Source organism: Pseudoalteromonas sp. R3, from assembly GCF_004014715.1.
GTDB lineage: Bacteria > Pseudomonadota > Gammaproteobacteria > Enterobacterales > Alteromonadaceae > Pseudoalteromonas.
The window spans coordinates 3570827-3628497 of record NZ_CP034835.1 but is presented as its reverse complement, the minus strand read 5'-3'; the positions used below and the strand labels follow the sequence as shown (position 1 = coordinate 3628497).

The window sequence follows — 57671 nt, the reverse complement described above, 5'->3', positions numbered from 1 at the left end:
CCGGCAGCACCTGCGCCTGCAGCTGCAGCTGCACCAGCTCCGGCGGCTAAAGCGGCTCCGGCAGCCTCTTCTGCGCCAAGTGCAGCCAAAGACGAGTTTGTTGCTAATGATGATTATGCCCATGCTTCGCCTGTGGTACGTCGTCTGGCGCGCGAGTTTGGCGTTAACCTGGCACGCGTTAAAGGTACGGGCCGTAAGAACCGCGTACTGAAAGAAGACGTTCAGAACTATGTGAAAGAACTGGTTCGTAAGGTTGAGTCTGGCGAAATCAGCAAAGGCGGAAATTCAGGTGGCGGTGAGCTGGGTCTGATCCCTTGGCCGAAAGTCGACTTCAGCAAGTTTGGTGAAGTAGAAGAGAAGAAACTGTCTCGTATCCAGAAGATCTCTGGCGCTAACCTGCACCGTAACTGGGTTCAGATCCCACACGTGACGCAGTTTGACGAAGCCGACATCACCACGCTGGAAGCATTCCGTAAAGAGCAAAATGTACTGGCTGAGAAGAAGAAGATGGGCGTGAAGATCACTCCATTGGTATTCGTAATGAAAGCCGCAGCGAAAGCACTGGAAGAGTTCCCAACTTTTAACTCGTCACTTTCAGAAGACGGTGAAAGCCTGATCCTGAAGAAGTATGTAAACATCGGTGTGGCAGTTGATACGCCAAATGGTCTGGTTGTGCCTGTCTTCAAAGACGTCAACAAGAAAGGCATCATCGAGCTGTCTCGCGAGTTGATGGACGTGTCTAAGAAGGCCCGTGAAGGCAAGCTGACTGCAGCTGACATGCAGGGCGGTTGTTTCACTATCTCAAGCCTGGGTGGTATTGGCGGTACGGCATTTACGCCAATCGTGAATGCACCAGAAGTGGCTATCTTAGGTGTCTCTAAGTCTGAGATGAAGCCGAAGTGGAATGGTAAAGAGTTTGAGCCGCGCCTGATGGTGCCGCTGAGCTGCTCATACGACCACCGTGTTATTGACGGTGCACTGGCAGCCCGCTTTACTGTGACGCTGGCCAATTACCTGAGCGACATTCGTCAGCTGGTAATGTAAGCCAAAGCAAAACCGCATGACCTCAGGTTGTGCGGTTTTGTCATATTTTTACTGTCCTGTCTGATATTTGGGCGGGACATCTGTGGGTGCGAATGATACACTTTCGCGCAACAAAAAACTCTCTCTGGTTATTGGTGGCAGCGCTTGCCGATGATCAGGCACAATTGGGTGCGGATACTCACTCGAGTAGAGTCCCGTTCGAATAATAGTTAAGGTAATAACATGAGCAACGAAATCAAAACTCAAGTTGTTGTACTAGGCGGTGGTCCTGGTGGTTACTCTGCAGCATTCCGTGCAGCAGACCTAGGTTTAGAAGTTACATTGATCGAATCTCGCGATACCCTGGGTGGTGTGTGCTTGAACGTAGGTTGTATTCCTTCAAAAGCACTTTTACACGTTGCTAAGGTAATCGACGACGCGGCTGAAATGGCTTCACACGGTGTAACTTTCGGTGCTCCTCAAATCGACCTGGACAAAATCCGTAGCTGGAAAGAGTCTGTAATTGGTCAGCTGACAGGCGGTCTGTCTGGCATGGCGAAAATGCGTAAAGTGAAGGTAGTTAGCGGTTACGGTAAATTCACCGGCTCTAACTCTATCGCGGTTGAAGGTGCTGACGGCACAACGACTGTAAACTTCGATAATGCCATCATCGCCGCGGGTTCTCAGCCTGTAAACCTGCCTTTCATCCCACAAGATGAGCGTATCATTGATTCAACTGGCGCACTTGAGCTCAAAGACGTACCAGAAAAACTACTTGTTCTGGGTGGTGGTATCATCGGTCTTGAGATGGGTACCGTGTACCGTGCACTGGGTTCTCAAATCGACGTCGTTGAGTTTGCAGACCAACTGGTTCCTGCGGCTGACAAAGACGTTATCAAGATTTACCAGAAGTACGTGAAAGACAAGTTCAACGTGATGCTGTCTACTAAAGTTGTTGCGGTTGAAGCGAAAGAAGATGGTATCTATGTTTCTTTCGAAGGCAAACAAGCACCAGAAGGTCAGGTACGTTACGACAAAGTACTGGTTGCGGTTGGTCGTACGCCTAACGGTAAGCTACTTGATGCAGACAAAGCGGGTGTTGCGGTTGATGAGCGTGGCTTCATCAACACTGACAAGCAAATGAAGACCAACGTAAACCACATCTACGCGATTGGTGATATCGTAGGCCAGCCTATGCTTGCACACAAAGCGGTTCACGAAGCACACGTTGCTGCAGAAGTAATTTCTGGTAAGAAACACTACTTCGATCCTAAGTGCATTCCTTCAATCGCGTATACAGACCCAGAAATCGCATGGGTTGGTGTGACTGAGAAAGAAGCGAAAGAGCAAGGTCTGAGCATTGAAACTGCGGTATTCCCGTGGGCAGCTTCTGGCCGTGCAATTGCTTCTGCACGTACTGAAGGTCAGACTAAGATGATCTTCGACAAAGAGACTGGTCGCGTGATCGGTGGTGCTATGGTTGGTATCAACGCCGGTGAAATGCTGGGCGAGATCGGCCTGGCTGTTGAGATGGGTGCAGACGCAGAAGATGTGGCACTGACTATCCACGCTCACCCAACGCTGAACGAGTCAATCGGCCTGGCGGCTGAGATTTTCGAAGGTTCAATCACTGATTTGCCTAACAAGAAGGCAGTGAAGAAGAAGTAATTCAGGCTTCTTAATTGAACTAAAAAACCCGGCTTAAACAGGCCGGGTTTTTTTGTGCCTGTTGTTTTCGTTGAACAGATATTAAGTGAAATTGGTATCAACGACAGAGTGTGTTTTAGAAGCCTTACAGCGTTTCTGAGAGCGACAATAAAGTGTTTTTTATCCTCGAGACACCCACACACCGTGCCACCCGATTTTAAACAACGCAGCATTGTGAGCACCAGATCTGTGTGTTAACGTGAGATTGGCTAACAACAATAGCAATAAAAATAACAATAACAAGGACTTCGTCATGGGAATTAAGCCGTATTATGCAGGCGTTTTTGGGTTGGCAGTGAGCTGTCATGTATATGCAGATAAAAGTGATTTTGACGCCACTTTGGCGTGCTATACGCAAGCTGATCAACCTGGGATCGCCATGCGTATAGAGCAGGGCAACAAGCTGTTATACAGCGCTGCAAACGGTCTTGCCGATATCAAAAGTAAGCAGTCACTGAATACTGAGCAGGTGTTTCAGATTGGCTCAATCACTAAACAGTTTACGGCTGCGGCCATTTTGCAACTGGCTGAGCGCAATAAGCTCTCACTCCAGGACCCGCTCGGTAAATTCATACCCTCGTTGAGCGCCGACTATGGTAAATTAACCCTGGATAGGGTGCTGTCACATACTTCAGGATTGCCGAATTACAATGAAGGCCCAGAGATAGGCGCCAAAATGGCGCATTATCGTACTTTAGATCAGATCCTGACAGAGATTGTACAGGCACCCGTATTGTACAATTCGGGTGACGGCCATACCTATTCCAATACTGGCTACCTGCTGCTTGGCAAGGTAATTGAGCAGGTATCCGGGTTAAGCTATAAAGACTATCTGCAACAGCATATTTTTACGCCACTGGGTATGAAAAATTCTCAGGTGCTCACCAAAGGTACGGGCAGCGATGAAGTACAAGGCTATAGCTCAGTAGATAGCAAAAGGACACCTGTTGCTCCATTTCATGTTGATCGCAGTTGGATTTATTCTGCCGGTGGCATAGAAACAACCCTGACTGATATGAGCCGCTGGCACCGTGGTTTGAAAACTGGCAAAGTCGTCAAACCTGCTTCATATCGGGCAATGGTGACCAGTGCCATTCTGAACGATGGCACCCCAGCCACTTATGGCTATGGCTTCTATCTTCGTCCCCTGGCCGGACAAACAAGCTATTTCCATGAGGGGGGCGTACCCGGTTTCCTGGCCATGTCGGCGTATTTTCCTGAAGCAGATCTGTTCGCCATTGCGCTCAGCAACCAGGACACCTTGCACCCGGGGCCTGCACTTCTGGACATGGTTGCGCAGCACCTGAATATTACGCCAAAGCCACTACCAGATGTGAAGGTGAGCGATTTTGCTAAAACTTTAGTTGGCGAGTATCAGTCAGCTGGTCAGCAGCTGACAGTGACATTTGAGAAGGGGATTCTGTACGGGCAAAAAGGGAAAGGCGAAAAACGTAAACTGGTCGCCAGAACCAATAACGCTTTTTCTTTTGAATGCACGCAGAATTACTATCAACTTAGTATGGTTGAAGGTAAAACCAGCCTGACTCCAGTTGGGTTGTATCGGGGTCAGGGCAAGCCACTGTTTAAGTTGTAAGTGGCTTCTGCTTATTGAGAACGCATATTTGAGCGCTGTGTTTGACTATACAGGCTCAGATGACCCCCTTTTGGTCTGTGAGTAGATACCGGCTCAAGGCCGGTATGACGAAGGAGGGGGGAGCATGTCTGCTACGAAGTGACATCGCTCCGCCAGGGTCACATAGCCGTAATGAAAAGAATCATTGAGCGAACAGAAAGTGTGTGGCACTCGCTCACTACTTTCTTGATGCCTACTTTTAAGCATATTTCTCCGACCAATCTTCTATTTGAGCAAGCACTTCATCAACGGTTTCTTTAAGCTCTTCGCCCATTTTTAATACCTCATTCGGGTATTTATCCTGCATCAAGGTCATCAGGGCATAGTAGATGGGCTTAAAACGTTCTTTCAGTTCGTATTGTTCAAACCAGCGCTCAACCAGGTTCGTCTGGCCTTTGGCAAGAAAGGCTACAAAGAGATCTGTGAGCAGGGATTCATCAGAATTGTCTAGCCCGTCATTCTGGCTGAGTAATGCATCCATGGCTTGGGTTGCTTCCTGAAAGAGGTTATTCCAAAGCTGAATTAGAATTAATAAACCAATGGACTCACATGGTGAGCTGTTTTCAATTATCTGCCTGGCGCATTGCAAAGCCGTAAACTTGTTCTTTGCATCTGCCTGGAGGTAGTGGCACAGTGCCAGCATCGTATAAATCTCACGATTCTTTTCATTGCTCAGGTATTGCTCAAAATAATCAATTGCCTGTGAGAAGTTTGCTTTGTGCATGTTTAGACAGCCCAGCCTGTGCAATACAGGTTCTCCAGCGTCCAGAGCGGATAGAAAGTGTTGTTCCGAAAGGTCATATTCATCTAGTTGATAAAATATTTCGCCTATGTTCTTGTGATAGTAACCTGGGAAACTACTTTGCAGTTCGGATTGTGCGGCTTGTAAAGCCGATAGGGCTTTATCCCAGCGAGCTGAATCTTGGTAAACCCAGTGCAACCCTATTGCTGCACGCATGTTTTCAGGTTCTCTGTCTGCGATTTGCCGAAATACCATCTCTGCATCAGCAGCTTGGTCTGGGTTAAAGTAGGCAAAGCCTTTGACAGTTAGCCCTGCAACGCTGTCCCTGTCTTGTAACGCTTCGGCGAGCGAGAGTAGTTTACTCGATTTAATTTCTTCATCCTTGGCTATGGCGATCTGTAAAATGCTCGAAACAGAAAGTGCACTCACAGCCTTTTTAACGGCCTTTGTCATATCTGCTGGTTCGTCACTTCGCAGCCACTCAATCAGGATCTGTTTGTTTTTATCACCTTCTACATCTGTGATATCAATCAGCTCTTTACTCAACGCAGTGTGTCCCGCACCGCTCAGGTACTGCTGAGTTTTTTCAAGAATTTGTTGTTTGTCTGTGTGCTCAAGCTGGTCACTGCACAACAATGCATTGGCAAACGTCAGTGTAGCTAGGGGGTGGCACGGGCCTGTGAGTTGCGCAAGAAAAGTCTGGCTGCGCTGCTTTAGCTCGTCGCCGACGCACCAGACTTCCATAAAGCGGGTCAGCCAGAGGACCCGGTTTTTGTCACGGCGTCTGCCATAGCGCATCAGATACCAGATGTTAAAAAAGCGCTCCTTGATGCGATACAGGTTGTTCTTGCTATCAGTTTTGATTTTCTCGATGACCCAGTTTTTCTCCAGCTGGCTGAGCTGGGCCGAGATATTTTTGCTGGGCAGGCGGGTTTTTTCGGCTATCTCCTTGGCTGAGATGGCATCCCAGTGCAGTGCGATGGCGTTGACTATGGGTTTTTGCTGTGGTGCCAGGTCGTCCATACGGTGTTTATACAGCGGCGTGGTGCGGTCTATGGTTTCTTCCAGCAGTGCATAGGTCTGGCCGTTGGCGCCTTCCATCAGAATATTAAACAAAATAACCAGCGTGCGCGGAATACCGCCCGTTAAGCGCCTAATAGATTCAATACGCTGCGGCTCTTGCTCAAGGATAGCCAGCAGCCTTTGTTCTTCACGTTCACCACTGTGACTGGCCAGTGCCCGCAACAGCGCCTCGGTATCTGGCTTGTCTAATCCGGCTAAATTGATCACTTCAAAGAACTGGTAAAAGGGGGCCTGGTGATCGTAAAAAGCTTCCAGGCTGACCGCCGAGCCACCTATCAGTCTGAAGTAAGGGTTGGTGGTGAGCACTTCCCTGAGTATTTCTGTTTCTTTGCGATTAAAGTTTTCGAATAGTTCCACCAGGTTATCAATAAATAACACAACCCGTTTGTCTTGCTTTTTGAGCCGGTCACTCAGCAACTGAATCGCGGCTTTAGGGTCTGGATCCTGACCTGCAATGGCATCCAGCCCATCCAGCAGCCCGGCAAACTGGTCATGATAATGCTCTTCCAGCTCTTCAGCGACGCGCTCCCAGAGCGTAAACAAAGAGCTGATCCCGTATTCTTCTTCTTTAAAGGTGACAGGCAGCAGCCAGGTGTTCAGCACGTCACTTTGTGCAAGCTCTATGGCAAGGCGTCGCAGCAAGGTGGTTTTACCGGCGCCGCGCACGCCCTGGATCAGGTAATTTTGTTCGGGCACCTCTTTGTTAGTGCTGGCAATGGCACGCCAGATTTTTTTGTATTCTTTCAGTCGGATCACAAAGTGCGTTTTAATGAACTGGTCTGATGCATTTTGTGCGTTGTATAGCTTTACGCCTTCTTTATAGTCGTCGAGTTGCATAGCGCCCCCACCATTCTTTAAGCATGGGCGAGGTGAACTGATAACACTGCGCCTGATTGATAAAAATATAACCATCGTGGATCAGACAGTCGATCACGTATTGGCAATTGATTTGCTGATACTGGCTTGCCTGCGAGAGGTTAAACAAGTGGGAGCCTGGCAGCTGTGCATGCTCACACATCGCTGTTAATACGTCACTTGCCAGTGTTTTTTCGCTGTCCGCAAAACGGTTTAGTCGTTCTGCCCAGTGATTAAAGTGAGATTGATACTGTATCGAAAACAGCTTGTTGTAAGCGGCGTCAATATCTGCCGGGCTGACAGAATCCAGTCCTTCATCAAAATACACATCAACCAGCTGCATCCACAGGATCTCGATGTAATAGGGCATCAGCCAGCCAACCTTGTCGAGCAGATAATCCTGTGCTGTGGCATCAATCTGGATGGGCTCCTGTTCACGATGGTTGAGCGTGTTGATAAACTCGCGGCCCTGAGCCTGGCTTAGTGGCGCAATAGACACCGGGATGAGCACATTGATGAGATCTGACAGTGCCATTTTGCTCACCAGCGTGTCCAGCCCAATTGAGCCTGTCAGCACAAACTGCACATGTTGGTTTAGCCTTTGCTCTGACCACAACTCACGACAACCAGATAAAAATGACTCCGCGCTTTTGTGATCTTGCTGGTTATAGATTTTCTCAACAACATCCGGGAACTCGTCAATGATAAGCACCAGTTTTTTGTCCAGTGTTAGTGCATTGAGGGCGGCGCTGAGATCTCGGTGAGTGAGCTGACGGTCCTGATGGTCAAACTCGATACCCGTCGCACCGACTGATACGCCGGTAATGCTGCTGCGAAATTTGTTTATTTGATCTTTGCCCCATTTAAACAGGCTACTCAGTTGGTCGGTAAACTCGGAGCGGAACAGGTTATCTATGATCTGTTTGTAGTATTCGTGCTCAGTTGCACAGGATTGCACGATATTATAGAGAAACACATAGCCATCTGGTGGGTTGTCTTGCAGGTAAAACAGCATAGACGTTTTACCGACACGCCGCGGGGCAAGGACCAGCAAGTGGCTTCCGTCTCTGAGCCGCCGCAACAGCTTATTTTGATCTTTTTCTCTGGGGAAATATTTATTACCCCGAACCACCTGACCTGCCATAATGCCTCCTGACAAAATTTTTATAGTCAAAGTTTAGTGACAATAAATTTATTGTCAAAAATTTTGGCAATAAAATTTTTGTCATCTTAGAGAGAGGGTGTCGTTAAAATAGTCCGAATGGCTTTGGCGGTATCTGCGCCTATGCCGTCAACAGCCATTAACTGGGACTGGGTAGCATTAAATACGGCTTCAATTGAGCCAAAATGGTGTGGCAATCTTTTGGCCAGTTTGGGGCCGACATTTGGCAGGCCTTGCAGCAGGTATAGCTGTTTTCTCATATATGTTTTTGGCCTAAAACCCTTGCGCTGCAATACATCAGAGTTTAAACGGCGCTGCTGCTGCGCAGCAAATTGCATAAGCTTTACCGTTTCTTGTTGATTGTGCGTTCTGAGTGTTGTTATGGCATAAATCAGTCCTATGCTGGCCAGCGCGCCTAGCACTGCTCGCCTATCCATAGTGCAGTTCCGGATATCAGCGGCGTTGCCTTCAATGATTAGGAGTGGCTGAAAACCTGAGTCAGAGAGCCGTTGCGCCTGGCTAAACAGCCTGCCATCAATGATGGAAATCAGCAGATCTCTGAGTTGTTTGCGTTCTATAATCAGCCAGTCATCGATCAGGTAGTCACCCACAGTCAGGCGCTGTCTTATCAGGTTGACGGACTGACAGGTAGAGAGTAATTGGGTTATTCCAGACGCTTGTTCACGGTCATCAGCTACTATATTCATTATCCAATCCTTGTTCTATGGCTACCTTGCCTGTTCAGTTTAGCTCACCGCAGCCATCCCGGCTCTATCGCAAATCTCTTTCCCTAATAACTTTGTCTGTTATTTTGTTTGACGACTAATAACAAATATAAAAGGAAGGGTAATGAACAAATCTATGCTGAGTCTGAGTTTAGCGTCGATTCTGGGCGCTTTGAGCATGGGTGCTCAGGCGGCGGATCATGCCAGCTTGCTTAAGCAGGTCGAGCCAAAAGTGATTGAATGGCGCCGGGATATCCACCAAAATCCAGAGCTGGGTAATCGTGAGGTACGTACAGCGGCTAAGGTGGCTAAACACCTTAAAGCGCTGGGCATGGAAGTGGAAACCGGTATTGCGTATACCGGAGTGGTGGGTATGCTCAAAGGCGCTAAGCCCGGGCCGACTGTGATGTTACGTGCGGATATGGATGCGCTGCCGGTGACCGAGAAGAACGACCTGCCGTTTAAATCCACCAAAACCACCAATTACCGGGGTGTGGATGTGGGCATTATGCATGCCTGTGGTCATGATACCCATGTTGCCATGTTAATGGGTGCGGCCGAGGTACTTGCCGGCATGCGTGATGAGCTCGCAGGCAATGTGATGTTTGTCTTTCAGCCTGCCGAAGAGGGCGCACCTGAGGGCGAAGAAGGCGGCGCTGAACTGATGCTCAAAGAAGGGATCTTTAAGAAGTACCAACCTGATGTGGCGTTTGGTTTGCATATTACCTCTAAGCTCAATGTTGGCCAGCTGGGATATCGCAGTGGCCCAACTATGGCCAGTGCAGACCGTTTTGAGATCAGTGTCAAAGGTGAACAAACTCATGGCTCTACACCCTGGGCTGGCGCGGATCCGATTGCTGCTGCTGCACAGATAGTGTCAGGGGTAAACCACATTGTCAGTCGTCAGATCAATATCACCAAAGAACCTGCTATTGTCTCATTCGGTAAAATTGCCGGTGGTGTTCGCAACAACATCATACCAGAAGAGGTAAATATGGTCGGTACCATACGTAACTTTGATATGGATAACCGCGCGCAGATATTTGAAAAACTGACTCATACAGCAGAGCATATCGCTCAGGCTTCCGGTAACACGGCAGAAGTAAAGATCATTGAAGGTTATCCGGTCACGGTGAACGACCCGGCCCTGACGGAGCAAATGCTACCCACACTTGAGAAAGTGTTTGGTGCTCAGGGTATGATTGAAATGCCTAAAGTGACCGGCGCTGAAGACTTCTCATTCTATGCGATGGAAGTGCCCGGGTTATTTGTATTTTTGGGAGGTACTCCCAAAGGCACAGATCCCAAAGACGCTGCCAGTAACCACTCGCCGTACTTTATTGCTGATGAATCGGCATTTAAATTGGGCACGCGGGCGCTGACTGAGTTTACGCTGGATTATATGCAGCAAGCAAATCAATAGACTTTGTAAACTTGGTCTGGAAAGTATGCTGCCGGGCCAGTGTATTGTGATAGCTGATAAGCGGCATGGGGGTAGGCAAAATGATGCGACCTGCGTCGCATCATAGCTTAAAGCTTAGTGACAGGTATCTGTACCGCAGTTCGTATTGTTTGGACGTGATGGGCAAGTGAAAGAACCACATTGAACTACCATAGTGTAGATGCACTCACGATAGAGAGAGTATTTGTCACCACCGGCGACTTCGGCTGTTTTAGTTGCCGGGATAGCAGTCAGGTCTTTTGATAAACTCTTAAGTTTCTTTTTAGATATTTTTAGTTTCATTGTTATTTCCTTATTGTTCATTTTTGCGTTAAATGCGCAACAATATTTGCATTTGGGTTAAGAATAGTCAACAAGGTTTGTGGGAATTTTTTGTGTAACTTAGTGTTTTGGGTAGTTTTTTCTACTTTTTCAGTGAGCCCGTGGGAGGAGCTGGGCTCAACATTGGTTATTATAACGTTAAATGTAAATTCTCTGAGCGTTGTGTAAGCGGACAGACTTACAGCTCGATAGATTGAGCATGATGAAGTTGATTCCCTGGGTCCAGTTGACGTTTCAGCTGCTGTAACCTGGCATAATTGTGTTTGTAGTACAAATATTGCCAGTTCTGGATATCGACATCGGCATAATTCACATAACACCCATCCATCACCTCATCGGGAGCCGGGCCTTGTACGCCATACATGGCATGGTAAAAACCATTGATCCAGCCAATATGATAAGGGTCCTGCACGGCCTCAAACCAGTAGGTTTGATATTGCAATTTCATGATCGAATCGCGATGCGACACGGCGGTATCGTACTCCGACAGGGCGTTTATCTGTCCGCCATAGGAGGACAATTGTAGCATCCCGGCGGGGCTCAGATAGTCACCATGGCGCAGTGTGTTCCACAGGGTTTGGATCTGGGCCTCAGGAAAAGGCTTTTTCATATAGGCCGATTTATTTTTACCACGCGCACCAACCAGAGTGCCCGCACCATACTGGGTGCCATACCACCAGGGCATGCTGAAATAACTGCCCGGCGGTACCGGACGCTGCGGGGCGTTCTCCTGCTCCTGCAAGCCCATATGATTGGTGGTGCGTAAGCCTGTTTTAGCATCCTGAAGTTGTTCGGGGGTGAACAGAGCGTCGATAAACTCATCAATCAGATTGGGGTCACCGCTACAATAAAGAGAGAGCCGAATTTCACCGTTGCCACCGACGGAGTTAGGGATGGCCATTGATGAGTGCAGAGCGTTAAAACGGCTGTGCGGGCCGTTGTGCTGTTGCCAGAATTCACCATAGTTGCGCAGTAAGCTGGCAAACTGCTCATAATCAAACAAGTGCCAGGGCAGGGCGACTTCCTGCAAGTGCAAAGACTCAGGTACTGGGGGTAAGTCTTTGAAAAAGTACTTAGTGACTATTCCAAAGTTACCGCCTCCCCCGCCCTGATGTGCCCAGACAATCTCATCCGCGATTGCAGACTGGCCTTTGAAGTAGGTGCGCGGATAATTGGCCTGTCCGCCCCACTCATTAAAAGTGATAAGCTCCACACCAACCAGATAATCGCTGCTCAGGCCATATTGCCGGGAGTGAATACCAAACCCACCACCACAAACGTGGCCACCAACGCCCACGCCAAAGCAAGAACCACCGGGCATGATCACGCCAAATTCCTTAAACAGGGTTTTATAGGTATGCCCTAAAGAGGCACCCGCCTCGACGACATAGTGACCATCGCTGCGATAGATGCGATCCATGTTGCTGAGATCAATAACGACACCGCTGTCATTAACCACAAACCCTTCATAGCAGTGACCGCCAGAGCGTACTGTGATGCGATGGTCGTTTACGATGGCTTCTCTGGCCGCCATATAAACTTCATAAGCAGAACTGCACACGGCGACATAACCGGGTCGATTGGGAAACCGCAAATTGGAGCCTGTTAGCATAGAATCATATCTGGGATCGTCGGCAAATACTTTATGGTACTGATCATATTGCGAGTGGGCGGCTGCAGAATGGCTGAGCATTAAGGGGGCTGCACCCATTGCACCACCGATTGCCAGGGACGATTTGAGAAATTGGCGTCTGGGGGTTACATCGAGGTTTATACCTGATTGCTTTTTATCTTGTTTCATAAACACATCCTTTTTATGTTGTATCAGTATGGGAATGTCAGTTGGTTGTTCTTTGTGCAGTTTGAATGTATCAGATATGGGACCGGGGAAGTGTAAAAAACAATCAAAAAAGTGTCATGATGCGAAAAGTTCAAGATGCCGCCGATGGGCTCGGCGGCGCTTTGATTAGTCCACAAGTACCTGCAATATCAAGTCATCAAAATAGCTGTCGTTATCGCTGCCGTGACTACGTGTTCCTTGTAAGACAAACTCGATATAGGCTGTGTTTTTGGGAAGTAGCGACTGTCCGGATACCTGGGTCCACTGTGCAGCCGTTGTGCTGAGTTTTTCACTGGTGTGAAGCAACTGGCCACGATTATCAAGCAAACGCAGCTGCACTGAGGGGGTGTCTTTGCCACTGTGGTTTCGAAGTTTGCCGCCGTACAGCATCTTAACCTGACCTGCTGCGATTAAACTGGCATAGTGCTGTACCGAGATTTTCTGGCTGATTTGCCCCTGAGCTGATTCTCGGTTGCAGACACCACCTACAGCAAAAAAGCGCTGGTCGGTTGCAGCGGGGATTGAATCACATTGATAGTTGGTCAGGGATTCTACCGGTCCTGCGCCACTCCAGCCCTGAATGCCTGCCTCAGCGCCGGAGTTTTGCAGTAAATTTTCTGAGTTGCCCAGCTTTTGCGTAATAAGCTCATCGGCTACGCCTGTCGGTCCTCTGTCAGAGACAGTGGCGCAGTCGCTTTGTTCGGCAAGCTTAAGCTCCAGATTGTCAAAGTAGCTGTCATTGTCGGTGCCACTGGTGCGCTGTCCTGTCAGCACAAAATCAATATAACGCGTATTGGCAGGCAGCGCCGTTTCCTCAGCATAGCGTTGCCAGCTGGCCGTTGCGCCTCTGACCTCGGTGGTGGTGCTCAGCAGCGCCAGATCCGCATCGCGAAATTCAAGTGCAAAAGCAGGAATATCGCTGCCGCCCCAGCTGCGCAACCAGCCAGCGTAGAGGGCTTTGAGTGTGCCATTGTCTATACTGGCTGCCCAGTTGCTGACATCCACACGCTGATAGGCTCGACCTTGGTCACTTTCATTGTCACAGACGCCCCCGACGGCAAAGAAGCGTTCGCCCTGATAGGGTGACACCGAGCCACAGGCTTTATCTGTCAGGCTTTCCAGCGGCCCGTCACCTTGCCAGCTGTCGGTGCCCAGCTCAGCGCCCGGGTTTTGCAGCAGGTTATCGGTCAGGTGCGTGCTGTCTGTGGTGGTGAATGGGTGTGGCTGTGACCAGTCACTCCACGCCAGTGAACGGTCCCGCATACGCATGCGCACGCAGTATTGAGCGCCGGGTGCCAGCTGACCGAGTGCAAAGCGATTTGGTGCCAGCCCAGCTCGCGTATCAACGCCGTCCCAGATGTTTTCGTGCTGATACCAGGTGTCCAACAGCGGCTGGCTGAAGTCATCGCACTGACTGCTCAATTGCCAGTGGGCAGCGCCAAACAAGTCTTTGTCGGGATCGGCAAATAAGGTAGCTACCGCGTTGGCACAGCTGGCCGGGACTTGTCCTGTGGGGGCCAGTATTTCAGGCGTAAACGGTGCTGTGTTGTTTAATCTTACAGTCAGAGTGTCCTTGATTTGACTGTTCAGTGGCACATGCTCATCACCCATCGAAATACGCTTGAGTTCAAATGCCGGGTCGTCTCCTGCAGTAACATCCACCACCACAAAACCATACTCGTCTTCGCTGACCGAGAATTCGGTGTAGTCGCGCTGGGCAAATTCACCAAAATAGTCCAGGTTGCCTCCTGCGGAGGCCACGTTCACCATAGTGTGATTGTGATCCCGGCTGGTGCCGCGTGAGTAGGCATGGGTATGGCCAAAAAAGTGAATACTGGGCTTGTTACAGCTACTTGAAAAGGCTTCCAGGCGTTCAACAATCTTACCGCTGTAGTCGGTCTCTCCGGCTATCCACATCTCCGACTTATGCGGGTGATGCATCTGGGCGAAGACAAAGTCGGTTTGTGCCCGCAGGCAGGTTTCGGCCAGCACTTTGTCCAGCCAGATCAGCTGTTCATCAATGCGGTAATTGGTGTTGGTGTCGAGTGACAGTACCCGGATATTGGAATGATCCTGATACCACCAATGTTCTTCATACCCCGGTGTACCGTTTTCTGGCAGATGAAAATATTTAAAGTAAGTGGGTGTATCACGTTCGTGATTACCCGGGGCTGGATAAAGGGGCACAGAGCTGGCCAGCGCCGCAATGGGTGAAAAGAAGCTGGTGCGCCAGCTATTGTAATCCTGACCGTTGTCGACCAGGTCGCCGGGGATCAAGGTCATATTAAGACCATCATGTAGCTCCAATCCCAGCGCCTGTTGCACATAAGGTAACACGCCCTGATTAATGATCTCGCTGAATTTACCCGGGTTTCCCGAGTCACGCTGCATATCACTGACAGCCAGGATCCGACTGCTTTTCTCTGCAGAAGCCAAAGGGGGTGTTCTGAATTTGTGAACATGGCTGTAGGTATCACCTGTTCTCACTCGGTAGAAATACACGGTATCTGGTGCCAGATTGGTGAGTTGAACTTCGTGAATACGGCTCAGCAGATAGCCGGTTTCGCTGGTGCCACTGGCTTGGCGGCCAAGTTTTGCTGTGTCGCCCCATTCTACAATGGACTCATCACCACTGCTGGTTTCCCATTTGATCCAGATGCTGGTCGGGGTGGCAGATTGCAAATAAGGGTGGACCGCCAGCCCTTCGGTGTGGGCATGTGCCTGGCTAATTGCCAGCAACAGGCTCAGCGACAGTATCCGCAGATTATTCGTCATGTTGGTTTCCTTGGTAATAGAACGAAACGCGGGATTATCCTGGGAACTAGTGTATTAAAAGTGTAAATGATGTGAATTTTTGAGGTCTTATTTATGACCCGCATCGTCTGGGTTCTGTGATATAGTGACAGCCACTTTTACCATCAGGGCATTCATGCGTTCATTCACACTCTGTGTGGTACGCGGCCTTCTTCACAAACAAATTAAATGGTCTGTAATACCATGAAAAAAATCGCCATTCTGGTTGATGTCCAGAATATTTACTACACCACTCGCCAGGCCTATGGCAGAAGCTTTGACTACAATGGTTTTTGGCAGGAAGTGCTTAAAGACCGCACTTTGCACCGGGCTTTGGCGTATTCCAGCGAGCCCAATGCGCCCAAGCAACAACAGTTTCAGAATATTCTCAGAGCCATCGGGTTTGAGGTAAAACAGAAGCCTTATATTCAAAGAGCGGATGGCTCCGCCAAGTGCGACTGGGACGTGGGGATCACCCTGGATGCCATGGAGTGTGCCCCACATTGTGATGTGGTGGTGTTACTGACCGGAGATGGCGATTTTGACCTGTTGGCCGAACGCATTCAAAGCCGTCACGAATGCGAAGTCGAGGTATATGGCGTTCCTCAGCTGACCGCGAACTCTCTCAAGCGTGCGGCCACCCGTTACATTGCCATTGATGAGCGCTTACTACTAAATGCAAAGCCAAACCATAATAGTGCTGGCCAGTAGAGATACGATAAAATTTCCAGGTTCTCAAAAAAGCTGTAGCAGATCAGTACGGCCATCAGACACAGTGCAGTCTGAGCAGTTTTTGAATCCTGTGAAGCCCATAATAGATAGACGCTCGACACCAGCATGGGCACGGCCAGTGCCACGGCGCCGACAATGCCTTTAACAAACAGCAAGCCATACCAGCTGTGGTGTGAGCCGATAGGCATAAACTCCACCATTTTTGGCCCTCGTTCGACAATACCATGACCCCAGATAGGCGCTTCAGCCTGCCAGCGCTGAATGGCGATATTCGCTAACGCTTTTCGTACCCGGGTGGACCCCGGGCGTTGCTGTTTCACTGCTTCATAAGAATCCATAATTGAATTGTAAATGGGCTCACCCAGCAGCAATATGATGGGGACAGCAATACCCAGCAGTAGTAGCATCCAGGGTTCCTTAAATTTGTCGCTGAATAGCACCAACGGGAACAGCATAATGAAGATGGCTATCCCTGCGCGGGATTGTGACAATATCAGCATGGCCCAGCAGCCAGCGATGGCCCAGCGACGAATACGAGCGTTTTTTTCCTGCAAACAAAACACCAGATAAATGCAAGCCATAAATCCTGCTGCCGGTGCCCAGGGGGTAAAGAATCGCCAACGCCCGGCACCTGTTTCGGGGTTAATGCCGTAAAAACTGACCATAAAGAAACTCTCACCTGGGCCCCCAATCACTTTTAGTGGCGACAGAAAAATATCGCCCGGTAATTTTACAATGTAAAAAGCCACAGAGATGAAAGAGAAAATCAGAGTGTGAATGGCAACAATACATACGCCCCGGATCACCACTTCTTTGCGAATTTTCGCAAGCGCTGCAATCACCGGGAAAATGGCCAGCAAAGCCCAGCCTTTCATCCAGCCAATAGATGATTTTATCGTTTGCCCGGTGCCCAGTGACCATTCACTATGGGCAATGAGCAAAGCGATTAACATAAGCAACATGGCCACTATCCACAGCCAGATCATTGGCGAGAGTGGACGCGGCTTGGCACGTAAGTCCAGATAACAGCGCATCAACACCACCATGAAAATAACCCAGCCTATGATGGAACCCATCACATACAACATACCCAGCATAAAAGTAGGATAGGTGAGCACCAGGCCCGCCCAGACCAGCTTTTCTTCCGTGCTGATAAAGCGTTTTTCCTTAAAGGGTAAGTAGGCGGTAAATAGCATGCTGGTCTCCGGTTAGTCAGGCTGCTTCATCACAGCTGAGATAATCACCCGACGCTTATTGATCATCAGCACGGCCATGGATAAGAAGATCATGGCAGCCAGTGCGGCAGCAACAGCGATGGACTTTTTCGGCGAGAACGAGTTGACGGGCAGCGACGGTGGCGACATCAACTGGATCACAGGGTAAGACGCAAAGATATCTGCTTTACCTGCTTCCAGACGAGCTACCGCTGAGGTGAAGACGGCTTTGGCCAGATCAAATTCGCGCTCCAGACGTTCCAGCTCAGCGGCTTCCCGGGCGTAGACTTTAAGCTTTTCGTTAAGCAGCTGAACTTCGTTTTCCAGCTCAACCAGTTTGGCTTCGGAGCCCTTTTTAGCTGCAAAGGCACTGATCAGATCGGCAAACAACTGTGCCCGGTTGGGGTTAGAAGCCAGATCTGTGGTGTGAAATGCATGAGCCGCATTGATCCCGACCAGACCTTCTGAGCGGGTTCTGAGCGCCAGTTTTGATTGCTCAAAGCGTGCCAGCTCCGCTTTCACCATGGGATGACCATCATCCCAGCGCGAGCGATATTCGCTCAATTGTGCTGCGCTTTTGTCCAGTTCAGACAAGTAGGCTCTGAATTCACCATCCGATTGCAGCACAAAAGCCTGGCCTGCCATGGAAGGCGAGACACCCAAATCAACGCTGAGCTGGCCGACAAAATACTCCGCACGGCCAATCTCTGCTTTTACGATAGCCACCTGTTCTTTAAGATTGGACAGGGTGCGCATTTGCTGGTCAAGCTGGTCCCGGCTGATCAGTAAAGAGCGCTGCTGAAAATCTGTAATATTGCTGCGCGTCAGGTTGAGGCGCTCTCTGTATTGATCCAGCACAGACTTGATACTGGCGTCACGACGCTGAACTTCGTCGGCACGCAGATGGTCAAGCTGGCCCTGTAGCGCGTCATACAAGGCCCAGGCTTTTTTCTCGGCGATACGCGGGCTGGCACCGGTGATTTCTATTTTCAAAATAGAAGTTTGCTCGGTCAGGCGTACTTTAGGTCGGCCAAATTCTTTTGCTGACATGCCCATAGATTTGGCTGCATTTTCGATGAGGTTTTTGCTCATCAGCATTTCTTTGTAGTTGACTCTGGGGTTATAGCCTTTACCGAATGGGGCGCTGGTAGAGGACACCACCTGACCCACCTCATCAAGCGATACATTGCTGTTGGCACCCGTGCCGGGTAACACCATATCCAGGTCGCTGCGGTACTTTGCAGGTTGTTGCAGATAGGCAAAGACCAGCAGCAAAATAATGGCATAGCTAACCAGGCAGGTGACCAGGTAAGGCTTATGCAGGGTGCGATAAATCGCAGCCCTGAATCGTGAATAGGGCGTGGTTACCTGAAGTTGCGTGTTCATGAATCCTCCTTACTCAGCAAAGAGAAGGGTGCCACGATATCGAGTAGTGTTTTTGCGATATCACGCAAGTTAGTGATATCTGAATCATAGCAGGCTATCGCATCGTTCGGCATGACATAAGGGTTAATATGGTCGCGATAAGACATACGCATCAGATCTTCCACTGAGCGTTCGACGACCTGGGTTTTTCCGGTCAGAGGATGGTTGCTGACCAGTACAACGCGACGTGGCGCATTGGTGTATTCTTTGCCGCCAACGCAGTTGGCAGAGATCGCAGCCTGTAATAAACGTGTACCGTAGGGCAGGTTGCTGGAAAAGCGGCCGATCGCTGCATTGGCGTTACTCATTGATGAGTCAATCAGGTTAGACATAAAGACCCGAAAACCTTTTGGCGTGATCTGCGAAGGTTTTACCAGATTAGGCTGAAAACACCCTGTACTGGGCACGATGACCTGATCGCCCGCGATAAGCACATGGTCTGACACCGGCTGGCCGGTCATAATGCCGGTCAGGTCGGCCTCAATACGCCAGCCCTGACGAACTAAAATCACCTGATCCAGCTTGGCGTCGGGACGTACACCGGCTGCTGCCCGAATGGCTTCAGAAAGCAGGCGCTGTTTTGAGTGGTCGCCAGAGGCTGCGACCTGCTGTTCCAACAACTGTTCCGGTAGTTTGGCATTGATGGTGACGCGACCTGGTGAAAATACGGCTCCGGATACTGGCACTTCGATAGCAGCCCAGGTTTTTACCTTTACGGTGACATCCAGCGTTTGAGCACGAAAAATCTTGGCACGAATAAGCGCCAGTTCGACTTTTTGAGCCAGCGCTTTGGTGGTTAAGCCCGCGGCGTAAATTGGTTCAATCACAGGCAACGTCAGTGCGCCTGAGCTGTCCAGTACATAGTCGCCGTTGAAGCCTTCGCCATACTCCATTTTTACCTGAATAAGGTCGCCCGGACTCAGTGGCGCCGCGCCAAATGTGCCACGATGACTTGATTCATTGGGATTCAGACCGGGTGCTGCAAGCGGAATTGGTTGGTCAACCCGAAAGTTTGCCGCGGCTGCAAAGTCGTCAGCATCAGTGCAGTTCAAACGTGAAGCAAAGACAGAATTCGATTGGTTGAACTGGGTACCGGCCGCATGCGGCATGCCGTAAAATTCGTCATCATGATAGTCCGGGCTGAGCGTGCATCCTGAGCCAAGCACACACAGTACTAACGCAGAAATGCGGGTTATCAAGGCTGTGGTTTTAGTCGCTTGTCTCATATTGGGCTCCTTGGCAGTGGCTCTCACTTGGTGGTCTTAATGAGATAGGAGCATAAAATGAGCCAACTTTATTATTTTATAAAAATCAGCTTGTTAGTTGTTTTTGGTGGACGTTTTAGCGGTTTTTTTTCTATTTTGCAAAGCAGTTTCAAAATGAAAAGAAGCCAGCAAAAGCTGGCTTAAGGGCCATTGATGCGAGGTGCGCTATCTGACTGAGTGAATAACAGCAGATAAGCGCATTGGCCCGGGAGCGAAGGGTTAGCCCGCAGGATGTTTACTGGTGTTTCCCATAGTGCGCATTGCCAGCTTTTCGGCACGGTCGTACAAGGATTTTGGTAACAGGCTGGTCAGGGCACAGCACCAGGTTAATGCTGTGCGGCCAGGTTCTTCCAATAAAATGCGAATGTCGGTAAACAGCGCTTTGTGGATCAGTTTAAGTGCGGCAAAAGTATTGCGAGATTGCACGGCACGACGGCTCAGGTATCTGAGCTGATAGGCGCGTGCGAGCGAGCCACATTGCTTAAAAAACTGCGCATGGCTGCGTCTGTGTTTGTTGACCGCGCTTTCCCAGCTCTGATATTGCTTTTGCAGGTTAGCCGACAAACCACTGGCATTGACGCGATAAAAGGTCAGCGGCTCTGGGATCCCCGCAAAAGTCGCATCGGTATACAGTGCCAGACGCAGCCACATCTCTATGTCTTCTGATTGTCTGAGGTTTTCATCGAAATACTGACGCCAGCTGCGGGTTTCGTCATGAAACGCCACTTTTTCCAGTGCGGCTGCACGGATCACCGGCGCTGACCCATTGCCAACCGGATTGCGGCAAAAAATGGTTTTGGCATCAATGTTGTCTAATTTCGGAAACTGGCCAATGCCCAGTTGTTTATTGTCATCATCCACAAACAAAGAAGGACAATAACTGACATCAACACTGGGATGGCGATTCAAATGCGCGACGTGTTTTTCCAGTTTATTGACTGCCCAGTAGTCATCGGCATCCAGCAAGGCGATATAAACGCCCCGGGCGTTGCGGATCCCAGTGTTGCGCGCTCCGGACAGGCCCCGGTTTTGCTGGCGAATGATATGGATCCGATGATCTTTATAATCTCTCAGATAGCTCAGTGTATTATCGCTGCAGCCATCATCAACACAGATCACCTCAAAATTTTGATAGGTCTGGTTGAGCACTGAGCAGATGCATTTATCAATATATTTTTCAACGTTGTACATAGGAATGATGATGCTGACAACGGGTTTCGAGTTAATCACATAGTTAGTCATAATGGGCTCCGGATCATAAAGAAGATTTTGCTGCGCCAGCGTGACAACGTCTTAGCGCAAAGTCTGCCAATGGAAAGAGCAGCCACAAGGCGCTACAGCTGACCAGTACGGCGGCAAGTAAATCGGGTTGGTCAGGCTGTATCATTAACAGCCCAACCAGTGAAATCACTAAACAGTAAGCATTCAGTTGGCACTCTCGGGCAAACCGGCCTGCGGCACGTTGCATTACGGCATAACTGTCTGTCCATACTGTGCTGGTGGCTATCAGGCAAAGCAGTGCACTGGTGGTAAAACTACCCTGCCAATGCTCGTTGAATAACACTGGCACATACCAGGGAACCAGCACGGCCTGAAGAATAAAAATTGCAGACACAGCCGCAGTGATTGCGAGCAGCAGGTGGCTGTGTCTGGTGCCAAAATTACCAGCATTTTTAAGTTTGCAAACAAACGGATAGAGTGCAGTGGTATAGGCTTGGGCAACAGATATTGCCAGGCCCACACCCACGCTTTTAGCGAAACTGTAGAGTCCAAATAGCTCAGGGGTTAGCAGACGTGCGGCCACGAACATGTCCATATTCACACGCAGCGAGCGCAAGATTTCGCTGCCTGCAAGCTGTGTTGATGCACCCAGCAGTCGGGAAAAAATAGCTTTGCTGTAGTGTCCGGCCATGGACGATGAAGGGACAAAGGCAAAGCATCCCAGCCAAAGCAGGGTGAATGCCCATTTGCCAATCACGACGGCCAGCAGGCCAGCATCGAGGTAAAGTGCCGCAGCCAGAGCGAGGTTTTCGGTGATAATACACACGCTGCTGATCAGGCCAAACAAACCCATCTGGTTGCGGCGTTGCATCAGAAACACCTGATTACAGACTAACGGGAATACCAGATAAGTCAGTGCCATCAGGGCAATCAGCACTGTCATGTCCTGACCTGGAAACATCCAGCTGCTGGCCAGTGCGACCAGGACCTGCACGACACATAGCGCGCCGCACAGCAGCCACTGTAGTAAACGACCATTTTTAAGAAAAGCGGGTAACTCGTCATCGCTGGCGCGGATGACCTGCGCACCAGCACCAGAGCGCAATAACAGCCTCAACACTTCATGCACCGTCAGGGCAAGCATCGCTGTGCCATACTCAGTGGCAGACAGGCAAGCAGCCATCGCCATGATACTGATCAGCCGCGACGCCTTGGCAACCACCTCTGCACCTATGAGGTATGAGGTATTGCTGAGCAGGGTCCGCATTGTGCTGGTTGGGTGTGTCATGGCATCGCTCTCTTGATATCGGATACCTTTACTAACCAAAATCCGTACCAAGGCGCTCAGACGCACACAATCAATCTGTGATAAGTTTCTAAAATATTGAATGTAAAGGTTTTTAAATAGCTTGTGGCCGAGCAGCTACAAAGCCGAAGCCGATGTGATGAGGAGACTTAGGCAAAGATAAATGCACGCAGATTGCATTTTGCGACGCCGGTTTTTGCAATTTGCAATCTGCGTATTTGGCAGCGTCCGATAAAATCAGGCGCCTGTGTTCTTGTCTCCCCACTGCTGTATTTTACGGTACAAAGTAGACGGGCTGACTTCCAGTAAACTGGCTGCTTTCACCACATTGTCATCGCATGCTGCGATGGCTTTTTCGATGGCAATTCGCTCTACCTCGGCCAGCGAACAGATTTGATTTTCAGATGGGATGTCGGCTGTCTGCTGAGGCGATGCATAGCCGTTTTCCTGCACGCTGACTGATTGCTGCGGTGCTCTGCTTTGTATTGGCGTAGAACCACCAAATTGGCCATTAAGCAAGGCCTGGGCATCGCTGGGTTTGAGTTTAAGCTGCATTTGCAAAGTATCTTCGGTGATCAGTGGCCCGTCTGACATCACCACACAACTGTGGACCAGGTTTTCGAGCTGGCGCACATTACCCGGCCAGTCGTAGTTTAAGATCAACTGTTCTGCAGCAGGTGAAAAACCAACAAAGACTTTGTTTTCGAGCTCGCTGAACTTACTCAGGAAGTGCTGCGCGATTTGTAACGCGTCATGATCGCGTTCATGCAATGCAGGCAAATCAATGGCGATGACATTGAGGCGATAAAACAAGTCTTCGCGTAAACGCTGATCAGCAATGGCCTGATGAGGCTCACGGTTAGTTGCACAGATAAATCGGACATCGACCTTTTCTTCTTTGCCGCTGCCGACTTTCTGGAAGGTTCCCGACTGCACAAAGCGCAGGATCTTGGCCTGCAAATTCATGTCCATCTCACCAATTTCATCCAGAAACAGGGTACCGCCATCTGCCTGCGTCGCCGCACCATCCCGATTGGTAACGGCACCCGAGAAGGCGCCTTTGATATGACCAAAGATCTCGGATTCCATCAGTTCACTGGGAATGGCGGCGCAGTTAATACACACCAAAGGTTTGTCTTTGCGGGTGCTGGCACGATGAATGGCATCGGCAGCCAGCTCTTTACCCGTTCCGCTGGGCCCGGTGATAAACACATTAGCCTGGCTGGGGCCGGCTTTTTCAATGGCCTTATAGACCATTTGCATGGCAATGGAGTCGCCAACAAAGCGATAAAATTGCGAGCGAATTGAGCTGCGGTAGCGCTGCAGGCTGGCACGTAACATATTACGTTCAGCAACCAGCATCTTTGTCTGTATTGCCTGTTCGAGGGTCAGCTTGATGTTACTCATGTCGAATGGCTTTTGCATGTAACCCCAGACTTTGCCCTGATTAATGGCGTCAATCAGGTCTTCCACTTCAGTAAAGGCGGTAAGCATCATGCGAATGGTATCGGGAAATCGCTCTGCAACCTGAGCCAGGAACTCAATGCCTGACATGTTGGGCATCATTTTATCCGACACCACCACGTCGATAGGGTGCTGTTCTAACAAGGCCAGGCCTTCTTCTCCACTTTGCGCGGTAAACACAGTGTAGGGCTCATTTTGGAGCGCGCGCTTGAGTGAGCGCAGAATAAGGGGTTCGTCATCGACAAACAGCAAGGTAATGTTAGTAACCGGTTCCATGTAATCCTGCCAGAGTTAATGCGTGTTAATAGAAGTATTACACAGTCTTAGACAAATTGAAGTATTTATACAGCGGAGTTTGTGGTGATAAATAAAACCGCCTGCCAGAGGTGAGTGGCAGACGGTTTTGCGAGGAACTATTAGCCGGCTCAGTTAAATTGATGTGCCACAGTGGTTGCCTGCATGCTCAGCTCACTGAGCAGGTGGTTGTTTTGCAGCATGCCGTCCACGCTAATCAGCAGGGTTTTATAGTTAACCGGAACGTCCAGAGTCATGGTGATCTGACCGGCATTGTTGAAGCGGGTGGTCGCCAGTAGTGCTTTGTCTGCTATGGCTTGGTCTTCGTAGCTTTCTACAACGTCGTGCAGGGCATACACTTTGACCATTCTATTGGCCAGACTTGCACCCAGAACATCCTGTCCGCCCAGATCCAGTGTGACTGTTTTGCTGGTGCTGAAATTAAAGTCTGCTTTCACATGCAAGTCGTTAGAAGTTTCGGCCTGGCTGTCGAGCAAACCAGGGTCTGGCTCGTAACTGGGGGCAGGCTCTGTAGACGCTTCTGCTGTGACGGTCGTATCCTGCGGCTGATCCGAAGTCGTATCTGCTGACACCTTCGTGCTCGCGTTGCTGGCAGGCGTGCTGGTGGCATTACTGCTTGATGTTACGGAGCTTGATGTGCCGCCCTCACCACCACCGCCACCACAGGCGCACAGAGTTAAGCAAATAAACGTCAGGGAAGAAAGTTTAGTCAGTGTATTCATGATCGTATCCTCTTAATGTGCGCTGAAAGTATGGGTAGTGCGTTCGTTGGTCATAAACCAGTCCTGAGCTTGTTCGCCACTGCTTTCAACCCAGGTTTCATAGGCCGGATACGCCCAAATTACATCGAGATATTCTCTGGGGTAGTGCCAGTCATTACTGATCATCAGTGCCCACGGCAGGTTTTCAGCGGTTCGGAAATAACGTCCCGACGGTGCACTGGATGTGTCATCCGCATTGCCAAAGCGACTGGTGTCAAACTTGTCTGTCGGTGGATAATCCGCCAGATGGATCTCCAGAGAACGATCTTGTGTGCGGTATAAGAAGAAATCGAAGTCATTCACACTGAGCGTATCCAGGCCTTGCTCAAAGCTGACATCGAAGGTGTAAGGCACAGGCTCAAAATAGTCGCAGGTCATCACGGTATTAAAGTGTTGGCATTGGCCAGACTGACCTGTGTTAGTGAATACATGGGCGTTACTCCACAGCGATAAAACCGCATTACTTTGCCCCTCTTCAGCAAGTTTGTCATAGCTTTGGCCATTTATGGTCAAGGTCGCTTGTTTTACGAGCGCCGGATCGCTGTTCATCAGACGAAGCCCAAAGCCGTTTTGATAGGCTGCACCACGCGCCGTGATCCAGCCGTTAATGATGAAACCGCTAATTTGATTGTCGGCATTGTAGGTCATACGGATCCGTTGTTTGACGACCAAATCGTTCATGTCGTGGTCGCCGCGTGCGGGCCAGTTGTCTTCATATGCCAGTGTTGTTACGCCTTGTGCGCTGGGAAAGTACTGGCTGTAAGCGCGATTAAAGTCGTTGGGAAACTCATCCAGTTCATCTTCTATTCCATCGGCATCACTGTCGTTTTGTTCTGGCATCACCGTCAGGTTAAGGGCCGAAATTGCAGTAGCCGGGGAGCTTTTAACACTAAATACTGCATCGTTAAAATCGTTATCGCCCCAGGTGCGCGGCAAATCTTCAAAACCGATTACCACTTCCTGTTGTTCCTCATCCAGTAACAGCACGCAATGCTGGCGCAAGGTTTCGTCGCTTTCTGGGTTAAGGTCAGACAACGAATAATAGTAGGGAGTTTTAAAAGGTTTTACGCCGGTGTAGTACCAAAAGCCGTTCGCAGCGATAAAGAAGCCGATACTGGTGCCTGCCGGGAATTCACCTATGCTTACGCGGTGTCCGTTAGTCAGGTGAGGATAGCTAAGGTTTGGAAAGACAATGGTTTCCTGGATCTCTTCTGGGGTTTGCGGGGGATTCTGCGGATCAAAAGTGAAGTAGCCAAAAGAGTTTTTGTACCCCGCACCTTCATGGATAAAGGTAATAAATACCTCGGCGTCTTCATTCAGGTGAATGGTCGAGCCTTCATCGCCAGTGATAAAGGCCTCGTTTACTCTGGCCTCTGGCAGCGCATTTTGGATGCGCTGGAAAAACTCCGGGCTGTACTGGTCGCGTGTGTAAATCAGCGAATCAGGTTTACCTGTGGATTGGTTGTAGCCACCGGGCCATGCCTGTCCAGACTGGAACTGCCAGACATATTGCCCATCAACTTGTTGGACTGCACCAGCGGTAAAAGAGAGTAGCCCTGAGGCCAGTATGGGGTACAGCAGGTTAAATCGCTTCATCATCGTCGCTCCAAATGAAAAGGGTGTAGGTTTTTCTGTATGGACTATTTCACGAAGCATGCCAAAAATTAATGTGTTTATTATCAGTGGTTTATGGTTTTTGTTTGAGCGGTAAGTGGGTTTTTTGCAAATTGCACTGCATTGCGCTTTGCAAACAAGAAAATAGCTAATTAATTTTGGCAGTCACACAGGCTGGCAGCGAATAAGCGCACCTGAACTGCTGTTTTTTGCGATCGGTGTAATACTTGCTTGAGTAGGAAAAACGATAAAGGAGGTGAGTATGAGCACGATTCGATCACACACTTTGGTGTTTAGCATCGCCCTGAATGGTTACCAGTGGCGCTACCGGCGTTATCTAAACAGCCAGCGCCGCTACGCCAGGCGCATGGGATACGATTATGTGGTGGTTACGCGCCCCTGGTTAAACAGGCTGGGGGCGGAGTGCTGCTGGCTCAAATTATTCTTGCTCAAATCCGCATTGCGCTCTGGCTATAAACAGGTCCTGTTTGTGGATGCTGACGCCTGTATTCAGCAGACTTGCCCGGCGCTAGAGGTGTTATATGACGAAAACACCTTTTTACATCTGGCAAGAGGCTACAGCGGCGCGTTTAATTCCGGGGTGATGCTGATGCGCAATTGCACTGAGGCGATTGAGTGGCTCGATACTCTGATTGTGGCCATGACTCAGCCTGTGGCTGAGTCGCAAGGGATAGGCTGGGGTGAAAATGGCCATGTGATCCATTATGCCAACAACTGTGAGGGGGTGGCGGAGCTCGACCGACGCTGGAACAATACCTATGATGCAGAGCTGAATGACTACATTCGCCACTTTAATTACGGACCGCTGAAATGCTCCTGGCTGGATAAGTGTTTCCATACTCTTATTTTTAAATGTTCACGCCTGTTGTTGGGTTATAGTCTGTCCCGACCCGATCAGCAGGCAGACAAGCTGGGCGTGGTTCAGCTGCGTATTCCTGCTACTCTTGCGCAAATTCAGCTGCTATATCCGCGTTATTTTCCTTCTCTGTGAGCGCCGCATGGCGCTTCTCAAAATAAAAAAATTCCCAAAATGCAACGCACTTTTACTTCTTAAAAACACACTGAAAATCAACTAATCTATTTAAAATCAAAACTTTAAAATTTGGCATGGTCCTCGCTATATCTTTGTCGTGAACAGATAAACACCGGAGGACGCGATGTCATTTAATCTCACTACATCAACATCAGAGCCAGACGAGGCCACAGTACGTAAAGCATTGCGTGTTTGTGTTGCCCTGATACTGGTTACTGCATTACTGCCCGTGTTCTCTTTTAATTGTGTATTGGCCTTACTGTGTTTCAAAACGCCGCTGAAACGCCTGACCTGGATTGACATCAGCGCGCAGCCAGTGCGTTTATATTGCTGGCAGGCAGGGCTGTTTAAGCGCAGCGCTGCCGTTTTCAATGTGCTGGGTGGCACGATACGCTTTGTTGGCAACCCGTTAGTACGCGACGGTGTAAGTATTCCTGTGATCAGGCGCTTCCATTCTCCGTGCAGCAGTCCGGGCCTGTTCGACAGTCTGTGGCTGTATAGTTTGACCGGGCTCAGTGTCAAAGCGCCTTTAGCATTGCTGCAGCAGCAAAGAGATCAGAGTGTGTTTGCTGATACCTGTCTGGTTATCAAGGTGATGCTGTGCCTGTGCTTGTATCGCAAGACTGCAACTATGCCGGCGCACAGCGAGCTATTTGGCATTCCCTTTAGTAACACTCGCATGCAAACGGCGGTCGACTGGATTGTTCAGGGTGAACAGCAGCAGCCGTTACAGTCTGCATGTCGAGCGGCCTATTACATCAACGTCAACTCAGTTAATTTGTCGGCGGCGAATGCCCGTCTTTATCAGGCGCTAAAAGCCAGCGACCGCAACTTTATCGACGGGTCAGGTATGCGCATCGCGGCACGTCAGGCGGGAATGGGTCTGGCCGACAACAATAACGGCACAGACATGCTACCGGCGCTTTGTGAAGCCGCTGTTGAGCGCAAACGTTCGTTATTTTTGCTGGGCGCACAACCTGGGGTTGCCGAGCAGGCGGCCAACAATTTACGTCAGCAGTATCCAGGACTGCACATTGCGGGTGTCCATCATGGTTATTTCGATGATGATGAGCAGGTCTGCAACACCATTAATCAAAGCGGTGCCGATATCGTGCTGGTGGCGCTGGGCTCGCCTCGCCAGGAAGTCTGGATAGACAACAACAAGCATAAACTCCGGGCGAGTTGCGCACTGGCCGTGGGCGGTTTATTCGACTTTTTTTCAGGCAACATAGCGCGTGCGCCAATGTGGATGAGGGAGCTGGGTCTTGAGTGGATCTGGCGTCTGATCCAGGAACCCAGAGCCAAATTTAACCGCTATGTGCTCGGCAACCCGATTTTTCTATTCCGTGTTTACGTTTTACAACAAGCTTTGCGAGGATTTTAATCATGTATAGCATCAAAAAAACCACAGCTACTCAGTTCACTCCAGCCACTACGTCTGTATCTGCACAGGTTAAACTGGATGGTCGTCACCATGGTATACCGGCCTGCTTACAACGCCTGGCTGCGATGACCGGATTACTGCTGCTCAGTCCGTTCCTGTTGGTTCTGATTGCGTTAATCAAACTGGAAAGTCAGGGGCCCTGCGTCTACAAACAGGTTCGGGTGGGTAAGTTGGGCCGTCGCTTCACTATGTATAAGTTTCGCTCTATGTATATGCCAGAAGATCCGCGTTTCCGTAACCCTGACCCGGCTCAAAGCGACCGTGAAGGGGTCTGTGCTAAGTATCGTAATGACCCGCGCATTACCCGCATTGGCGCATTTATCCGTAAGTACTCAATTGATGAGTTACCCAGCTGATGAATGTGGTGCGCGGCGACATGCTGTTAATTGGTCCGCGTCCGGCGCTGGAAAAAGAGGTGCATGCTTACCAGCAGCATGAATTAGGGCGCCTGAACAGTGAACAAGGTCTGACAGGCTTGTGGCAGGTGACGGGCCGTGCGGATACCACATTTGCGCAACAGGTTCAGCTCGACAAGCAATATATTATGGAGCAAAGCGCACTGAACGATGTGAGCATTTTACTCAAGACCATTCCTTGTGTTATTGGCGCCAAAGGCGCTTATTAAACTCAACAGGAGCACTATCTTGACCCCGATTTGTACCTTCCCATAAAACCACCGCTCAGTCGGTGGTTTTTCTTTTTTAAAAGTCCATTTCTATTTTGGTAATTGCAGTGTGACAACGCGTCGCCTTTTGCAAATCAGCGTTTGTATAAGCGTGGAAAAACAAATTAACCTATTTAAAAACAACCACTTAAATTTTGGCATGAGAGCTGCAGTCACTTAGTATCTTAACTTAGCGAGGCAGCACAATGACAGCAAAAAACAAAGCTTATATTGTCGGCTACTATGGCATGCGCAACAGCGGTGACGATGCGCTTATGCTGGCAGCGGCGATGGGCGCCCGGCATTTTCTGGGCAGTGAACAGCTCACCATCAGCGCACCTGACAGCGACCCTTTGGTCAATCAGTTGGGGTGCAGTGGACAACAGCCATTGCTGTTTCGTGGTCACCAGAGGCTGTGGCATTACCGTCATGCCTATAGTGCAAACCACGTCATTTTTGGTGGTGGCTCGGTATTGCACAGCAGCCGCGATATCGCCCTTAAGCGCCACATGATGGCTCTGAGCGGTCGCAAACAGGCGATGGCGCTGGGTGTGGGCATTGAGTCATTCAAAACCCTGGATGATGAACAGCAGTGTAAGAAGTTTTTAAACGAATGCGGGCTGGTTACCCTGCGTGACAAGCAAAGCTATGAGATTGCAAAGTCACTGGCACCTCACGCTAATCTGAAGCACACCTTTGACCTTGCGCCTTCTTTGTTGCATCACCTGAAAGGGAGGCTGAACCCGGTGGCGCGTCAGGGAATTGCTTTTAACTTTTGCCCGCAATCTATAGATGCGTTTGGCAATGTCAACGAGCACAATGAACTGCGCCGGATTGCCAAAGCCGTTGACCTTATTACCACAGTGTGGAGTTTTACCAACGAAGACATTTATCTGGTGGATCTGAACGACCAGACAAAAGGCAGTGACAGAGCAATCCACGACAAAATAGTGGCTCGCCTGCCTGAGTATGTGCAGGTTAAGCGCATCCACTATGTGGCGAATCCGGCCAGTATTTTACAGTGTATGGCGATGTTCAGGGTCATGGTGGGGATGCGACTGCATGCACAAATCTATGCCTATATGACGCAAACGCCCTTTATCAGTTTGCAATATCACGCCAAATGCACGCAGTGGTGTGAACAGATTGGCTTGCCTGAGCAGTACGCCTTTGACGCCAACGAATTTAGTCCGGACACCCTGTTCCGGGTGATGTATCGCGGCCTGGAACGCGGTTTCGATGCACCCACTCTGGGCCTGGGCCAGGCCATCACTTTGTCACTTTCTAACTGGAGCGAAAACTATGAACAGCATTCAATTCACAGTCGTTATTCCACTGTACAATAAAAGCGAGTGTATTGTCCGGGCGCTGCAAAGTGTTCATGCACAACATCATCAGGCGGCTGAAATCATAGTCGTTGACGATGGCTCTACTGATGACAGTCCGCAAAAAGTGATTGACCTTGGCCTGCCTAATCTACGCCTGGTGCGTCAGAGCAATCAGGGCGTCTCTGCTGCACGCAATAAGGGCGTTAAAGCGGCAAGCAATGAGTATGTGGCATTTCTTGATGCCGATGATACCTGGAGCCCCTTCTTTTTGGCACGTATGGCGGAATTGATCCAGACCTTTCCACAGGCGGGCCTGTTTGCCTCGCGCTATCAAAAGGTGCTGGACAATGGTGAGTATATCGATGCCAAAATTGCACTCACCAACTGGGCTCCAGAGGGATATGAGATGGACAACTACTTTGAAGTAGCGGCGAACGGCGATTTACCTTTTACTATGTCGAGCTTAGTGGTCGACAAAACGGCATTTAACCAGCTGGGCGGGTTCCCGGTGGGTGAATGGATGGGAGAAGATCAGAGTTTTTATGTGCAGGCCGCCCTGAAATCGCGTATTGCGTATTCTCCTGCAATTGAGAGCTTTTACTTTCTGGGCGCGCCGGGCAGTGCCTGTGATAAAGCGCCGCCGTCGCAGCTGTGTCCGTTTGCTGAGCGTTTACTGACTGCCATTAAAAACGGTGAGGTGGCGCACACTGCGATGGCCCATAAATATGTAGCGACCCACATCTGCGACCTGGCCAAACGCAATATTAAGCATCGTTTATACGGCCATGCATTGCGCTTGCTGGCCAATCCGGTGGCGCGCGCCAAGCCACTGCACTGGAGCGCCTATATGATGTTAAGTGTGCTCAGAGGGGCGCTATCGCGCATGTCTTTGGGGGTTATTCGCTAATTCCGTTGGGCATTGATTTCCTCTCGCAGCGCCGTAGTCAGCTCAGTCCAGGCCTGTTCGGGATGGGCCAGCTGATTAATGGGGACCAGGCGCTGGGTATCATCTTGCGGGAAAAACTGATAGCTTGCCATATTCACAGCCTGGTTACCCAGCAACGACGATTGCACATCCTGTGGCCACAGCTGCCAGCCCTGAATATCGCAGGCACTGAGTAGCACAGGGTAGAGCCGAGTTTGACTGTCGGAGAGCTTGTCGAGCACTTTGGGCAGCTCAACGGTATGCACATAGCTGGAGGCAATAAACGCCTGGCTGACCAGCAGGATCACCACGTCGGCTTTGTCTATGGCGCTGCGGATCTGGCTGTCCCACAGCTCACCGGGCTTGATCAGACCATCCTGCCAGATCTCAATACTGTGGTCGCGTACCAGATTGGTCAGGTGGGCTTCCAGTGTATGTTTGTAAGCCATATCATCATGACAATAGGAGATAAACACTTTAAGCGGGCGGCGCAGGTGATGGTGGGTAAAAGGCTGAAAGTCGGCGCTATCAAGCAATTGACTGGTCCCTTGTGCCATAACTTTGGTGCCGGTGTCGCAGTTGGCCAGGTTTGTCGCGCTGACAAAGTGTGTGTTATCCAGAGAGATGCTTAAATCTTTGGGTGGGTGGTTAAAGATTTGCTCATAGTAGCGGCGCTTCATTCGCGCTTTTATTTGTTCCACATTTTGTAGCTTTGGCTTTTCCTTACAAAAAGAAGCAAAGCCGGCCTCAAATTCCGCGACTTCCCGGGTAATATCAAAATCATGGTACAGGCCCATAATCACATAATATAAATAGGCCGTGTGGCGCAGCCGTTGTGCTTTTGGTCCGCTGATATAGACACGTACCCGGATCTCTGGGTGATAGCTGACCTTGATCAGCACTTTGCTGGCCTGACTGGTGTCTTTGTTGCCTGATTCGTCTTGCCTGACACCGAGTGTAAATAACAGCTGATTGCGCCAGAAGGTTTTGGCGTCGGGCAAAATACCAAAGTGGCAGATCAACTGATTGATTAACCCCATGGGAATAAAGCGGGCAAACTTCAGGGTAAAGGCCAGGGTCTGGTCATAGCCAAAGGTCAGCAGGTCGTAGCCATTGGGGTCCTGCTCGGCCAGCGGCAGGTAGTTGGGGATGATATATTCATCGCTGTGGTCATGATAAAAAATCACCTTTTCCTGCTTAAGCAGCGCAATCAGGTCGGTATCGATTTTTTGCTTTTTAATCAGCCGCTCAAATTTTGATTTGGCCACCCGGCCACCGCTGTTTTTGAGGGTACTTAAATTAAGGATCTCCGTATGAATATGACGGATCACCGCCTGCGGGTCGAGCCAGACCTTGTTGTCGTTGATCTGAGGATAATAAAGCACCAGGCCCTGGCGGTGTAACTGTGTCAGCTCAGTCTTGAGGTATGCCTTGTCATCTTCTGATCCTGCCTGGTAGTGTGCTACCAGGTGGCCCAGTTGCGTATAAGTGTCGAGTGTACCTGGTTGCTGACGCTTAAGAATATAATTGATAAATGCCTGATACCAGGGGTCGCCCGGCGCGGTTCGCTTATGTTTTTCAATCAGCTCATTCAGGCTGGCCTGCAGATAATGTAAAGCGGCCTGATTCACGACTGAATCACCCGCTTTATCCAGGCTGATATAAAACTGGTTATCTGCCACTTTAGCTTGTTCTGGCGTGAGGCAGCCCCGAGGATCGCTGTCAGCATGCGTCTGGATCAACAGCAGCGGGGTTTGTTTGGCCTCTTCGGCTTCGCGCAGCCCCTGCCACTGGGCCAGCCAGTAATCCAGTGAAAAGTGCTGGGTCATCTCGCCATGGCTGTCTTTCGCCTGACGGGTCTGGTTACATTCGTCCTTCCACAATAAACAGGTGAGCGCCTTGTGCTGCATAAATACCCGGTACACCCCGTGGTAATAATCCTGTCCGCCAAAGTCATAAAAAATGGCATCGGGGAGAGTTGGTTGGTTTTGAGCATTTGATTGTTTATTACTCTCATCAGAGAGTACATAGTGCGCTACCTCCAGAATATGGGTAGAGCGGGTTTTAGAGTCCAGCCCTCCTTCTTTGAGGTAATGGATGAGGCTGGATTTACCAGCGCTGTGGTTGCCTAAAAAGGCGACTTTACAGGGGAGTTTAATTTCGCTGTTGGTACTTTTCAGGCGCAATAGCAGATTTTTTATTTCCGGCAGGTGGTTGTCGCCTAGTTCCAATGATAAGCCGTGTTCTTCTTCAAAGGGGTTGTCGAAAAGGTTAAGACTCGACAGATTCGTTAAGCTCGACAGGGGGGTAATATCAGAAATACTGTTACTGCTTAGTGATAAAGTGCTCAGCCGGGGCAACCCTGCAAGTGGAGAGATATCTGCAATTCCGTTACCATCAAGATCTAGCTTTCGCAGGTTAATCAAAGAGCTGATCGCTGATATGTCTTCAATAGCATTTCCTGCTAGATCCAACGTTTCAAGTTTAACCAGTGAGTTGAGTGGTGTCAGATCTCTAATGTAATTCCCCCAAAGTTTCAGCTTCTTCAGGTTAGATAATGAAGCCAGAGGGGTTAAGTCATGGAGATCAAGTTGTCGAAGACTGAGCTGTTCCAATTGCTTCAGCTCACTAAGCGGCGATATGCTGGATAGCTCATTTCCACAGAGGTCCAGTTTAATCAAGCTTGACAGGGAACTTAAAGGAGAAATATCGCTCAGTTCATTATCACTGAGCTCTAAGCTTTGTAGTGTGTTTAATGCTGACAGGGGAGTAATATCGGCAACAACGTTTTCGCTTAAGTCCAGGCATATTAGGTTTGTTAATTTAGCAAGGTGAGAAATGTCCTCTAGCCCAGCACGATATGCCCTTAAGAACTCCAGCGTATCTGGTAGCAGCAGTAGTTGCTCTGATGTGATAGCAATACCGCGGGCATTTAACATCTGCAGCTCTGTAAGCTGTGATAGATCTAGTAGCCCGATTTCGTTAATGACCGTTGGTGATATTGATAATACACGTAACTCAGTTAACTGACTGATACTGTTGAATGTTTTAGGGTTGCTAAAAGCTTCGTCTGCAATCAAGCATTCCAGTTGAGTGAAGCGGCTTAAGTCCAACGCATTATCAGCATCTAACAGGTCCTCGAAAAATAAATTTCTGTGTGTCGGCAATGGAATATTGGGCAGTTTTGCGCTTAACAGTTCATCCGGAATTGGATAATACTCATCCGCCCTTAAATACAACACTTTTAACCAGGTCAGCTCAAACAACTCATCGGGCAGGCTATCATACTCAAGGTCGGAGAGATCTAGCACCCCGGTTTTGGCTTTTTGTTCTTGTTGAATACGTTTGAGGACTTCTGCTGACATACCTTTTCCTTGCCGGTGCTGAACGGGGCAATAGTTTTACCCGCTTTTAACGATGGAGGCAAATGCTTAACGATAAAGGAAAAGAGTATTGGTAACTCAGCAGCTGGCACCTTGTGCAGTGCCAGTCGCTGGCAGAGCTTTGCTGTGTTACTGCCGGGCCCTGAGGGTATCTATGATGCTGGCATCGACCCAGTAGATATCAATATTCTTGTTGTCGTCACTGACGCTGCGGTTAAATAGCAGGTATTTACCATCGGGGGTGACTGTGGGGTAGGCATCCCATTTATCTGAGTTAACGGACTCACCCATATTGATTGCTTTTCCCCAGCTGCCGTCCTGTTGTTTAAAGCTGATATAAAGATCAGAATCGCCAAAGCCGTCTTCGCGTTCGCTATCCCAGATAAGGTAGCTCTCATCGGGGGCGATAAAAGGGTGGGCGGTCATTTCCCCGGAGTTGACCACTTTACTCATGACCTTTGGCGCTTGTCGCTGGCCATTCTTAACCTCGGAAATGCGTACTACCTTGTTTTTATAATCGTCAAAGACATAAGTGCCTTTTTGAGATACCGATAAGCGCATAATGCCCCAGTCCTCGCGGTCAAACATTGGGCCCAGACTTTGCCGCTCAGTCCAGTCGTTGCCCTTGCGGTCCCGGTAGCCTTCGGCCATATGCATGCGCTGACCATCGGGTGAAAAGCTCACTTCGCCGATGCGTAAAAACTCGGTGAACTTGACCCAGGTGTTGTTCTGTTGTCTGAAGCCAATCACAGTCGGGCGAAAACCGGTTTTGTTGGGCCCTTCATAGACTCCCCGGTCCAGAGTAAAGTAAAACTCCTGCATGCCGGGGGCAAAAACGCCTTCGATCTCCCAGTCTGCTTTGGAAATAATACCCGGGGCAAAGGGCTCGGCGGTCATGCCTGGTGGTTTCTGGCCCATTAACGGGCCGGTCAGGGTGCCGAATTCATCCTTTGCCTGCGCCAAGGTGCTAGCCAGCAAGGTACTTAATGCGATCGTTGTCAGGGTGACAGGTTTCATAGTGTGTCTCCTTGTGTTGTACGTTCCGATAACCATTTGATTGCATATACGCCAGTCAGGGGAGCGGCGCTCTGGTGGGTGCCTTCTATCTCGGCCAGCTCAACGTGCAGTTGGGGGTTGTTTTGTTTTTTCAGAAAGTTAAACAGCGCTTTGACATTCGGGCTTAGCTTGTCTTCCTGAGTGCCGTGGGACAAGTAGACGTTGGCTTTTGTTTTCGGTGCCCCCTGGTTACGTGCTTCAAGAAGCTGCGTCAGGCGCCACACCGACGGGCTGCCAAGCAGATAGTTGTCAAAGGTATCGGGCTGCGTCAGCAAAGTATAGGCGCCAAATAACCCACCCATGGAGTAGCCAAAGTAACTGTCGTTACCGGGCTTAACACGGTAGTGTTGCTCAATATAAGGCTTGACCTGATTGCGGATAAAATCGATATGGGCATTGGCTCCGCCAAACTGATATTTTGCCTGATTCTCAGGCTTGGTTGAGGGGGCGAAGGAGTAATCTCGGAAACGGCTGGCAAAGGGGCCAACCTCTTTGTTGATGTTATCCGGCATATTGGTTTGCCAGGAGATCCCCACCAGAATAGCTTCTTCCATCAGAAAGTAGGCCGCGGAGGTCATCATTTCAATGTGCCAGGTCATATCGGTGTAATACAGCACCGGATGTTGCTTTTGTGCTGAATAGTGCTCAGGCAGCTGAATAACCAGTTGATACTCGCGATCGGTGCCGTTTTGCGTCAGCGGCACAACCTGAGTTCGCGGTATTTCATAGTGCTCAGGTTTGTTACCAGCCAGTAGCTTCATTGGCAGCAGCAGAATAAAAATTAAAATAAAGATGTTATGGGTCATCGTCGTTCCTCTGTCATGTCAGGTCGCAGTGTGAACGGGTTTGTCACAGCGGCTAACGACACTCTATTGAACAGCCTGAAAAACACATGATGTTTCCTTGATATTCGGCTGAGTTCTTTATCCTAATATTAAAAGTATACTTATCAGTTGGTTAGGTTTTATATTCAGGTGGAGGTGACTCTCAGGTATGTTCTGTATTGAGCGTTTCGCGCTCAAATTTACTGGAGTTGGATTACAAAAGTGGCATTAAATTGGGTGGGTCAGAGAGCTGCTTCCCTGGAAAAGACTGGTCGATGTGCCGTTTTTTGTGGGCTGGTGACGCAAGTGCGCTGGCTTAAAGGAGGTGCTGGCACTTCGTGAAATGTGCCAGCTGTGTGTCTTTTTACTGACACTTTTTCGCAGTGATGTCTGCCTCGGTCAGGGTCATTTTTTCAGGAGAAATGACGACTTTCTTATTCGCTGAGCCGACAACCAGAGAGCCACTGCCTACCGTGATGTTGCCACCATAAATAATGTACTGCAGCGTGTTATCTTCATCTACTTCAAACGCCAGGCTGGGCTCTGCGTCTTTAAGTTTAAAGTGGCGCAGGTTTTCATCATATTCAAAACTCAGGCCATCGAACTTTTGGTTGGGGGTTGAAGCAGAAGGAGCCGCATAACAGTCTTTATTGCTGCCGGTAATGTCATTCAGATCATCAAACACCTGATACTTACCATCAGCAGAAATCACAACAACCGCTTTATTGCCCTGGAAAGTGGCATCGTAAACGCCAACGATAGGCGCAAACTTGTCAGACTTTTCAGGTGTTTGAGTATTAGCCGTACCGGTGTTTGCTTGTGTTTGTGACGAGGTGTCGGCTGCCTTGTTATCCGAGCCAGAGCCGCCGCCACAGGCTGTGAGTGTGAGCGTCATGCACAAAGGAAGCAGTGCCTTTTTAATCATGGATAAAATCCTTATACCTTAAAAAGGTCCGAATCTTAAAGAACTGATGCTTTATTTGCAATAAAAGTGCCGTTCAGTTGATGGCGTTTGCTCAAATATAAACCGCCCTTGCGGGCGGCAGTTGACACCCCCTGAGCCTGATAAAATTGGTTTTTAAACTGTACACTTAAGCTGAGGGCTTTAATTGAGCCCAATGGTTTGGCTAAAAATCAAATAAGGCTTTGATGGACTGCTCTTTTAGCTTATCCATTTCGACTTTGATTTGTGGTCCCTTAACCCCTTTGGCGATGACATCCTGTGCCTTAACTTGTGCAGCGAGGTGAAGTGCCTGCGCCAGCATGTCGCAGCGTTGTGCCAGTTCATCACTGAAAGTGCGGGCTGCTTTGCATAGTAAAGTCAGGCGTTGTGGTCGTCGCGATGCATCCAGTCGCGTGAAAAGTTGCATAACGGTGGCAGGCTGCCAGTCGGGACCCTGTAGCAATGGCAGTGCGGTTTGCAGGTCTCGCAGTGCTTCGCTATAGACTTTGGGGATCTTATAGTCCTGTTCCAGATTATAGCCCTTAAGCTGAGCATCTTGCTGCCACAGTGCAAAGCTGACTGTCAGAAAATCAGGGTCTTGTTGGTCCAGCTGAGCAATACGCGATTGCAAAACTGTGCTGTTTTGTGTGCTCCAGCCAGCCAGCCAGGGCAGCACCAGGTGGAGTGCATTCAGGCTGGCCAGTACCTCAGAAAAGACCTCAATGGCACCATCTTTGAGTGACTTTTCAATCTCTAGCCAAACCCGCTCTTTGGTCAGGGTAGCCAGTTCACCCTCATCAACCATACGTTGCATTAGAGCCTGTGTTTCTGGAGCAATGGTAAAACCAAGATGATGATAGCGAGCGGCAAAGCGGGCCACTCGCAGCACGCGCAGAGGATCTTCAGCAAAGGCATCACTGACATGGCGCAGGATACGCGCTTCCAGATCTCGTTGCCCCCGGTACGGGTCGATGAGTGTGCCGTCCTCATCCCGGGCAATGGCGTTGACCGTGAGGTCACGGCGCATCAGGTCTTCTTCTAGCGTGATGCTGGGGGCAAAATCACAAATAAACCCGGTATAGCCCTGGCCCTGTTTTCGCTCAGTGCGGGCAAGTGCATGTTCATCTTTACTTTGGGGGTGTAAAAATACCGGAAAGTCTTTGCCAACTTGCTGATAGCCCAGAGATTGCATTTGTTCAGGGGTGGCACCGACCACCACATAATCGCGCTCCAGAACAGGGCGTCCCAGGAGTTGATCACGCACTGCGCCACCGACCAGGTAAATTTTCATGGTAAATTCCGTATTGAAAAAGCAAACAAGGTTTTAACTTGTGCCGTTTTTTTGCCATTATAGGCCCCATTCTAACAAGAAAGAGACGAGCCGTGTATTTACGATATTTTGGTCTGACCGAAAAGCCGTTTTCGATAGCACCAAACCCGGAGTTTTTGTTCCTAAGCGAACGCCATAAGGAAGCGCTTGCTCATCTGACTTATGGCCTGGGCGATGCCGGTGGCTTTGTGCTGCTTACCGGAGAGGTGGGAACAGGTAAAACCACAGTGACCCGCAGTATGCTGGCACAGTTGCCTGAATCTACGCAGGTGGCATTTATCCTCAACCCGGCGTTGTCGGAAATGGAGCTGCTTGCAAGTATCTGTGATGAACTTAACATAGAGTATGACGCAGATAATGCGACGCTTAAGTCACTGACTGATGTCATTAAAGCACGCCTGCTGGAGAATCATCAGCAGGGTGGCCACACTATGTTGATCATCGATGAGGCGCAGCACCTTGCTGCTGACGTGCTGGAGCAATTGCGATTACTTACTAATCTGGAGACCGACCATAAAAAACTATTGCAGATAGTGCTTGTGGGTCAGCCAGAACTTCAGCAGTTGCTCAAACGCAATGAGTTGCGTCAGTTAGCACAGCGTATTACGGCGCGGTATCACTTATTGCCGCTGACAGAGTCTCAGGTTTTTGCCTATGTGAAACATCGCCTTAATAAGGCCGGTTGCCAGACCAGCCTGTTTGAACCTCAGGCCATTGCTTACATGCATCAGGTGACTGCCGGTATTCCACGGCTGATTAACTTGCTGGCCGACCGCTGTTTACTGGGGGCCTATTCAGCACAACAACAAGTGGTGACTAAGGCCGTTGCAGTCCAGGCAGCCAAAGAAGCCTTGCCACTGGACCTGGTTCCGCAGGCAAAAGAGCACAGGATGAACATGCCGGTACTGGTCTCTGGCTGGGTGGCTGCCATGTTTATGTGTGGCATCGGTCTTTCGTATATATTTTAGTGGTGTGATATGTCGTACCTAATCAATGCATTAAAACAATCTCAACAAATCGACTCTGAGCAGGATTATCAACAATCACGTCATGAGCAGCAGGTCCGTTTTTATCGTCGTTTAAGTCTGTCTCTGGGCGGCGCGCTGATCAGCGTGTGTGCGTTGGGCGCTGGTTATTTTGTCGGTGAGGCCTTTCAGGGGGAGCCGGCCGACACGGTGATTGCGAAAACAGACGCTGAACACAGTGACACCGCAGGTGTTACTGTGGCGAATCAGGCAGAGAAACAAGACAACCTTGCCACTACCGCAGCGCCAGTAACGGCCGTGCCGACAAATGTTCAGGTGCCTTCCAATCAGGTTGCTATGGGTAATCCGGTTGTTGCCCAGCCTGGCCAGGTGATTAGTCAACCGATGAACCAGGGTGTCAATCCAGCGATTAATCCTGTCATGCAAAACGCGCAGCGCCAGGTCCATTATCAGTGGATGTCAGTCCAGGTTGGCTTTGATGCTCAGGGGCAACCGGTTTACTCACAACAGCTGGTGCCTGTCTCTGCCAATGGTCAGATTATTCAGCAACCAGTCGGCAATCAGTATAGCGCAGTACAGCAAGGTTACCGGCCTACTAACCAGCCTGTTTATGCGACCAATCAGGGACAGCCGAATCAACAGCCGCTGGAAGATTTAAGCGGCTATCGGGTGCTGGGTGTACCACTGGAACAATCTCGTGCCAACGCAGCCCGACAAGAGGCACAGCGTCAGGAGGCTGAGGCCCTTGCTGGCGTGCCTGATGAATTAAAGAAAGCGTTTGAACAGGCTGTGGAAGAAACCGCGCCTAAATCTGACCGCATTGTCTCTGAAGTCTTGTCCAGCACCCGAGGGTCGGCCAGGGCAACGCCCGTTGAGTTACTGCCAGAGCAACTGCAAAACAGCCTGCCAAGACTGCGTTATCAGGCCCATATTTACGCCACCGATGCTCAAAAGCGTTGGATTAAACTGAATAACCGTGAATTGTATGAAGGCGATAACATGGGCGCCCTGCAGCTGGTGGAGATCACCCCAGAGCAAGCCATGTTCGATTTTGATGGGATAGAGTTTACCCTGCAGGCGATGCAGGATTGGCCTGATAACCAATAGTACCTATACCAATTACACACATTGCTATTATTCAGGGCATCATGGTGTGGCGGAAAAAGCGGATCAGATCAATGCTGAATTCTTCCGGTTTTATCGCCGCTTCCAGCTCATCGGTCACACGCTTATCGGCCAAATCTATGTCTTTTACTTCGGTATAAAGCATATTTTTGGCGTGATAAAACACTTTTACCACCGGCTTAAGTGGCTCATGGGGGTTACTTGAGGCCACTATGCCAATACGTTCGCTCTTGAGTTTCACCAGAGTGCCCACCGGATACACACCAATACAGTTAATAAAATGGGCCAGCAGGTCGGCGTCATAATGCCCCGGCGTACCCTCTTTTAAAATACGAAAGGCGCGGATCGGGGTTAGTCCAACCTTATAGACGCGTTCGGCCGTCAGGGCATCGTAAACATCAACGATGGCTGCCATGCGAACATACTGAGACAGGTCATCGCCTTGTTTACCAAAGGGGTAGCCACTGCCATCCAGACGCTCATGGTGAAAGCCCGCAATCTCGGTGGCTATCTGGCCCAGTCCGCTTTCGCCTACAATCTCATAACTGTACTTGGCGTGGGCCATCATTTGCTGATATTCGTTATCGGTGAGCTTACCTGGCTTGTTTAGGATTTCGTTTGGCACTTTGATTTTGCCAATATCATGCAACAAGGCACCAGTGGCGAGCTGCTCGATAATGTCGCGTTCGAGACCAAGGTGTTTGGCAAAAATACTCATCAGAATAGAAACATTCAGTGAGTGTTCCAGTAAATAGCTGTCTTTTTCACGGATCCGGGCAATGCAGGCCAGTGCATCCTGATTGCGAAAAATGGAGTCAATAAACCCTGAAGCTGTTTGTTTAAATTCCTCAACCGCGATGGCTTTACCAGCTTTGACATCGGCAAAAGCTTTTTCCTGCAGCCCTTTGGCTTCTTCGTATAACGCGCTTGCATGATCCAGCTCGGCCTCAACGCTGGTACTCCTGTGCCAGGGGTCATGTACAGTGACATTATCCTGATGTGTTTCATTTTGCGGTTCAGACTGAGCTTTGGTCTTGGCTTGCAGGGTTTTGTCCGGATCGATTTCTACTTCGAGCACGCCCGCTTTTTGCAAAGAGCCGATAGCGCCTGCGGTGCGCACCCAGCCCTGGCTTTTAACGCGTACGTGACCGGCCTGCCGGGTGACACTGACCACAAACATACCAGGTTTTAAGTCATTGATAGTAATCGTTTTCACGGCTGCAATTTGATGGTTGTTCAGACTTTAAGCTTAGCAAAGGTTAAGCAGAAAGAAAGGAATAATCGGCGCTGCAAAGCCCTTTATTGCAAGCCTGATACCGCAAAGAGGTTGCAATTAGAAAAATTTCTTCGCAAGCTGAGTACATCAATTCTATTTAATCAAGAAAACAGATATCAATCCTAAAAAATGGTAAGAATAACAACGATGAAAACACTACTATCTGCACTATCTCTGGCACTTGCGAGTCATTGCGCGCTGGCCTATCAATTGGACACCGAAGTCTCCAGGTCAATGCCTGAGCTGGAAGCGCTCTATTTACATTTGCATCAGAACCCTGAACTTTCCTACCAAGAGGAGCAGACCGCTAAGCGACTGGCGTATGAGCTTCAACAACTTGGATTTGATGTAACCGAGCAGGTTGGCGGGCATGGCGTGGTTGGATTGCTGCGCAATGGTGAGGGGCCAACGGTGATGATCCGCGCCGATACAGATGGCTTACCTATTATTGAGCAAACCGGTAAACCTTATGCGTCAAAAGTGCGGGTTAAAGATGCCAACAATAATGAAGTCGGTGTCATGCATGGGTGTGGCCATGATATTCATATGACCAGCTTTATTGGTACCGCTCAGCAGTTGGCGAATAACCGCGATCAGTGGCAGGGTACCCTGATGATGGTCGCTCAACCTGCTGAAGAAGTCGGGGCTGGTGCGAAAGCCATGCTGAAAGAGGGCTTATTCAGTCGCTTTGCTAAGCCCGATCATGTTCTGGGGTTACATGTCAGCGCATCGTTACCGGCAGGTCAGGTTGCCATTGCGCCGGGATATGCATTGGCGAATGTGGACTCAGTTGACATTACAGTGAGAGGCAAGGGAGGGCATGGTGCATATCCTCACACCACAGTTGACCCTGTGGTGCTGGCATCACGCATTGTTCTTGCTGCACAAACCATTACCAGTCGCGAAATTTCGCCGTTAAAACCTTCGGTGATCACAGTGGGCTCAATCCACGGTGGTTCAAAACACAATATCATTTCTAACGAAGTTAAACTTCAGCTGACACTGCGTTCATACGATCCCGCTGTCAGAGAGCAGCAAATTGCCGCACTGGAGCGTATGACCAAGGGCATTGCACACAGTGCGGGCTTGCCGTCTGAACTCGCCCCGATTGTGTATGTTCACGAAGAAGAGAGCATTCCTTCGACCTATAACACACCTGAGCTGGCTGTGCGGGTTGAGAAAAGCATTCGTGCTGAGCTGGGTGACGAACATGTCGTCAAGGCTGAGCCTGTGATGGCCGGTGAAGACTTTGGCTTATATGGCCGCACTGCGGAAAATATCCCGGCAACGATTTTCTGGCTGGGGGGCGTTGAGCCTGAGGCATATCGGCAGGCTCAGTTTTCGGGTGAAGCACTGCCATCACTGCATTCAAGCAAGTTTGCACCTGATTATCCGCTGACTATTAAAACCGGTGTGCGTGCCATGACAGCCAGTGCGTTGGATCTGTTTAAAACGGCACCGGAGCAATAAAGGTCATCATCTGTTCAGACTCAGGGTGAGTGATCTGCAGCATCTCTGCGTGCAACTGAAGCCGGGATGCTGCTGCCAACGCTTCACCTTGAGAGTAAAGACGATCTCCTAATATGGGATGGCCGAGTGACAGCATATGCACGCGTAGCTGATGAGAGCGTCCGGTGATCGGAGTGAGTTTGACGCGAGTTGCCATGGCTTCGTGCGATAATACTTCAAAATGGGTTAAAGAAGGTTTGCCGGTCTCGTGGCAGACCATTTGCTTTGGACGATTTGGCCAGTCGCAGATCAGCGGCAGATCCACAGACCCCAGCTTTTGCTCTACAAGGCCATGCACCCGTGCAATATAACGTTTGGCTGTCAGGCGATCCTGAAATTGAATACTCAAAAAGCGATGTGCTGCTTTATGCATGGCCAGACATAACACGCCGGATGTCGCCATATCCAGACGATGAACTATCTTTGCGTTGGGATATACCAGGTTAACCCGGCTGATCACACTGTCCCAGTGCTTTGGGTCTTTGCCCGGTACGCTCAGTAAGCCACTGGGTTTATTTAACACCAGCATGTGTTCGTCCTGATAAAGAATATCAAGATAAGGATCGGTGGGGGAGCGTAATTGACTAACACAAATAACCTGCAACTGGCATTGACTTCAAGGGCCGACATTTTACCTAGCGTCTGGCGAAAAGGCCAATCACAATACACGTAATGTCCTGTTATTGACACCCGTCAGAAGATAGGGGAAAGTGCAAAACCTAAGCGCGTAAAGGAATCAAGTATGAAGCTACCATTACACTGCGAATACAGCTACGACCCCAATTTTTTAACTCAGGAAGAAAGCCAGGCTTTGTTTCAGTGGCTGACAGACCACTTTGACCTGTCACAACCTGAAACCATAACCATGGGGGATGGCTCAACGGCTGCTATTCGGCCCTGGAAAGTTAATCTGTTAGAGCCTGCACTTGCCCAATCTGGCCAGTTCGGCCTTTTTCACGGCAGGCAACAACCCTGGTTTGCATTAATTGAGCAGATCCACCAGCGCCTGACAGAGCAGACTGGGTTAGTTTTTCCTGTGTGTGTATGCCTGTACTATCCTGACGGAGAAGAGTGGATGGATTTTCACTGTGATTTACCAGCGTTTGGTTCGACCAATGTCATTCCTTCTTTGAGTATAGGTGCAGAGCGTACCTTTCTGATTCGCAACACACAAGACCATCAGGAGGTACACTCGGTTGAGCTGCAAAATGGCTCCTTGTTTGTCATGGGTGAGGGTTTTCAGTCTCGCTACCAGCATGCGGTGCCACGGGCATCTGAAGGGGCTGGCCCCCGTTTTAATCTGACGTTTCGCCAGTTTGACCAGATTTGACAAGTAAGGAACTGTAATGAAAGTGGGCTTTTTTCAATTCGACGTGGCGTTTGCCGAGCCTGAGCAAAACCGCGACGCCATCAAACATGCGCTGATGACGCCTCATGAGTTTGATCTCTTGTTGCTACCTGAGTTATGTACGACGGGAAGTATATTCTTCGACCGCCAGCAAGTGGTTGAACTAGCTGAAGATTTACAGAAGGGGGCATCTTCATTATTGTTGCAAACCCTGGCTCAGGAAAAATCGGCCTGTATTGTTGCCGGACTCGCTGAGTGCCATGAGGAGCAGCTCTATAACAGTACATTGCTCACAGGTCCTGAAGGGGTGCTAGGTATCCACCGCAAAGTACACCTCGCGTCAACGGATCAGCTACGCTTTGTGCCTGGTCAAGACTTCTGCGTGTATGAAGTTCAGGGGGTCAAAATTGGCGTTCTGTTATGTTACGACATTTGGTTTGAAGATGGTCTGCAGGCGCTTAAACAGCAGGGCGTGCAGATCATACTTAATCCGTCGAACTTCTGTGGGGAGGATAGTCTGGAAGTGATCAAAAAGGCGGCCAAAGACTATGGTGTCTATGTGGTAGCCGCTAATCGTTTGGGTATGGATCACGACTGTAATACGGGCGTTCGTTTCATTGGCAATAGCCTGATTGTAGACCCACAAGGCACTGTGCTGGCGCAGGGCGACGAATCTCAGCAATTGCGGGTGATTGAAATAGCGCTTTGAACAGGCCCATAGGTCAGCAGTGTGTCTGGTCAGTATGCGGATAATGACGTGTAAACCAGTGCTGTAAAAACTGAATACATTGCAACACGCTGGCCGGAACGTGATGGCGGGCAGGATAGAGTGCCAGCAGGGTGAGTTGTGGTTTCTTACTGTCTGGCAGAATACTGACTACCTCTTTGCTTGCAATTGCATGTCGGCAGGCAAATTCAGGTAAGATTCCAATACCCAGACCTGCTTTAATGGACTCCAGCATAAAAAGGACGTTGTTCACTTTTAATGTGCCCGAAATCTTCACTCCTTCATCCAGAGGCCAGACATTTTTTCCTTTGAAGTAGCGGTATTCAAAGCAATTGTGCAGAGTTAAATCCCGAGGGTGCTCAATGGCTGGGTGTGTTGCCAGGTATCCCGGGCTGGCGCAAATATGATAATCAAAACGGGTTATTTCACGGCCGATATAATTGCTGTCGAGGGTGCGGCTGGTGGCACGCAGACCAAGATCAAAACCTTGTTCAACCAGGTCTATATCTTCATCACCAAGATGAATGTCGAGTTCTATATTCGGGTAAGCCTGCATAAAGTCCGCAAACACTTTCCCCAAATCTGTGATCCCCAGCACCATAGGTAAATTCACTTTTAACTTGCCTTTGGGCGCCTGTTGCGTTGACAGAACAAAGGAGTCCGCTTCTTCCAGTTTACTGAGAATGTCTCTGGCACGTTGCAAATATCCTTCTCCGACTTGGGTCAGCTGGAGGTGGCGGGTGGTTCGATGTAGCAAGCGTGCACCAAGTTGATCCTCAAGGCGGCTAATCTCTTTGCTGATCATCGATTTTGATGTGTTGAACTGCTCTGCAACCCGGGTAAAGCTGCCAACCTCCGCCAGTTTCACAAAGAGCTCAATGGCACGTAACTTGTTCATTTAAATAACCCCTATCAGCAGTGGAGCATATCGGTTCAAGGATATACTGTTTCTTGTGTGTGAACACTTGGTTTCTTTTGTAGTTATATATCAAACAATGCGCAAGTCATAGACTAACAGGGTTGAAAATATTCATAGGTGAAGAACGCTGAATTCGCCTGCAAAACACAACAGAAGGACTATGACTATGTACACCCTATACTATATTCAGGAAGCCTGCTCACTCGCCGTAAATACAGTACTACGTGAGCTTAGGCAGGATGTGACGCTTATCCGTGCCGATAGCCTGAGTGATTTTTCCGCCGTGAACTCAGCACTACAGGTACCGGTACTGATAGATGGAGATGAAAAGCTGGTTGAAGGGGCTGCGATTATGCTGCACCTCACTAACAAGCACCCGAGCCGATTATTTCCTGCAGAGCAGGGGCCTGCCCGTCGCCGTGCAGTTGAGCAATTAATGTTTGCTAATGCCACCATGCATCCTGCCTATTCCAAATTGTTTTTTGTTGCACAGGCTGCTGAGGATGGCTCAGTGCGTCAGCAGCTGTTTGAGGTGGCCACAAAGGCGATCAATCAGTTATGGGGGCAGGTTGAATCTCAGTTGCAATCTCAGCCATTCCTGGGGGGACAGCATGCTTGTGTCGCTGATATTTTGCTGGCTGTTTACTCGCGCTGGGGAGGCGCCTTTCCTGTCGAGATTACAATACCCCTCGCACTGCAAGCATGATTGAAGCGGTAACTTGCATGCCTGGTTTTGTTGCGGCCTTACAGGCTGAACAGGCGCAGGGGGCATAATGGATCACGTCGAAATGAAAAGGGAGCTGAGCGAGATCCGGGCCATGGTGCAATGTTACTTTACAGGGCTGCATGAGGGCGATAGTGAGACATTACGGAACTTGTTCCACCCGACTGCTGGCTCAAAGCGCCGGGTTTGAGGCGCACCCGGGATGAATGGCTGCAACTGGTCAGCGACCGTACTTCACCGGCAGAAAACGGCGATGAATTTGCCTATCAGATACTGGCGATAGACTGGCTTGGGCAGCAGGCCATGGTCAAGGTGTTATGCCCTCTGTTTGAACATAATTATGTCGACTTTCTGGGCCTGCTTAAAGAGCAGGGGCAGTGGCGGATAGTCAACAAAATGTATGCAAATTTACCACACACAGATCAGGAGTAACTATGCCTTATATTCATATTCAAGTCACCGATGAGGGTGTGACAAACGCGCAGAAGCAGTCACTGATCAAAGGTGCTACCCAGCTGATGGTAGAAGTCTTAGGTAAAAGTCCACAGACTACGTTTGTGGTTATAGACGAAATCCCTACTGACAATTGGGGTATTGGCTTTGAGCAGGTTACAGCAGTCAGGCAGCGACAATTATAACAATTACTGCTTATTGGCCTCGTCATACCGAGTACGGGCCGAGGCTATTTCATCAAAATGATCATCGGCCCAGGACACCAGTTGCCAGGCCGATTTAGCGAGTCCTCGCCCCAGCTCTGTGAGTTCATATTCGACCTTAACGGGGACCTCAGCATAAACAGTGCGTTTGACATAGCCATCGCGCTCCATATCACGTAAGGTTTGCGTCAGCATGCGCTGCGAAATTCCCTGAATCCTTGATTTTAAAGCGTTAAAACGGTCTGGGCCATCGACCAGTGCAAACAGAATCAAAATCGACCATTTGTCACCTATCTGTGCTACGACATTACGGATCGGGCAGCGCTCGTTTTGTTCAAAGACCCTGCGGGCCTGGGTTTTAGTGTCGCTCACAATACTAATTCCTGAAGTTGGGTTAAGTATTAAACAGGCTACTTTGTTAAAATATGCCATGCTACTTTCAGTTGATAACCTTAGTATACATAAGTAACTTGTTGGGTTGAAGGTCTAAACTGAGTGTCCAAGCCTGTATTTGTGGAAGTTTTCTTTGCGAGCGGACCGTTTTTCTGTAATGGGAAAAAATAGTCAAACTCTTTGTGTTAATATGGCGCGTTTGCTGTGTAGCGTGACTGCCCGAATAGGAGCAATTTAGTCAGGCTCTGCGTTCATTAACAAACCTCTATTTATTTATAAGATGTGGCTATATTAAAAGGTGTTTTCAATGAGTCATTTAAATGTTCTTTCAAAGCTTGCAGTTGCAGCGTTGTTTACGTTTTCCCGTATAGTTTTTCTAAGGTTGAATTTACCTCTGAAAGTGAAGTCACCCGCTTAATATCCTATGCACAATTTGGCAAAGGCGACGTATTCATCTCTCTCAAGAAGAATGGAGCAAATTGCTCGTCTGGGTATTTTGTCAACAGAGACAGCGTAGGGTTTGAATCTCTTTATAGCATGCTGCTTGCGGCGTATCATGCCAGAACACCAGTGATTTTAGGAGGCTATGATGATAAGCAATGGAGCGGTTCTACGGACCCCGTTTGCGAGCTTTACTCTGTGGAGCACAAGAAGTCGTAGTCTGGTTTAGTCACAAGCGAGCTATTTTCCACAATAGAAGAAAAGGCGCTATTGCGCCTTTTCTTCTTTGCTGTGTAGCAGTTTTATGATGGCCTTAAAGTTTCGCCGGGAGGTTTCACTTTGTAATGCCTGGCGTAGTATGGGCTTAATCCCGTCTTTTTGCTGCTGGGTGGCTAAGGCCTTGATCGCGGCCAGTCGGATAGCATCGTCCTGGTCATTCACTGCCATATTCAGCACGGTATCGCTGGTCCTGGCACTCATCTGATAATTCCCTAATGCACTGAGCAGGGCTTTTTTATTGCGCTCTGGCGATTTAAAAAAGTGTTGCTCCAGATGCTGGTAGGCCGTGTCGGTTTGCATCATACCCAATGCGCGGATAGATGCTTTCTCAATACGGGCACTGGTATCGGATAAATGGGAAGTAAGCGTTGCCTCGTGCTGTGGGTCGCGGCTGTTCCCCAGTGCAGTTAGCAGTCCAGCGGTTTTAACTTCACTTTCACCGAGTGTAATTTGCTCTGTAATCGCTTGACTCAACTGTGTCGCGGTATCAGATGCGCTACGGTTGTTGAGCAAGATCCCCAGCGTCATGTAGAAACTGGACTCGACCTCCGGGTCTAGTGTACTAAAACCATTGGCCAGCATCTCCAGCAACATGTTGGTCGCTTGCTGCGACAACGGTGCGCTGCCCTGAGTCAGTGCACGCAGCGCACGAAACTGAGTTAGGGGCTGCTTTTCAGCCAGTAATAATTGGCTAAGTAGTTGCTGGCTGGCACCTGAGTCGAGTTGCCCCAGTGCGTTGAACAGGCGCATCTGTGCTTTATCGTTTAATTCGCCCGAGAGTATGAGCGGTGTCAGTGCACCAATCACAGCATCGTATTTTTGCAGCAAAATAGACAGGGTGTGGGCGTCTATCTTGGTAATATCTTGTGTGGTTATGAATTGCTTTAGCTCAGCCGCCAGTCGCGCTTTCTCAGCTTCACTGAGTTCTGCCTCAGTTGTCTGCCACGCGCTCAGATTGTTATCTAGTTCGTACAATTTGCTCTTGAAAGGCTGAGGGGCTAGTGTCAGCGTATAGCTTTGTTGTGAACCAAAGCGCAAGTCTGTGCCTGTCAGAGCCAGGGCTTCCTGACCTTCTCTGTGTTTAATAAAGCAAGTTGAGGGCGTAATCAGGTGTACAGAGTCGAGCACCTCAATGCGATTAAAGGTTGCAAGTTGAGTAGGGTCGAAGTCGCTGTAGTGTTGTTTGACCATTTTTAACTGCTCACCGGCATGTTGATATGCTGGTTGGTAGTGCCCCAAAGTGTCAGGCTCTTTGCTTACCTGACTTATATCGTTTTGATATTGCAGATAATAAGCCAGCCCTTTAAGTTTATCCTGGGTTTGTTGATCCAGTTTGGTCGCAAAGTAAAAATCACTGATGAGGCCATTTTCCGCCACTTTAAAAGCAAATGCATGCTCATAGCTGGGCAATGGCATGCGCTCTTGCCCCACGGCAGCGGCGACTTGATCCGCCTTAATGGCCCACCAGTTTTCTTCTTTGTCTTTTTTTGCTGGCTTCAGAGATAGGAGTCCCTGTAAATGTACCTCAGAAGTTTGTGGCGCACTTTGCAGTTTTATGTAGTCGAAGGAAGTTTGGGTCTTGATATCAAACGTGTATTGCGGCTGGCACTGAGTGCCAGCCATCACCTGAAAGCCTGTCAGCGCCGCCCAGGGCGCTGCAAGCAGAGTCAATCGACACAGATTGATCATAGTTCGATTTCGTCCTCTTTGGAGTACAAAGTCCAGGACTTGTTGAAGACACTGGGTGTCTGATACAGCCACAGGTCGTAACGGTGTGTTTTCTTACCACAAGGGTAAGGGATCCCCCATTTCTTACACCACTTGACCCCAATGGTTTCGGCGTATAAACCAAATTTACCTGAGATCACATCCAGGTCGTTTTTCAGTTCAATACCGTAATAAATGTGCGGTGCTTTGTTACCATTTGAGACCAGAGCAAAGCCTGCATTGGACTCCATGGCAAAAGTGTTGTCGATTAAGGTCAAAATCGCCTGGATACCGGCTGAGACCAGGCCCAGGTTCACACCGCCACGGCCGAAGGCGCCAAAGTCGACATGGAAGAGATCGCCTTCTGCATAGAGCTCTGCGTTATAGCCTACGGTAAGCGCGAAGCCCAGATTACCAGTGACACCGGCTTCGACACTCATAGGAACAGGACCTATAGTAAAGCGAGCCTGAGCCAGCACTTTTTCCTCTTCCCAGGATTTTTCCCAAGATTTTTCGTATTTCGTTGTGTACTTCTCATCTTCAAATGCAACATTGTTAAAGATGATCATTTCCGATGCATAGCCGGTGTTTTGCCCACTGATATAGGCGCTGCCGTCGTAAGAAATACTAAACAACGTATTTTGTGCATTAAAGAAGTAGGCTTCAACCACACCTTCACCGGCAATACGCCCGCCGGGATCGCCCGTTGGTACAATAAATAATTGGCCACTTAAATCCACGCCAACGCTGAATTTAGACTTGTTGCCGTAAGATTTATCAAACTCTTTTTCTAGCTTGATGTTCGCAAGGCCAACTGAGTATTGTGCATCACGTTTAGCCAGGCTTTGTTCAGCATCAGTGCTTTCGCCGGTAAAGAAATAGAATGGCAGCTGCGTTTCGATCACGTTGTTGTCCGTGATGGTTTCAGCACTTTGGGCCAGATCGGTTAAGGTGAAACGTACCTGTAATGACTGCTCCTGCGTCGCATCGTACCCCTGATAAATCTGGGTGAGCAGGGCATCATCCAACGCGATGTCAAAGCCAATGTGTTCATCATGCAAACCCGCCGTGAAGCTGTGAGTGAGCTGTGCTTCGTATGCTTTGGTTTCTGCATTCCAGAAATGCGTGGTCTGCCAGTTACCATTAACCAGAACTTCTGCAGTAATAGCGGTATTGCCGAGATTGGCACCTTCGTAGTCCGCTACCAGATAGCCGACCAGGTCAGAATGATGCTCACTGGTACCGTCATTGGTGTTGGGCACGTCCAGGATCAGAGCTTCCTGACCAAACGTTGCGCTTACGAGTTTGTAGTCGTGGCTCTCTAAGACACGCACATGTATATCTGCAAACGGGAAGTCTCCATCTGCAAATGGTTCATGATCTACCGATGGGTGGTTGTCCTCTTCGATGTCTTCAGCATGGTCATCATGAGGGTCTATTTGTGCTATCAGGTGATAGTGACCACCCAATAGTGTGTCTGGAATGGTAATTTCGGTTTCAAAGTTGTGGCTGCCCTCAGAGACCTGAGTTAACTCCAATGCGCCAACCTTATGCACTTCTTCAATTTCGGCTTCTTCACCATCAGAGGTGTCCAGCTCAGCGGCATGCACCAGGTAAAAGTGTACGTCGACGTCAATATCCTTAAAGCCGGTGATATCAACATCGTAGTAAACCTTCACTGATGTATTCGGTTCCAGCGTTTCAAGCGGACCAGTGGAGACTTTAGTAATGGCAATATTGCTCTTGGTTGGCTCGGTTTGCACAATGATTGGTAGCTTATCGTCACCGCCAAGCTCACACCCAGATAATGTGGTGAGCATCGCAGCGGCTAAAAAGGCACGTGTAAAATGGCGCATTGAATTTCCTAATTTGTTCTTACCCAGTATGTAGTATATCGCAAAAATATGGAGGAATAATGAGTTTGGACTGGATTAAGCTACATACGTCACCTTGAAGTACTACTCAGCACGATGTTGAATGGGCAGCATACTGAGGGAAAGTTTGTACTGCTATTTTCAATGATCGATGGGTGTTGTTGTGCTCCCTCAGGTAGGAGGTGAACCGGTCTGGCACCCGACTAGACAGTTCGGGTGCCAGGAAGTGAGTATACGCTATTCAGTTGATGTCTCTGGGTTATGGCTGGCTGGCACGTTTGCTGCGCCGTACCAGTTCACACGTCGGGTTGCGAGCATCACAACTGCGAGTACAAAAAAGCACACCAGGCTGCCCATTAGCAAAGCATAGTGCTCAGCACTCAGCATGGCGTAGAGCATGGAATATAAGACGCTGAGTCCGGAAAAATAACTGATACTCAATCGTGCACTTTGCAGGATCCCCCAGATATAGCTAACTAGCAATGCAATCGCGGCCAGTGCAGATATGGTATAGGCCAAGGCAAACCCAATGTGTTCGCTCAGAGAAATCAGCAACAAGTAAAAAACAGCCAAAGACAAGCCGACAAAGCCATATTGTACCGGGTGAATGGCTTTGGATTTACTCAGTTCCAGCAAAAAAAAGCTCGACATCACCAGAATAATCACCAGTAGGGCATAGTTGGTGGCACGATGACTTTTAAGGTAATGATCTACCGGGTCAACCAGACGCACGCCCATATTACGTGCTTCTAGTGCTTCACAATGTTTGGTGAAAATACAGCGTGAGAACAGTTCTTTGATGTTGGTGGCAAAGTAGCTGGTTTCCCAGCTGGCACTAAAATGAGTGTCACTGATATCAGAGCGAACGGGCAAATAATCCCCCTGAAAACTGGGGTGTGGCCAATTGGCTTCTAACGAGACCTGAGTGTGTACACCTAAGGGGGCAACAGCCAAAGAGCTCATGCCTTGCAAGTGGAGTTGAATGTCGAATGTCATGGCTGTCTGCTCCAGTGCTGTCAGAGTCAGTGGAATATGTACCCCCTCGTCAATTGAGTTAAGTGTAGTACCCGGAATAAGTGTGTGTGTCCGCCCGTTTATTGAGACCTGCGTGTTTTGGCCAATCCCTCGGATATCACTGATCCCCATTACCATGCTCAGGCGGGTCAGCGGCAGCTGAGTTAAATCATGCAACTGTTGCTTATCAAAATGACCTGTCAGCTTCAGATCTGCGCGATATAGCTGTGCTTTGTAGATGCTGCGGTATTTTTCAAAGGTATCTAGCGTGCCCGATACCGTCAGCTGTTCAGGAAGTATGACATGGCGATGCTTTTGCGGTGTTTGCACGCCGTCGATTATTTTGAATACTTCGTATTCTGCGTATAGAAACGGTGCAATCAAAGATTGGGTGCCACTGGTGCTTCGGGCTATTTCTTGTTGTACGTTGCGTTGAGTGGAGGAACGCTCGTCGATTAAATCAGTGATCATGGCTATGGGGATCATGAGCAATACAATGATCGCAGCGATGATGGCTAATTTAATTCCGGTTTTTTCTGTAATTTGTTGTGTCATAAGTGCCTCGGTTATGCCTGGTTTGGATACAGGCTAACCGAGCCGATTGGTGTTTAAATGGCGCTTATGTGGTGATTCTATGGTGTTTTTATGGTGAGTGAGGCCATGACTCCTTGCTCATGATTACTGATAGCCAGTTTACCCTGATGTAGCTTGGCAACTCTTTCTACAAAATTGAGACCCAACCCGGTACTTTTTACCCCGTTCGCCCGAGCCAGGGAGTAAAATCGTTCGCATAATCTGGGCAGGGCATAATCCGGAATCGCCGGGCCTGTGTTATAAACGCTAAATGTGCAGCTGTTACTGGTGTGTGCGACAGACAGACGGATCTCTCCCCGTGGTGTGACGAAATCCAGTGCATTTTCAAGCAAGTTGAGCAAGGCTTGCTGTAACAGGAAGGGATCGCCATTGATGCTTGTTATTTGACTGCATGAGGTGCTGAAGGTGGCTGATTTTTGCATTAATCGGTTTGTAAGTATTTGCTCACATTTATCCAGCAAGGGCGCAATCGGCACCGATTGGCGGGTATTCAGGGCGGGCAGTTGCTCCAGTCGGGCCAGCTCGAGTAACTTATCAATCAGTTGCTGCATTCGGTGCGTTTCTCGCTCAATATTGCTTGCAAACTGGTGACGCTTGTCCTCACTCAAAGGCATCTGTAGTAATTCACTGGCGCCTTTGATCCCGGAAAGTGGGCTTTTAAGTTCGTGGGTGAGTGTTTCTATATACTGCTCGATATACACTTTGCCGTCGAGTTGGTTTCGCATTTGCTCTAAGGCATCACTCAGTTGACGATATTCGTAGAAGATCCGAAATTGAGGTTTATCTGCCTGTTCACCATGGCCCATTTTTCTGGCGTATTGTGCAAGCTTTGTGACCGCGGAATTGACGCGCCAGGCAATCAAGGCGCCTATTAGCAGGGCCAGTAAACTCAACAAACCGAGCCACTTTAAGATCCGCTGCTGGCTGTGCTCAATAAATGGCTGAACAGAGCGATTTGCCTTGGCAACGGTTAGGCTGCCGATGATCTTATCTTGATATATGACCGGCGCAGCAACATGCATGACGGTTGATAAAGGATCTTCTGGGTCGGTGGCACTTGAGCGCGCACCGTATTCACCGCGCAATGTCAGATAGACGTCATTCCACCGAGAAAAGTCACTGCCAACGTCTTTTTGCCAGGAGTCGGCAACCACAATGCCATTGTGATCAGTGAGATAAATACGGTGTGACATGTTGGTTTTTTCTATTCCCCAGATTGCAGCATCCACTTCACGCTGCCCATATACCCGCATTAATTCCACCAGCCTGCTATTGTCAGCGCTCCCCCGGGCCAAATCTTCTGCCACAACAACTGATAATAAATTAGCCATATCCACAAGGGTTTCTTCTGTGGCTTGTCGAATGGTTGGTTTAATTTCACGCAACATAGTGTTACTGACCACATAGGTCGTCAGTAGTACCATGATGAAGTATAGAGAGAAAAACCTTAGCCCCAGAGGGATGCGTGGCCAGTGTAGAGACTTCACATGAAACCCTCGAAGTAATAACCAAATCCGCGTTTAGTTTTTAACGCTTCAGAGCAGCCTAATTGTTTCATTTTTATTCGTATTGCTTTGATATGGCTATCAATATTTCGCTCATAACCACAATCAGCCGGGGCTTGAGTGGCATCCAATAGCTGTGCTCGGCTTAGCACATTTGGTGAGTGTGTGATCAAGGCATGAACTACTTTAAATTCCAGTGCAGTCAATCCCAGCGCCATTCCTTGATAGTAATAATCAAAGTTTTTAGCCTCCCATTTCTTTACCGATTGAACGGGTGTAGCCGTGGCAGCAGGCTGGAGTTTTCTTAATCTGAGCTTCACCCGTGCGAGCATTTCTCTTGGACTAAAAGGTTTAGTGACATAATCATCTGCACCAATCTCAAGACCTACCACGCGGTCGATTTCATCACCCCGTGCGGTTAAAAAGATAATGGGCACCGCAGAAAACTGGCGCAGTTGTTTACATAAGTCAAAACCATTGCCATCGGGCAAGCCAACATCCAGGATCACTAAGTCAGCAGTTTGTTGTTGTAAGTGCGCCAGCCCGGCACCTGCGGTGGTAAACCAATGTACGTCAAACCCGTCCATCTCCAGAATATGCACCAGCGTATCGGCAATTGCAGGTTCGTCTTCAATTATCACTATGCTCATATGTTGTCGTTATCTGTTTGTGCAAAGAGTCATCTAACATATTACCCGTAAAGCAAAAAACGGTAAAACATTGAAAAAGTCATTGCGCGTTCAGTTAAGCCTCTATACTATGCGCGGCGCTCACTAAGTGGTGAGCTTTACCGCTTTACTATATGGAAATAAAGGGTTTTTATGAAAAAGCTACTCACACTTGCGGCACTCGCCGTTATTACCGCCACATCCGCTCATGCCACACAGACCAAACAATGGTTTAACAGTGCAACCTATACTGATCAGGATCGTACCTTTGATAACGATGCGTTGATGCTAAGCAGCCGTTATTTCTTTGCT

The 57671-nt window shown here is 49.3% G+C and carries 49 protein-coding genes and 1 pseudogene (2 of these 50 running past the window's edge); 22 read left to right on the top strand and 28 right to left on the bottom strand.

All coding sequences use genetic code 11. The annotated features are described in order from the left end of the window. From aceF to ELR70_RS21025, 3 genes are all read left to right on the top strand, one after another. A protein-coding gene (gene aceF / locus ELR70_RS21035; RefSeq protein ID WP_054015936.1) for a pyruvate dehydrogenase complex dihydrolipoyllysine-residue acetyltransferase crosses the window boundary here: on the top strand, positions 1–1044 show its 3' portion. Its footprint begins 846 nt before the window's first position; the window shows 1044 of its 1890 coding nt (coding positions 847–1890); the start codon falls outside the window, past its left edge; its stop codon occupies positions 1042–1044. A 222-nt stretch (positions 1045–1266) separates the two neighbouring features. Next, on the top strand, positions 1267–2691 hold the full coding sequence (gene lpdA / locus ELR70_RS21030; protein WP_010384093.1) for a dihydrolipoyl dehydrogenase: 1425 nt from the start codon (positions 1267–1269) through the stop codon (positions 2689–2691). A gap of 292 nt (positions 2692–2983) precedes the next feature. After that, positions 2984–4324 (top strand): serine hydrolase domain-containing protein, encoded by a 1341-nt coding sequence (locus tag ELR70_RS21025; RefSeq protein ID WP_054015935.1) that lies wholly within the window; start codon positions 2984–2986, stop codon positions 4322–4324. 238 nt (positions 4325–4562) lie between these two features. Here ELR70_RS21025 and ELR70_RS21020 read toward each other — a convergent pair whose 3' ends face one another. The 3 genes from ELR70_RS21020 to ELR70_RS21010 all read right to left on the bottom strand — a co-directional run bounded on the left by ELR70_RS21020 (position 4563) and on the right by ELR70_RS21010 (position 8912). After that, complete coding sequence (locus ELR70_RS21020; RefSeq protein ID WP_054015934.1) at positions 4563–7025, bottom strand: ATP-binding protein; 2463 nt, start codon at positions 7023–7025, stop codon at positions 4563–4565. After that, entirely contained in the window at positions 7006–8187 is a 1182-nt protein-coding gene (locus tag ELR70_RS21015) for an ATP-binding protein (protein ID WP_054015933.1), read from the bottom strand. The genes ELR70_RS21020 and ELR70_RS21015 overlap by 20 nt, the downstream gene beginning before the upstream one ends. Positions 8188–8273: 86 nt before the next feature. Then, positions 8274–8912, bottom strand: a complete 639-nt coding sequence (locus tag ELR70_RS21010) for an ERCC4 domain-containing protein (RefSeq protein ID WP_054015932.1) — start codon at positions 8910–8912, stop codon at positions 8274–8276. 142 nt (positions 8913–9054) lie between these two features. On the opposite strand from ELR70_RS21010, the gene ELR70_RS21005 reads away from it, so the two are divergent. Then, on the top strand, positions 9055–10353 hold the full coding sequence (locus tag ELR70_RS21005; protein ID WP_054015931.1) for an amidohydrolase: 1299 nt from the start codon (positions 9055–9057) through the stop codon (positions 10351–10353). 114 nt (positions 10354–10467) lie between these two features. Here the strand turns inward: ELR70_RS21005 and ELR70_RS21000 are convergent, their stop codons facing one another. From ELR70_RS21000 to ELR70_RS20990, 3 genes are all read right to left on the bottom strand, one after another. After that, on the bottom strand, positions 10468–10674 hold the full coding sequence (locus ELR70_RS21000; RefSeq protein ID WP_128064703.1) for a hypothetical protein: 207 nt from the start codon (positions 10672–10674) through the stop codon (positions 10468–10470). Between the two features lie 217 nt (positions 10675–10891). Next, a complete protein-coding gene (locus ELR70_RS20995) occupies positions 10892–12514 on the bottom strand; it encodes an FAD-binding protein (protein WP_054015930.1) in 1623 nt (540 codons plus the stop codon). A 165-nt stretch (positions 12515–12679) separates the two neighbouring features. Continuing rightward, positions 12680–15328 carry a metallophosphoesterase family protein gene (locus ELR70_RS20990; RefSeq protein ID WP_054015929.1) on the bottom strand — a complete coding sequence of 883 codons (2649 nt, stop codon included), beginning with the start codon at positions 15326–15328 and terminating at the stop codon, positions 12680–12682. Positions 15329–15550: 222 nt separating this feature from the next. Between ELR70_RS20990 and ELR70_RS20985 the strand changes: the two genes are divergently transcribed. Continuing rightward, the gene (locus ELR70_RS20985; protein ID WP_054016054.1) at positions 15551–16057 is read left to right on the top strand and encodes an NYN domain-containing protein; all 507 of its coding nucleotides are present in this window, start codon (positions 15551–15553) and stop codon (positions 16055–16057) included. Here ELR70_RS20985 and ELR70_RS20980 read toward each other — a convergent pair. The 3 genes from ELR70_RS20980 to ELR70_RS20970 are packed head-to-tail and all read right to left on the bottom strand — an operon-like array spanning position 15991 to position 19943. Beyond that, a complete protein-coding gene (locus ELR70_RS20980) occupies positions 15991–17274 on the bottom strand; it encodes an O-antigen ligase family protein (RefSeq protein ID WP_054015928.1) in 1284 nt (427 codons plus the stop codon). The genes ELR70_RS20985 and ELR70_RS20980 overlap by 67 nt on opposite strands. Before the next feature lie 12 nt (positions 17275–17286). After that, positions 17287–18678, bottom strand: coding sequence for a hypothetical protein (locus ELR70_RS20975; RefSeq protein WP_054015927.1), 1392 nt, complete (start codon positions 18676–18678; stop codon positions 17287–17289). Further along, positions 18675–19943, bottom strand: coding sequence for a polysaccharide biosynthesis/export family protein (locus ELR70_RS20970; protein ID WP_054015926.1), 1269 nt, complete (start codon positions 19941–19943; stop codon positions 18675–18677). Before ELR70_RS20970 ends, ELR70_RS20975 begins: the two co-directional genes overlap by 4 nt. A gap of 57 nt (positions 19944–20000) precedes the next feature. On the opposite strand from ELR70_RS20970, the gene ELR70_RS25765 reads away from it, so the two are divergent. Then, a complete protein-coding gene (locus ELR70_RS25765; RefSeq protein ID WP_268795166.1) occupies positions 20001–20126 on the top strand; it encodes a hypothetical protein in 126 nt (41 codons plus the stop codon). A 75-nt stretch (positions 20127–20201) separates the two neighbouring features. Here ELR70_RS25765 and ELR70_RS20965 read toward each other — a convergent pair whose 3' ends face one another. The 5 genes from ELR70_RS20965 to ELR70_RS20945 all read right to left on the bottom strand — a co-directional run bounded on the left by ELR70_RS20965 (position 20202) and on the right by ELR70_RS20945 (position 26648). Further along, the gene (locus ELR70_RS20965) at positions 20202–21224 is read right to left on the bottom strand and encodes a glycosyltransferase family 2 protein (RefSeq protein ID WP_054015925.1); all 1023 of its coding nucleotides are present in this window, start codon (positions 21222–21224) and stop codon (positions 20202–20204) included. 13 nt (positions 21225–21237) lie between these two features. Next, positions 21238–22491, bottom strand: coding sequence for an oligosaccharide flippase family protein (locus tag ELR70_RS20960; protein ID WP_054015924.1), 1254 nt, complete (start codon positions 22489–22491; stop codon positions 21238–21240). Between the two features lie 255 nt (positions 22492–22746). Then, positions 22747–24249: a sigma-54 dependent transcriptional regulator gene (locus ELR70_RS20955; protein WP_054015923.1), complete on the bottom strand. Its 1503-nt coding sequence runs from the start codon at positions 24247–24249 to the stop codon at positions 22747–22749. A 149-nt stretch (positions 24250–24398) separates the two neighbouring features. Then, the gene (locus ELR70_RS20950; protein WP_054015922.1) at positions 24399–25010 is read right to left on the bottom strand and encodes a hypothetical protein; all 612 of its coding nucleotides are present in this window, start codon (positions 25008–25010) and stop codon (positions 24399–24401) included. A gap of 12 nt (positions 25011–25022) precedes the next feature. Continuing rightward, a complete protein-coding gene (locus tag ELR70_RS20945; protein ID WP_235577109.1) occupies positions 25023–26648 on the bottom strand; it encodes an LruC domain-containing protein in 1626 nt (541 codons plus the stop codon). Positions 26649–26925: 277 nt separating this feature from the next. Between ELR70_RS20945 and ELR70_RS20940 the strand changes: the two genes are divergently transcribed. From ELR70_RS20940 to ELR70_RS20920, 6 genes are all read left to right on the top strand, one after another. Further along, positions 26926–27675, top strand: coding sequence for a hypothetical protein (locus ELR70_RS20940; RefSeq protein ID WP_054015921.1), 750 nt, complete (start codon positions 26926–26928; stop codon positions 27673–27675). Positions 27676–27841: 166 nt separating this feature from the next. Beyond that, positions 27842–29101 (top strand): WecB/TagA/CpsF family glycosyltransferase, encoded by a 1260-nt coding sequence (locus tag ELR70_RS20935; RefSeq protein WP_082353224.1) that lies wholly within the window; start codon positions 27842–27844, stop codon positions 29099–29101. Positions 29102–29103: 2 nt separating this feature from the next. Beyond that, on the top strand, positions 29104–29517 hold the full coding sequence (locus tag ELR70_RS25880) for a sugar transferase (protein ID WP_347232127.1): 414 nt from the start codon (positions 29104–29106) through the stop codon (positions 29515–29517). Beyond that, the gene (locus ELR70_RS25875; RefSeq protein WP_347232126.1) at positions 29517–29786 is read left to right on the top strand and encodes a sugar transferase; all 270 of its coding nucleotides are present in this window, start codon (positions 29517–29519) and stop codon (positions 29784–29786) included. The genes ELR70_RS25880 and ELR70_RS25875 overlap by 1 nt, the downstream gene beginning before the upstream one ends. Positions 29787–30031: 245 nt before the next feature. Then, a complete protein-coding gene (locus tag ELR70_RS20925; RefSeq protein WP_054015919.1) occupies positions 30032–31171 on the top strand; it encodes a polysaccharide pyruvyl transferase family protein in 1140 nt (379 codons plus the stop codon). Beyond that, entirely contained in the window at positions 31128–32060 is a 933-nt protein-coding gene (locus tag ELR70_RS20920; RefSeq protein WP_054015918.1) for a glycosyltransferase family 2 protein, read from the top strand. Before ELR70_RS20925 ends, ELR70_RS20920 begins: the two co-directional genes overlap by 44 nt. Here ELR70_RS20920 and ELR70_RS20915 read toward each other — a convergent pair. The 5 genes from ELR70_RS20915 to ELR70_RS20895 all read right to left on the bottom strand — a co-directional run bounded on the left by ELR70_RS20915 (position 32057) and on the right by ELR70_RS20895 (position 39575). Further along, entirely contained in the window at positions 32057–35443 is a 3387-nt protein-coding gene (locus ELR70_RS20915; protein ID WP_054015917.1) for a leucine-rich repeat domain-containing protein, read from the bottom strand. The genes ELR70_RS20920 and ELR70_RS20915 overlap by 4 nt on opposite strands. A 147-nt stretch (positions 35444–35590) precedes the next feature. After that, positions 35591–36478: a PD40 domain-containing protein gene (locus ELR70_RS20910; RefSeq protein ID WP_054015916.1), complete on the bottom strand. Its 888-nt coding sequence runs from the start codon at positions 36476–36478 to the stop codon at positions 35591–35593. Continuing rightward, on the bottom strand, positions 36475–37323 hold the full coding sequence (locus ELR70_RS20905) for an alpha/beta hydrolase-fold protein (RefSeq protein ID WP_054015915.1): 849 nt from the start codon (positions 37321–37323) through the stop codon (positions 36475–36477). The genes ELR70_RS20910 and ELR70_RS20905 overlap by 4 nt, the downstream gene beginning before the upstream one ends. Positions 37324–37705: 382 nt before the next feature. After that, positions 37706–38266: a hypothetical protein gene (locus ELR70_RS20900; protein ID WP_054015914.1), complete on the bottom strand. Its 561-nt coding sequence runs from the start codon at positions 38264–38266 to the stop codon at positions 37706–37708. Between the two features lie 202 nt (positions 38267–38468). Beyond that, complete coding sequence (locus tag ELR70_RS20895) at positions 38469–39575, bottom strand: tRNA nucleotidyltransferase (protein ID WP_054015913.1); 1107 nt, start codon at positions 39573–39575, stop codon at positions 38469–38471. A 92-nt stretch (positions 39576–39667) separates the two neighbouring features. On the opposite strand from ELR70_RS20895, the gene ELR70_RS20890 reads away from it, so the two are divergent. Further along, a complete protein-coding gene (locus ELR70_RS20890) occupies positions 39668–40582 on the top strand; it encodes an AAA family ATPase (RefSeq protein WP_054015912.1) in 915 nt (304 codons plus the stop codon). Positions 40583–40591: 9 nt separating this feature from the next. After that, complete coding sequence (locus ELR70_RS20885; protein WP_054015911.1) at positions 40592–41707, top strand: general secretion pathway protein GspB; 1116 nt, start codon at positions 40592–40594, stop codon at positions 41705–41707. 31 nt (positions 41708–41738) lie between these two features. On the opposite strand, the gene ELR70_RS20880 is transcribed toward ELR70_RS20885, so the two are convergent. After that, entirely contained in the window at positions 41739–42941 is a 1203-nt protein-coding gene (locus ELR70_RS20880) for an HD-GYP domain-containing protein (RefSeq protein ID WP_082353223.1), read from the bottom strand. 207 nt (positions 42942–43148) lie between these two features. Here ELR70_RS20880 and ELR70_RS20875 point away from each other — a divergent pair, with 207 nt between their 5' ends. Beyond that, the gene (locus ELR70_RS20875) at positions 43149–44471 is read left to right on the top strand and encodes an amidohydrolase (protein WP_054015910.1); all 1323 of its coding nucleotides are present in this window, start codon (positions 43149–43151) and stop codon (positions 44469–44471) included. Here ELR70_RS20875 and rluA read toward each other — a convergent pair. After that, positions 44449–45101 (bottom strand): annotated as a pseudogene (gene rluA, locus ELR70_RS20870) (bifunctional tRNA pseudouridine(32) synthase/23S rRNA pseudouridine(746) synthase RluA). The gene ELR70_RS20875 and the pseudogene rluA overlap by 23 nt on opposite strands. Before the next feature lie 151 nt (positions 45102–45252). On the opposite strand from rluA, the gene ELR70_RS20865 reads away from it, so the two are divergent. Both ELR70_RS20865 and ELR70_RS20860 read left to right on the top strand, forming a co-directional pair. After that, the gene (locus ELR70_RS20865) at positions 45253–45840 is read left to right on the top strand and encodes an alpha-ketoglutarate-dependent dioxygenase AlkB (RefSeq protein ID WP_054015908.1); all 588 of its coding nucleotides are present in this window, start codon (positions 45253–45255) and stop codon (positions 45838–45840) included. A gap of 16 nt (positions 45841–45856) precedes the next feature. Then, positions 45857–46567, top strand: coding sequence for a nitrilase-related carbon-nitrogen hydrolase (locus ELR70_RS20860; RefSeq protein WP_054015907.1), 711 nt, complete (start codon positions 45857–45859; stop codon positions 46565–46567). 13 nt (positions 46568–46580) lie between these two features. On the opposite strand, the gene ELR70_RS20855 is transcribed toward ELR70_RS20860, so the two are convergent. Next, positions 46581–47483 carry a LysR family transcriptional regulator gene (locus ELR70_RS20855; RefSeq protein WP_054015906.1) on the bottom strand — a complete coding sequence of 301 codons (903 nt, stop codon included), beginning with the start codon at positions 47481–47483 and terminating at the stop codon, positions 46581–46583. Positions 47484–47670: 187 nt separating this feature from the next. On the opposite strand from ELR70_RS20855, the gene ELR70_RS20850 reads away from it, so the two are divergent. The 4 genes from ELR70_RS20850 (at position 47671) to ELR70_RS20840 (ending at position 48866) form a co-directional block, all read left to right on the top strand. Continuing rightward, positions 47671–48210 carry a glutathione S-transferase N-terminal domain-containing protein gene (locus ELR70_RS20850; protein WP_241566342.1) on the top strand — a complete coding sequence of 180 codons (540 nt, stop codon included), beginning with the start codon at positions 47671–47673 and terminating at the stop codon, positions 48208–48210. Positions 48211–48277: 67 nt separating this feature from the next. Then, positions 48278–48418, top strand: a complete 141-nt coding sequence (locus ELR70_RS25760) for a nuclear transport factor 2 family protein (protein WP_277749873.1) — start codon at positions 48278–48280, stop codon at positions 48416–48418. Continuing rightward, positions 48415–48660, top strand: a complete 246-nt coding sequence (locus tag ELR70_RS20845; protein WP_277749872.1) for a nuclear transport factor 2 family protein — start codon at positions 48415–48417, stop codon at positions 48658–48660. The genes ELR70_RS25760 and ELR70_RS20845 overlap by 4 nt, the downstream gene beginning before the upstream one ends. A gap of 2 nt (positions 48661–48662) precedes the next feature. Then, complete coding sequence (locus ELR70_RS20840; protein WP_054015903.1) at positions 48663–48866, top strand: 2-hydroxymuconate tautomerase family protein; 204 nt, start codon at positions 48663–48665, stop codon at positions 48864–48866. A 3-nt stretch (positions 48867–48869) separates the two neighbouring features. Here the strand turns inward: ELR70_RS20840 and ELR70_RS20835 are convergent, their stop codons facing one another. The 6 genes from ELR70_RS20835 to ELR70_RS20810 all read right to left on the bottom strand — a co-directional run bounded on the left by ELR70_RS20835 (position 48870) and on the right by ELR70_RS20810 (position 57341). Beyond that, positions 48870–49256: a helix-turn-helix domain-containing protein gene (locus tag ELR70_RS20835; protein WP_054015902.1), complete on the bottom strand. Its 387-nt coding sequence runs from the start codon at positions 49254–49256 to the stop codon at positions 48870–48872. 729 nt (positions 49257–49985) lie between these two features. Beyond that, positions 49986–51686 carry a HEAT repeat domain-containing protein gene (locus ELR70_RS20830; protein WP_054015900.1) on the bottom strand — a complete coding sequence of 567 codons (1701 nt, stop codon included), beginning with the start codon at positions 51684–51686 and terminating at the stop codon, positions 49986–49988. Beyond that, on the bottom strand, positions 51683–53560 hold the full coding sequence (locus ELR70_RS20825) for a hypothetical protein (RefSeq protein WP_054015899.1): 1878 nt from the start codon (positions 53558–53560) through the stop codon (positions 51683–51685). Before ELR70_RS20825 ends, ELR70_RS20830 begins: the two co-directional genes overlap by 4 nt. A gap of 255 nt (positions 53561–53815) precedes the next feature. Beyond that, positions 53816–55147: a cell envelope integrity protein CreD gene (gene creD, locus ELR70_RS20820; protein ID WP_054015898.1), complete on the bottom strand. Its 1332-nt coding sequence runs from the start codon at positions 55145–55147 to the stop codon at positions 53816–53818. A gap of 77 nt (positions 55148–55224) precedes the next feature. Beyond that, positions 55225–56673, bottom strand: coding sequence for a two-component system sensor histidine kinase CreC (gene creC / locus ELR70_RS20815; RefSeq protein ID WP_082353222.1), 1449 nt, complete (start codon positions 56671–56673; stop codon positions 55225–55227). Continuing rightward, the gene (locus ELR70_RS20810; RefSeq protein WP_054015896.1) at positions 56670–57341 is read right to left on the bottom strand and encodes a response regulator; all 672 of its coding nucleotides are present in this window, start codon (positions 57339–57341) and stop codon (positions 56670–56672) included. The genes creC and ELR70_RS20810 overlap by 4 nt, the downstream gene beginning before the upstream one ends. A gap of 171 nt (positions 57342–57512) precedes the next feature. Here ELR70_RS20810 and ELR70_RS20805 point away from each other — a divergent pair, with 171 nt between their 5' ends. Continuing rightward, positions 57513–57671 carry the 5' portion of a putative porin gene (locus tag ELR70_RS20805; protein ID WP_054015895.1) on the top strand. 636 nt of this gene lie beyond the right edge of the window, so the window shows 159 of its 795 coding nt (coding positions 1–159); its start codon is at positions 57513–57515; its stop codon lies beyond the right edge, outside the window.

Coding starts and splice junctions, on each gene's coding strand:
- ELR70_RS20920 (WP_054015918.1), top strand. CDS start 31,128: ATGAACAGCATTCAATTCACAGTCGTTATTCCACTGTACAATAAAAGC.
- ELR70_RS20940 (WP_054015921.1), top strand. CDS start 26,926: ATGAGCACGATTCGATCACACACTTTGGTGTTTAGCATCGCCCTGAAT.
- ELR70_RS20965 (WP_054015925.1), bottom strand. CDS start 21,224: ATGACTAACTATGTGATTAACTCGAAACCCGTTGTCAGCATCATCATT.
- ELR70_RS20830 (WP_054015900.1), bottom strand. CDS start 51,686: ATGATCAATCTGTGTCGATTGACTCTGCTTGCAGCGCCCTGGGCGGCG.
- ELR70_RS20895 (WP_054015913.1), bottom strand. CDS start 39,575: ATGAAAATTTACCTGGTCGGTGGCGCAGTGCGTGATCAACTCCTGGGA.
- ELR70_RS21005 (WP_054015931.1), top strand. CDS start 9,055: ATGAACAAATCTATGCTGAGTCTGAGTTTAGCGTCGATTCTGGGCGCT.
- ELR70_RS20875 (WP_054015910.1), top strand. CDS start 43,149: ATGAAAACACTACTATCTGCACTATCTCTGGCACTTGCGAGTCATTGC.
- ELR70_RS21020 (WP_054015934.1), bottom strand. CDS start 7,025: ATGCAACTCGACGACTATAAAGAAGGCGTAAAGCTATACAACGCACAA.
- ELR70_RS20995 (WP_054015930.1), bottom strand. CDS start 12,514: ATGAAACAAGATAAAAAGCAATCAGGTATAAACCTCGATGTAACCCCC.
- ELR70_RS25765 (WP_268795166.1), top strand. CDS start 20,001: ATGAGCCAACTTTATTATTTTATAAAAATCAGCTTGTTAGTTGTTTTT.
- ELR70_RS20885 (WP_054015911.1), top strand. CDS start 40,592: ATGTCGTACCTAATCAATGCATTAAAACAATCTCAACAAATCGACTCT.
- creD (WP_054015898.1), bottom strand. CDS start 55,147: ATGACACAACAAATTACAGAAAAAACCGGAATTAAATTAGCCATCATC.
- ELR70_RS20960 (WP_054015924.1), bottom strand. CDS start 22,491: ATGACACACCCAACCAGCACAATGCGGACCCTGCTCAGCAATACCTCA.
- ELR70_RS20910 (WP_054015916.1), bottom strand. CDS start 36,478: ATGAAACCTGTCACCCTGACAACGATCGCATTAAGTACCTTGCTGGCT.
- ELR70_RS20850 (WP_241566342.1), top strand. CDS start 47,671: ATGTACACCCTATACTATATTCAGGAAGCCTGCTCACTCGCCGTAAAT.
- ELR70_RS20970 (WP_054015926.1), bottom strand. CDS start 19,943: ATGAGACAAGCGACTAAAACCACAGCCTTGATAACCCGCATTTCTGCG.
- ELR70_RS20840 (WP_054015903.1), top strand. CDS start 48,663: ATGCCTTATATTCATATTCAAGTCACCGATGAGGGTGTGACAAACGCG.
- ELR70_RS20860 (WP_054015907.1), top strand. CDS start 45,857: ATGAAAGTGGGCTTTTTTCAATTCGACGTGGCGTTTGCCGAGCCTGAG.
- ELR70_RS21015 (WP_054015933.1), bottom strand. CDS start 8,187: ATGGCAGGTCAGGTGGTTCGGGGTAATAAATATTTCCCCAGAGAAAAA.
- ELR70_RS20985 (WP_054016054.1), top strand. CDS start 15,551: ATGAAAAAAATCGCCATTCTGGTTGATGTCCAGAATATTTACTACACC.
- ELR70_RS20945 (WP_235577109.1), bottom strand. CDS start 26,648: ATGATGAAGCGATTTAACCTGCTGTACCCCATACTGGCCTCAGGGCTA.
- ELR70_RS20900 (WP_054015914.1), bottom strand. CDS start 38,266: ATGATTAAAAAGGCACTGCTTCCTTTGTGCATGACGCTCACACTCACA.
- ELR70_RS20935 (WP_082353224.1), top strand. CDS start 27,842: ATGTCATTTAATCTCACTACATCAACATCAGAGCCAGACGAGGCCACA.
- ELR70_RS20980 (WP_054015928.1), bottom strand. CDS start 17,274: ATGCTATTTACCGCCTACTTACCCTTTAAGGAAAAACGCTTTATCAGC.
- lpdA (WP_010384093.1), top strand. CDS start 1,267: ATGAGCAACGAAATCAAAACTCAAGTTGTTGTACTAGGCGGTGGTCCT.
- ELR70_RS20905 (WP_054015915.1), bottom strand. CDS start 37,323: ATGACCCATAACATCTTTATTTTAATTTTTATTCTGCTGCTGCCAATG.
- ELR70_RS20955 (WP_054015923.1), bottom strand. CDS start 24,249: ATGGAACCGGTTACTAACATTACCTTGCTGTTTGTCGATGACGAACCC.
- ELR70_RS20950 (WP_054015922.1), bottom strand. CDS start 25,010: ATGAATACACTGACTAAACTTTCTTCCCTGACGTTTATTTGCTTAACT.
- ELR70_RS20990 (WP_054015929.1), bottom strand. CDS start 15,328: ATGACGAATAATCTGCGGATACTGTCGCTGAGCCTGTTGCTGGCAATT.
- ELR70_RS20865 (WP_054015908.1), top strand. CDS start 45,253: ATGAAGCTACCATTACACTGCGAATACAGCTACGACCCCAATTTTTTA.
- ELR70_RS20925 (WP_054015919.1), top strand. CDS start 30,032: ATGACAGCAAAAAACAAAGCTTATATTGTCGGCTACTATGGCATGCGC.
- ELR70_RS21000 (WP_128064703.1), bottom strand. CDS start 10,674: ATGAAACTAAAAATATCTAAAAAGAAACTTAAGAGTTTATCAAAAGAC.
- ELR70_RS25760 (WP_277749873.1), top strand. CDS start 48,278: ATGGATCACGTCGAAATGAAAAGGGAGCTGAGCGAGATCCGGGCCATG.
- ELR70_RS20855 (WP_054015906.1), bottom strand. CDS start 47,483: ATGAACAAGTTACGTGCCATTGAGCTCTTTGTGAAACTGGCGGAGGTT.
- ELR70_RS20810 (WP_054015896.1), bottom strand. CDS start 57,341: ATGAGCATAGTGATAATTGAAGACGAACCTGCAATTGCCGATACGCTG.
- ELR70_RS25875 (WP_347232126.1), top strand. CDS start 29,517: ATGAATGTGGTGCGCGGCGACATGCTGTTAATTGGTCCGCGTCCGGCG.
- ELR70_RS20915 (WP_054015917.1), bottom strand. CDS start 35,443: ATGTCAGCAGAAGTCCTCAAACGTATTCAACAAGAACAAAAAGCCAAA.
- ELR70_RS21025 (WP_054015935.1), top strand. CDS start 2,984: ATGGGAATTAAGCCGTATTATGCAGGCGTTTTTGGGTTGGCAGTGAGC.
- ELR70_RS20825 (WP_054015899.1), bottom strand. CDS start 53,560: ATGCGCCATTTTACACGTGCCTTTTTAGCCGCTGCGATGCTCACCACA.
- ELR70_RS20975 (WP_054015927.1), bottom strand. CDS start 18,678: ATGAACACGCAACTTCAGGTAACCACGCCCTATTCACGATTCAGGGCT.
- ELR70_RS25880 (WP_347232127.1), top strand. CDS start 29,104: ATGTATAGCATCAAAAAAACCACAGCTACTCAGTTCACTCCAGCCACT.
- ELR70_RS21010 (WP_054015932.1), bottom strand. CDS start 8,912: ATGAATATAGTAGCTGATGACCGTGAACAAGCGTCTGGAATAACCCAA.